The following is a 41,175-nucleotide window of genomic DNA, read 5'->3' as shown; positions in this document are numbered from 1 at the left end:
GGGCGTGGCTGACACTCCGCTCCGCGAACCGGGGGGGCTGCCCCCGGACCCCCGCGCCTCAAACGCCGGCGGGGCTGGAGAATCCAGCCCCGCCGGCGTGCGCGGTACCGGGTCCGGGCGGAGCCCGGAATCTCTCCCGTCAGAACCCGTGGCGGGCGCCGCCGTCGACCGGGAGCATGAGGCCGGTCAGGTAGGACGCCGCCGGCGACAGCAGGAACGCCGCCGCGCGGCCGAACTCGTCAGGGGTGCCGTAGCGCCGCAGGGGGATGGCCGACTCGTTCGCCGTGCGGGCCGCCTCCGCGTCGCCCGAGAGGGCGTCGAGTTCGCGGACGCGGTCCGTGTCGATGCGGGAGGGCAGCAGGCCGACGACCCGGATGCCGCGCGGGCCGAGCTCGTTCGCGAGGGACTTGGCGAAGCCGGCGAGGCCGGGGCGCAGGCCGTTGGAGATGGTCAGGCCGGGGATGGGTTCGTGCACGGAACCGGAGAGGACGAAGCCGATGACGCCCCCGTCGCCCAGTTCCGCCGCGGCCGTGCGGGCGAGGCGGACCGCGCCGAGGAAGACCGACTCGAAGGCGGCGGTCCACTGCTCGTCGGAGTTGTCCGCGACGAAGCCGGGCGCCGGGCCGCCGACGCTGATGAGGATGCCGTCGAGGCGCCCGAAGTGGGCCCGGGCGGCGGCGACGAGGCGTTCCGCACCCGCCGGGTCCGCGTTGTCGCAGGCCACGCCCACCGCGCCGGCGCCGAGTTCGGCTGCGGCGTTCTTGACGGTCTGCTCGTCCCGTCCGCTGATGACGACCTTCGCGCCGTCCGCGACGAGCGCCCGCGCCGAGGCGTTGCCCAGGCCGCGCGAGGCGCCGGTGACGATGTAGACACGGTCCTTCAGTCCAAGATCCATGGCCCTATCCTGCCGCTTCCTGTCCGGTGAGCGCGAGGGCCGTGGTGACCAGGCCGATGTGGCTGAACGCCTGCGGGAAGTTCCCGAGGTGCCGGCCGACCGCCGGATCGTACTCCTCGGCGAGGAGGCCCACGTCGTTGCGCAGGGCCAGCAGCCGTTCGAACAGTTCGCGGGCCTCCTTCTCCCGGCCGGTCAGCCGCAGTGCGTCGGCCAGCCAGAAGGAGCAGACGAGGAACGCGCCCTCCTGGCCCGGCAGTCCGTCGACGTGGGTGGCCTCCGCGGTGTAGCGGCGTACGAGGGGGCCGCTGCCGAGTTCCCGCCGGATCGCGTCGACGGTTCCGATCACCCGGGGGTCGTCGGGCGGCAGGAATCCGACGCGGGGAATGAGCAGGACGGCCGCGTCGAGCTCCGCCGAGCCGTACGACTGGGTGAAGGTGTTCCGTACCGGGTCGAAGCCCTTTTCGCACACCTCGCGGTGCACCTCGTCCCGCATCGCCCGCCAGCGTGCCGCGTCGCCGCGCAGCGACGGCTCCGACTCCAGGGTGCGTACGGCGCGGTCCGCGGCGACCCAGGCCATGACCTTGGAGTGCACGAAGTGCCGGCGCGGGCCGCGGACCTCCCACAGGCCCTCGTCCGGTTCGCGCCACTTGGCCTCGAGGAAGCCCAGCAGGCTCAGCTGGATGTTCCAGGCGTGCCGCTCCGGCGCGAGCCCCGCCTGTCGCGCGAGGAAGAGGGAGTCGATGACTTCGCCGTACACGTCGAGCTGGAGCTGGTCCGCGGCGCCGTTGCCGACGCGGACCGGTACGGAACCGGCGTAGCCGGCGAGCCAGCCCAGCTCCAGTTCGGCCAGGCGCCGTTCGCCCGCGAGCCCGTACATGATCTGGAGGTCGGCCGGGTCGCCGGCGACCGCGCGCAGCAGCCAGTCACGCCAGGCCGCGGCCTCGTCGAGATAGCCGGCGGAGACCAGCGCGCTCAGGGTGAGGGTGGAGTCGCGCAGCCAGCAGAAACGGTAGTCCCAGTTCCGCACGCCGCCGATCTGCTCGGGGAGCGAGGTGGTGGGGGCGGCGACGATGCCGCCGGTGGGGGCGTACGTCAGCGCCTTGAGGGTGATCAGGGAGCGCAGGACGGCGTCCCGGTAGGAGCCCTGGTACCGGCACTTCGACGACCACGTCTCCCAGTCCTGCAGGCAGTGCTTCAGCGACTCGTGCGGATCGATGAGACCGGGCCGCGGCTTGTGCGAGGGATGCCAGGTGAGGACGAACGCCACCGAGTCGCCCGCGCCGACGGTGAACGACGAGCAGGTGCTGTACTGCTGCCCCCAGGTCTTGACCGGCGGTTCACTGCGCAGCCACACCGAGTCGGGGCCGGCGATCGCGATCCGGTGGCCGTCGGCGCGCCGCACCCAGGGCACGACGGAGCCGTAGTCGAAGCGGAGCCGCAGGGTGCCGCGCATGTCGACGGTGCCGCTGATGCCCTCGACGATGCGGACGATGTCGGGCGCCTCGTCCCGCTGCGGCATGAAGTCGAGGACCCTGACCGTCCCGGTGTGCGTCTCCCACACCGATTCCAGCACCAGCGACGCGCCGACATAGCGGCGGCTGGTGCAGACTCCCGAGCCCTCGGGGGCGATCCGCCAGTGGCCGTTCTCCTCGTCGCCGAGGAGGGCGGCGAAGCAGGCCGCGGAGTCGAACCGGGGCAGGCACAGCCAGTCGATGGAGCCGTTCCTGCCGACGAGGGCGGCGGTCTGCAGATCGCCGATGAGGGCGTAGTCCTCGATGCGCTGGGTGTGTTGGGTCACGCTCTGGCGTGTTCCCGTGGCGGGAGAGGGCTAAGCAGCGGCCGGGGCCGGCTCGGGCGCGGCGCTTCGTGCCGCCGCGCGGTCGTGCTTCTCGCGGCGTACCAGAATCACCCACCCGACGGGCACCGCCGCGGCGAACAGCCACCACTGGACGGCGTACGCCATATGGGCGCCGATGGAGTCGTGGTCCGGTTCCGGGATCAGCTCGGGGCCGGCGCCGGCGGGCTTCGGGTCGGACTGTTCGAGGTAGCCGCCGAGCACCTGCCGGTCCAGGAGCAGGCTCTGCTGCTCGCTGTTGATCAGCATCACCTGGCGGGGCGGCAGCCCCTTCAGGTCCTTGATGCCGCTGGAGCCGGTCGTCTCGTCGGCCTTGAGCCGGCCGGTGACCGTCACGGTGCCGCCGGGCGCGGGCGGCACCTCGGGGAACGCCTTCTGGTCGGCCGCCGCGGGGACCCAGCCGCGGTTGACGAGGACGGCGCGCCCGTCGGTGAGCACCAGGGGGGTCAGTACGTGGAAGCCGACGCGGTCGTCGGCGTTGGTACGGCGGCGGACGACCACCTCATGGGCAGTGTCGAAAGTGCCGGTCGCGGTGGTCCGCCGCCAGTAGTCGGAGCGCGGGACCGTGTGCCCGGGGGAGGTGAGCTCCGTCACCGGGACCGGCTTCGCGCCGAGGTTCCGCTCGATGACGGCGTTCTGCGCGACCCGGCGCTCGTGCCGGTGGAGCTGCCAGAAGCCCAGCTCGATCATCGTGGGAACGAGCACGAGGCCGATGAGGGTGAGGATCACCCACTGCCGGGTCAACAGGAAGCGGTACACGGCTTCGACCGTACCTGCTCCGCGCCGGGTCCCGGACGCTGGGTCCGCCGCGGGACCGTCCGTCGACCCGGCCGGGACGCAGGTCACACCCGGTCGACGATCCCGGCCCTCCCCTCGGCGCGGGCGCAGTGGGCGCCGCAGTACCAGTGGCCCTCGACCTCGACGCCCTGCCCGATGATCTGCACCCGGCAGTGCTCACAGATGGGCGCCATGCGGTGGATGGCGCAGGAGAAACAGTCGAAGACGTGCACCGCGCCCTGCGCGTGCACCTCGAAGGACATGCCGTAGTCGTTTCCGCAAACCTCGCAACGTGCCATGCGCCACAGGGTGAAACGCTTCGGCGCCGCGGGCGAGCGGCCGGCGGGCGAGTCGCGCCGGGTTCACTCCGATGCGCGTGCGCGTCCCGCCGACGGGTCGGTTGCGGCGGCCGCCGGGGTCACGTCCCGCAGCAACTGGGTGAAGGCGCCCTCGTCGACGACGGGTGTGCTGTACGACGCCGCCTTCACCGTCTTGGACGTCGCCGCTTCCGGGTCGTTGGTCACCAGCAGACTCGTCAGCCGGGACACGCTCGTCGCGACGTGCAGTCCAGCCTCGACCGCCCGGTCCTCCAGGAGGTCGCGCTCCACCGACGTGTCCCCGGAGAAGGCGACCCGCATGCCCTGCACGAGCTGCCCGCCCGGCTCGTACCGCCCCGGGTTGGGGAACGGGCACGGCGGGCGCTTGCGCGACGGGCGCCAGCTGCTGTGGCCGTACGACGGCTGGTAGCCGACGCGCGGGGTGGCGGGGGCGTCCGACCACTCGGTCAGCGGCCGGCACTCGAGCAGCGGCAGCCGCACACCGTCGCGGGCCGCGAGGTGCAGGCTCGGCCGGAACGCCTCCGCGAGCACGCGGGCGTCGTCCAGCGCGTGGTGCGCGCGCTGCTGCACGACCCCGTAGTGCGCGGCGAGCGATTCGAGCTTGTGGTTCGGCAACGGCAGCCGCAGCTCCTTGGCGAGCGCGATGGTGCACAGCCGCTGCCGGGTCGGCGCCGCGCCGCGGGCACGCGCGTACTCCCTGGCGATCATGGACCAGTCGAACGCGGCGTTGTGCGCGACCAGCACCCGGTCGTCGAGCCGGGCGGACAGCTCACCGGCGATCTCGCCGAACAGCGGCGCGCCCTCCAGCACATCGCTCGTCAGACCGTGGATCCGCACCGGCCCCGGATCGCGCTCCGGGTTGACGAGTGTGTACCAGTGGTCTTCGACGTTGCCCTGCGTGTCGAGGTGGTAGACGGCGGCCGACACTATCCGGTCGTCCCGGGCGAGTCCGGTGGTCTCCACGTCGACGACCGCGTACCTCTGCGGATACGCGGCCGGCCATGTCGGGCTTACGGTCGTACGGTCGTCGAGCATGGTCACAGAGAATACGGGCCGGGACCGACAGCCCTTGCCCGCCCCCGGTCCTCCGGAGCCGGGGCGTGGCACGCCGCGCCCAACTTCCCTGGCGTGAAAGGCTCCCCGGATGAGTGAAACGACCGGCGGCGGGACGCACGACGAACCCCACGCGGGCGGCGGTCTCGGCACCCGCCTCAACTGGCTGCGCGCCGCCGTCCTCGGGGCGAACGACGGCATCGTCTCCACCGCGGGCATCGTCGTCGGCGTGGCCGGAGCGACGAATTCGCGAGGCGCGCTGCTCACCGCCGGGCTCGCCGGACTGCTCGCCGGCTCGATGTCGATGGCGGCCGGCGAGTACGTCTCCGTCTCCACCCAGCGCGACTCCGAGAAGGCCGCCCTGGCGGTGGAGAAGCGTGAGCTGAGGGAGCAGCCGGAGGCCGAACTGGACGAGCTGACCCGGATGCTGGCGGGCCGCGGGCTGTCGCAGGAGGTGGCCAGGGAGGCCGCCGTCCAGCTCACCGAACGGGACGCGCTGCGCGCCCACGCGCGTGTGGAGCTGGGCATCGACCCGGACGCGCTGACCGACCCCTGGCAGGCGGCGGGCGCCAGCTTCCTCGCGTTCACGGCCGGCGCCCTGCTGCCGCTGCTGGCGATCGTGCTGCCCCCGGCGTCGGCCCGCCTGTACGTCACCGTCGGCTCGGTGCTCGTCGCGCTCGCGGTCACCGGCTGGTGGAGCGCCCGGCTGGGCGCGGCCCCGCCGCGACCCGCCGTGCTGCGCAACGTGTCCGGCGGGGCGCTCGCCATGGCGGTCACGCACGCGGCGGGCACGGCGCTGGGAGCGGCGGGGGTGTGAGGCCGCATCAGGTTCCGGTGGCCCGCCACTGCGGTGCGTCCGTGCCCCACAGCCCCGCCGGGCGGGCCCAGTCGGCCGGGCCGCCCTCGTAGGCGACCGCGGGCAGGGCGTGGCGCAGGCGCCCCATCGGGGTGTCGCGCTCGGTGAGCCACCGCTCGGCGTCGTACGCCGGGGACTGCGCGGCCGGCTGCTTCAGCAGGCTCCCGGTCAGCCAGGCCGCCGTCTGTGTGAGAGCGGCCTCCACGACCCTTGTTCCGCCCGCGTCGTGCTGTTCCGTCAGGGCGCGCAGTATCCCGGCGGCGAGCAGGTATCCGGTGCCGTGGTCGAGGGCCTGGGTGGGCAGTGCGCCCGGGTTGCCGTCCTCGCCCTCGGTCACGGCGATGCCCGACGCCGCCTGGACCAGGCTGTCGAAGCCGCGCCGCCCGGCCCACGGCCCGTACCGGCCCCAGGCGGAGAGCCGGGCCACGACCAGGCCGGGGCGGCGCTCGGCGAGCGCCTCGGGGGAGAGGCCGAAGCGGTCGAGGGCGCCCGGACGGTAGCCGGTCACCACCACGTCGGCCAGGGCCAGCAGTTCCTCGAACGTATCGCGGTCCGCGGCCGACGCCAGGTCGAGCAGGGTGGACCGCTTGCCCGCACCGGTGTCGTTGTGGGCGTCCTGACTCTCCGGCAGGTGCGGTGCGTCGACCCGCAGCACATCGGCGCCGAGCAGCGCGAGCGTCCGCGTGGCGACGGGACCGGCCAGCACCCGCGTCAGGTCCAGCACCCGCAGGCCCGCACACGGGGGCGACACCGGGCCGTCCGCCGTACGGGGCGGGCTGTCGTCGCCGAGCCGCTCCACGCGCAGCAGCGGATGCCCGGCGGCGGCAGCGCCCTGCGGGTGGAGCGCCCACGCGTCCGGGTCGCGCACGGCGACGGCCAGGCCGCCCGCCGCGTACACGCTCTCCTCCACGTCCAGCGCGCGGCGCGCGCCGATCGCCTCGGCGGCGGCCTCCACGCCGGCGTCCGGCGGCAGGGACAGCGCGCCCAGCAGCCGTGCCCGGTGGTGCGGGTAGTTGGCGTGCGTACGCACCCAGCCGTCCGCGGTGCGCCAGAACCGGGACAGCGGGGCGAACGTGGCCGGCGCCACGCCGTCCACCCGTACCAGCCGGTCGCTCCGGAACGCCGTCGTCACCGCCCCGTCGTCGACCCGTACGGCCGGGACCACGCCGTCGCCCCGGCGCGCGGCCAGCTCGGCGGCGGCCAGTGAGCATACCGCGGCCGTGGTACGCGCCAGTTCCATCACCGGCAGCAGGGCGGGCAGCGAGCCGCCGCCCCGGTAGGTGACGCGGTCGAGCAGCGCGGGGTCGCCGCCCAGCGCCGCCCATGCCTGAGCGGTGCCGCTCGCGGGGGAGTTCGAGGAGGAGTCGGTCATACGATCACTATGGCACCGGGTGCCACGACGGCGACGGGCCCGGTGCGATCACGCACCGGGCCCGCTTCATGCCGGGAATCCTGCCGGAACTGCCGCCGGCCTGGAAACCGTTACCGGCGAACCGCGTCCAGGGCGTCCGTGACGCCGTGGCCGTAGAAGCCGTTCTTGCCCTTGCCGCCGTCACAGACCGCGTCGACGGTGCCGTCACCGTTGATGTCGTACGGGTTCGTGCACGCGGTGTCGTCCGCCTGCGCGAACAGCAGACCCTTCACCAGGGCCGGCGGTGCGTACGGGTGCGTCGACTTGATCAGCGCGGCCACGCCCGCGACATGCGGGGAGGCCATCGACGTACCGGCCTTGTAGCCGTAGCCGCCGGGGACCGTCGACAGGATGCGGCCGTCGACGGCCGGGGCGTCCGGCGCCTGGAAGCGCGTCGCGTCGCCGCCCGGGGCGGAGATGTCGACCACGCCGTTGCCGTAGTTGGAGTACGAGGACTTCAGGCCCTTCGCACCCAGCGCCGACACCGTGACGACACCCGGGATCTGGGTCGGGATGTCGAGGCACTCGCGCGGGTTGATGACCCGCTCGCCCGGCGTGGTGTCGTTCGGGCTGGACGTGTCCGTCAGCTCGTCGGCGGCCAGGTCCATCCGGGAGTTGCCGGCCGCGGCGACGTTGACCGCGCCCTTCCTCTCCGCGTAGCGGGTGGCGCGGGAGACGGCCTCGACGAGCGCGTTCTGGTCCGCGTCGTTCTTGCAGTTGAACAGCCACGGGTCCGTGTAGTAGCTGTTGTTGGTCACGTCGACGCCGTGCTCGGCGGCCCACACGAAGCCGCAGACGACGGCCTCGGTGTAGAAGAAGCCGTCGGGCTGCGAGACCTTGATGCCGGAGACCTTCACGCCCGGCGCGACACCGGTGACACCGATGCCGTTCTTGGCCGCGGCGATCGTGCCCGCCACGTGGGTGCCGTGGTCGGACTCGGTCGGGCCCGGACGCCAGGCGCCGTCCGCCGTGTTCGGCACGCCGCCCACACAGCTGACGGACGCGTCGCGGTCGAAGTTCGGCGCGAGGTCCGGGTGGGTGTCGTCGACACCCGTGTCGATGACCGCGACGGTGACCTTGTCACTGCCGAGGGTCTTCTCGTGGGCCTTGTCCGCCTTGATCGCCGGCAGGTCCCACTGCAGGGGCTCCAGCGGGTCCTGGTCCGCGTCCGCGATCGCGGCCGCGGACTTCGCCTCCTCGGCGGTGAGCGGACGCTCCGAGTCGATGGCCAGGTCGGCCGACGGAGCCAGCGGCGCGGTACGCGTGGCACCGGCCGACTGCACACCCCGCACACCACGGATCGTGGTGCCGAAGTCCGGGTTCTGCGAGTGGACGACGATGACGCCTATCTGGTCGTAGGCGATCACCACCGTTCCACCGGCCTCGGCTATGGCCTTCTTGACCGCCTTGGCGGTGCCGTTTCCGCCCTTCACGTTCACGACGTAGCTGAGCTTCGGTCCGTCGGTCTGGACCGCGGCGGTCACAACGTCGACCGGCGCCGCCGTAGCGGCCCCCGCGGGCATGAAGCCGAGCGAGGCCGTGAGCGCCAGACCGGCGGGCAGCGCGAGTGCGCGGCGCCGTCTGGATCCCAGATGAGCCATGGGTTCTCCACATCATCCGTGACAACCGCCCAGACACCCCTGTGCGAATGGGCGGGTACATGACGAGTGAAGCTATCGCTGATCAAGGCCCTTCTTCAATGAGTTCGCCAAGGAAGCACGGAAGAAGGCCGGCCGAGCGCGGAAGAAAAAGACCGGCGGTGAACCGGTTCGCGGCGAGCGCCGTGACGTTGTCAGGGAGTGGAGCGACATCCAACCGCCCCCGCCAGCGACACCCCCCAGTCCATGCCTATCGCACCCGCGTCGCGAGGAGATTCCGTGACCACCGATGCACCGCCGCCCCCCGAGTCCGCCACGGCCGCAGGTCCGGCCCAGCCCACCACCCAGTCGTTCATGCGGGTGCAGCAGAGTACGGAATTCGGCGAACTGCGCCGCACTTACCGTTCCTTCGCCTTCCCGCTGACCGTCGCGTTCATCGCCTGGTACCTGCTCTACGTGCTGCTCTCCAGCTTCGCCGGCGGCTTCATGGGCACGAAGGTCGTGGGCAACATCAACGTCGCCCTCGTCTTCGGTCTCGCCCAGTTCGCGACCACCTTCCTCATCGCCTGGTTCTACTCGCGGCACGCCGCGGCGAAGCTCGACCCCAAGGCCGAGGCGATCAAGTCCCGTATGGAGGCCGACGCATGAGCCCCGTCCTGCAGCTCGCGGCCTCGAACGCGACATCCGAGCACCGGCCGCTGATCATCTCGCTGTTCGCGGCCTTCGTGATCGCGACCCTGTTCATCACCGTCCGGGCCGGCAAGCAGACCAAGAACGCGTCCGACTTCTACGCCGGCGGCCGCCAGTTCACCGGCTTCCAGAACGGCCTCGCCATCTCGGGCGACTACATGTCGGCCGCCTCGTTCCTCGGTATCGCCGGCGCCATCGCCCTCTACGGCTACGACGGCTTCCTCTACTCCATCGGCTTCCTGGTCGCCTGGCTCGTCGCCCTGCTGCTCGTCGCAGAGCCGCTGCGCAACTCCGGCCGCTACACGATGGGCGACGTCCTCGCCTACCGGATGCGCCAGCGCCCGGTGCGCACCGCCGCGGGCGCCTCCACCATCGTCGTGTCGATCTTCTACCTGCTGGCGCAGATGGCCGGCGCGGGCATCCTCGTCTCGCTGCTCCTCGGCATCACCAGCGACGGCGGCAAGGTCGCGATCGTCGCCCTCGTCGGCCTGCTGATGATCGTCTACGTGACCATCGGCGGCATGAAGGGCACCACCTGGGTGCAGATGGTCAAGGCCGTGCTGCTCATCGCGGGCACCCTGCTGATCACCTTCCTGGTGCTGTGGAAGTTCAACTTCAACGTCTCCGAGCTGCTCGGCGAGGCCGCGGCGAAGAGCGAGACGGGCCAGGCGGGCAACCCGGACGCCTTCCTGGAGCCCGGCCTCAAGTACGGCATCGACGGCATGACCAAGCTGGACTTCATCTCGCTCGGCATCGCACTCGTCCTCGGCACCGCCGGACTCCCGCACATCCTGATCCGCTTCTACACAGTGCCCACCGCCCAGGCCGCCCGTAAGTCGGTCAACTGGGCCATCGGCATCATCGGCGGCTTCTACCTCATGACGATCGCGCTCGGCTTCGGCGCCGCCGCCATCGTCGGACCCGCCGAGATCAAGGCGTCCAACCCGGCCGGCAACACCGCCGCCCCGCTCCTCGCCCTGCACATCGGGGGCATCGACTCCACCTGGGGCGCGATCCTGCTGTCCGTGATCTCGGCCGTCGCCTTCGCCACCATCCTCGCCGTCGTCGCCGGACTCACGCTGGCCTCCTCGTCGTCGTTCGCGCACGACATCTACGCCAACGTGATCCGCAGGGGAGAGGCCACGGAGAAGGAGGAGGTCCGCGCCGCACGCTGGGCGACCGTCTTCATCGGCATCGTCTCCATCGCCCTCGGCGCACTCGCACGCGACCTGAACGTGGCCGGCCTCGTCGCCCTCGCCTTCGCGGTCGCCGCCTCCGCCAACCTGCCCACGATCCTCTACAGCCTGTTCTGGAAGAAGTTCACCACCCAGGGCGCCCTCTGGTCGATCTACGGAGGTCTCGCCTCCTCCGTCCTGCTGGTGCTCTTCTCGCCGGTGGTCTCCGGCAAGCCGTCGTCGATGTTCCCCGCCGCCGACTTCGCCTGGTTCCCGCTGTCCAACCCGGGCCTGATCTCCATCCCGCTGGGCTTCCTGCTCGGCTGGCTCGGCTCGATCCTCACCAAGGAGAAGCCCGACGAGGGCAAGTACGCCGAGCTCGAGGTCAAGTCCCTCACCGGCGTCGGAGCCCACTGAGAGGAAAACGACACACACACGTCAGCGGCCGCGTCGTAGAGTCCTACGACGTGGCCGCCGCGTACCTCGTGGCAAATGCGCCCTGGTGTTGTCGGCGTACTCGCGTAGGCTCGGACACGTCGGATCCGCGAAGAGGGAGGGGGCCCACAGTGCTCATTGACACCTACGGCCGAGTGGCCACTGACCTGCGCGTTTCACTGACCGACCGGTGCAATCTGCGGTGCACGTACTGCATGCCGGAAGAAGGCCTGCAGTGGCTGGCCAAGCCGGATCTGCTCACAGATGACGAAATCGTCCGCCTGATCCGCATCGCCGTCACCGATCTCGGCATCGAAGAGGTCCGCTTCACCGGCGGAGAGCCCCTGCTGCGCCCCGGCCTCGTCGGCATCGTCGAGCGCTGCGCCGCCCTCGAGCCGCGCCCCAAGATGTCCCTCACCACCAACGGCATCGGCCTCAAGCGCACCGCCGCGGCCCTGAAGGCAGCCGGCCTCGACCGGGTCAACGTCTCGCTGGACACCCTGCGGCCCGACGTCTTCAAGACCCTCACCCGCCGCGACCGCCACCGCGACGTGCTGGAGGGCCTCGAGGCCGCCCGCACCGCCGGCCTCACCCCCGTCAAGGTCAACACGGTCCTGATGCCCGGACTCAACGACGACGAGGCCCCCGACCTGCTCGCCTGGGCCGTGGAGCACGACTACGAGCTCCGCTTCATCGAGCAGATGCCGCTCGACGCCCAGCACGGCTGGAAGCGTGACGGCATGATCACCGCCGGTGACATCCTCGAATCGCTGCGCACCCGCTTCGACCTCACCCCGGAGGGCGACACCGCCCGCGGCTCCGCGCCCGCCGAGCGCTGGGTCGTCGACGGCGGGCCGCACCGGGTCGGCGTCATCGCCTCCGTCACCCGGCCGTTCTGCAGCGCCTGCGACCGCACCCGGCTCACCGCCGACGGCCAGGTGCGCACCTGCCTCTTCGCCACCGAGGAGACGGACCTGCGGGCCGCTCTGCGCTCCGACGCGTCCGACAAGGAGATCTCGCGCATCTGGCAGCTGGCGATGTGGGGCAAGAAGGCCGGATCCGGTCTGGACGACCCGTCGTTCCTTCAGCCGGAGCGGCCCATGTCAGCCATCGGCGGCTGATCCGGTTCCCGTGCCGCGCTCCCACTGCTCCAGCGTCACGACGTCCTTCAGGAAACCGCGCACCCCGAGGAACTGCGAGAGGTGCTCGCGGTGTTCGTCGCACGCGAGCCACGTCTTGCGGCGGTCCGGCGTGTGCAGCTTCGGGTTGTTCCAGGCGAGGACCCACACGGCGTCCGTACGGCAGCCCTTGGCCGAGCAGATGGGGGTCTCGTCACTCACCGGAGGATTCACGGGATCATTGTCCCAGCATGGCGACGCCGAGCAGCCACGGGGGGAGCTGCCCGGCGTCGGTCCGTCGCTCCGACGGGGGATGCGGAGCGCGTAGGCAGTATGTCACGGGTAACAGGGTGCGGTGCACCGGAACTTCATGATTGATCTGAGCTTTTCCTGAGCCTTTTCCGGGCTTCGAACGGCCCCGCCGACGGCCCCGCCGACGGCCCCGCCGACGGCCCCGCCGACGGCCCCGCCGTCGGCTCTGCCGTCAGCTTGGTCCGGCCGCCGGACGGTCCCCGGGGACGGCCTCCGCCTCCGGTTCGGATTCGGTCGAGGCGTCCGGCTTCGGGGCTGCCTCGACCGCCGGCCGGACCGGCGTCGGAACGAACGTCGACGGCAGCGAAGGCGCGTTCTCCCGGCCCGCGTTGGCGATGACGACGGAGATGTACGGCAGCAGGATGCCGAGGACCAGCGCCACCACGGCCACATGGCGCTCCACGTTCCACAGGACCGCCGCGAGGACCACGGAAACGGTCCGTACCGACATCGAGATCACATAGCGGCGCTGTCTGCCGCGGACGTCGTCGGCGAGACTCTGCCGTGCGCCGGTGATCCGGAAGACCTCTGCTCCGCCGTGCTTCCGCATCGCGTCTCCACCACCCGATTCCCGCGCGGGACGTGCCCGGGCATGTCCTGTTCCCGTCGCCTCCACGGTACGCCCGCTCTGCGCCGCCTTCGAGAGCGGGGCCGCCCTACGTATGCGTGCCGCGACTGCGCCGTGACGCGTACGGCCCTCCCCGACATGCGCTGTACGGCGACCGGGCCGAGACTGGCGACGTAACTGCTCACGCAGAGGCCGGACAAGGAGGCAGCCATGGGCTGGTTGTGGGCGATCATCGTGGGATTCGTGCTGGGTCTGCTCGCGAAAGCGATCATTCCGGGTAAGCAGCACAGTCCCCTCTGGCTGACCACCATCTTCGGCATCATCGGCGCCGTCATCGGCAACGCCGTGGCGCGTGGTATCGGCATCGCGGAGACGAGCGGTATCGACTGGGGCCGGCACGCGCTGCAGCTCGCGGCGGCCATCGTCATCGTCTTCCTGGGCGACATGGCGTACACCGCCGTACGCGGCAAGAAACGCCACGCCGCCTGAACGCGACGCGCGGAGGCCGGGTGGGGCGAGAACGCCCCACCCGGCCTCTCCGCGTGCGCCGGGTCAGCCGGTCGCGACCTCGACCGCCGCCAGGTTCTTCTTGCCCCGGCGCAGCACCAGCCAGCGGCCGTGCAGCAGCTCGTCCCCGGTCACCACGGCGTCCTCGGCGGTCACCTTCACGTTGTTCACGTACGCGCCGCCCTCCTTCACCGTGCGGCGGGCGGCGGACTTGCTCGGCGCCAGACCGACCTCGGCGAGCAGGTCGACCACCGGCAGCAGCTCGCCGACCCGGGCGTGCGGCAGCTCCGACAGCGCCGCGCGGAGCGTCGCCTCGTCCAGGTCGCCCAGCTCGCCCTGACCGAACAGCGCCTTCGACGCGTTGATCACCGCGGCGCACTGATCCGCGCCGTGCACCAGCGTCGTCAGCTCCTCGGCCAGCGCACGCTGGGCGGCGCGCGCCTGCGGACGCTCCGCGGTCTGCTTCTCCAGCTCCTCGAGCTCCTCGCGGCTCTTGAAGCTGAGGACGCGCAGGTACCGCGAGATGTCCCGGTCGTCCGTGTTCAGCCAGAACTGGTAGAACGCGTACGGCGTGGTCATCTCCGGGTCCAGCCACAGCGTGCCCGTCTCAGACTTGCCGAACTTGGTGCCGTCCGCCTTCGTCATCAGCGGCGTGGCCAGCGCGTGCACCTCGGCGTCCGGCTCCAGGCGGTGGATCAGGTCCAGACCCGCGGTCAGGTTGCCCCACTGGTCGCTGCCGCCCTGCTGCAGGGTGCAGCCGTACCGCCGGTACAGCTCCAGGAAGTCCATGCCCTGGAGAAGCTGGTAGCTGAACTCGGTGTAGCTGATGCCCTGCTCGGACTCCAGGCGCCGGGCGACCGAGTCCTTCGTGAGCATCTTGTTGACGCGGAAGTGCTTGCCGATGTCCCGCAGGAACTCGATCGCGGACATGCCCGCGGTCCAGTCCAGGTTGTTCACCATGACCGCCGCGTTGTCGCCCTCGAAGGACAGGTACGGCTCGATCTGCGCCCGCAGCCGGGCCACCCACAGCGCGATCGTCTCCGGGGCGTTCAGCGTGCGCTCCGCGGTCGGCCGCGGGTCGCCGATCTGGCCCGTCGCCCCGCCCACCAGCGCCAGCGGCCGGTGCCCGGCCTGCTGGAGGCGGCGGACGGTCAGCACCTGCACCAGATGCCCGACGTGCAGGCTGGCCGCCGTCGGGTCGAAGCCGCAATAGAACGTGACGGGACCGTCCGCGAGCGCCTTGCGCAATGCGTCCTCGTCAGTGGACTGGGCGATCAGCCCACGCCACTTCAGCTCGTCGACGATGTCCGTCACGGGTCTCGCGTCTCCTCGGGAAAGTGCCATCGGGCGTGGCATCGAACGTGCACCTGAACGTGCCATTGAACGTGTACGAGGTTATACGCCCTGGCTGACCGAACTCATATTGAAATCCGGGACCCGCAGGGCGGGCATCGCGGCCCTGGTGAACCAGTCGCCCCACTCGCGCGGCAGCGTCCGTTCGGTCCGCCCCGCCTCACCGGCCCGGGACAGCAGGTCGACGGGCGACTCGTTGAAGCGGAAGTTGTTCACCTCGCCCACCACCTCGCCGTTCTCGACGAGATAGACGCCGTCCCTGGTCAGGCCCGTCAGCAGCAGCGTCGCCGGGTCGACCTCGCGGATGTACCAGAGGCAGGTCAGCAGCAGCCCGCGGGCCGTCGCGGACACCATCTCCTCCAGCGAGCGCTCACCGCCGCCGTCCAGGATCAGGTTCCCGGCGCCCGGGGCCACCGGCAGACCGGTCAGCCCTGCGGTGTGCCGGGTGGTGACCAGGTGCTCCAGCTTGCCGTCGCGCATCCACTCCGTCGCCGTGATCGGCAGCCCGTTGTCGAAGACCGAGGCGTCGTCGCCGGAGGAGTGCGCGATCACGAACGGGGCCGACTCCAGGCCCGGCTCGTGCGGATCGCTGCGCAGCGTCAGCGGCAGCGGCGACAGCTTCTCGCCGACGCGGGTCCCGCCGCCCGGCCGGGAGAAGACCGTACGGCCCTCCGCCGCGTCCCGGGCCGCCGACGACCACAGCTGGTAGACCAGCAGGTCCGCCACCGCGGTCGGCGGCAGCAGCGTCTCGTACCGCCCGGCGGGCAGCTCGATCCGGCGCTCCGCCCAGACCAGGCGCCGCGCCAGATCGGCGTCCATCGCGGCCGGGTCCACGTCCTTGAAGTCCCGGGTCGACAGGCCCGCCCACGCGGAGCGCACCCGGTCCGGCGACTTGGCGTTGATCTCGAGGGTGCCGTTCGGCTGGTCGTGCCGCAGCCGCAGGCCCGTGGAGGTGCCGATGTACGTCGAGGTCATCTCGTGGTTGGCGAACCCGTACAGCTCACGGCCGCCCGCCCGGGCCCGGGCGAACGCCTCGCCGAGCGCCGGGGCGAAGTCCGCGAACACGGCGGACGTCGTCTCGGCGGGCGCGTCCGTGAACCCTGGCGACGCCTCGACCCCGGTGACCAGCGGCTGGGCGTCCTCCGCCGGCCCGGCGCCGCGGGCCGCGGCCTCCGCGGCCCGCACCAGCGGCTCCAGATCGCCGGCGGTCACCGCGGAACGGGACACCACACCCGACGCGGTGCCCTCGGCGCCGTCGACGGTCGCGATCACGGTGAGGGTGCGGCCGCGGGTGACGCCGTTGGTCGTCAGCGCGTTGCCCGCCCAGCGCAGATTCGCGGAGGACCCCTCGTCGGCGATGACGACACAGCCGTCGGCGGTCGACAGCTCGAGCGCCCGCTCGACGATCTCGTGCGGCTTGCTGGTCCGGGGGCTCATCGACCGGCCTCCTGAGTCGTGTTGAGACGGTGCTTTCCCGGGGGACGACCCCCGGACCCCCAGCAGGGGGCCTCGTGCGCGGCCTGCTGGCTCATCGACCGGCCTCCTGAGTCGTGTTGAGACGGTGCTTTCCCGGGGGACGACCCCCGGACCCCCAGCAGGGGGCTTCGTGCGCGGCCTGCTGGCTCATCGACCGGCCTCCTGAGTCGTGTTGAGGATGTTGACGCCCCGGAACAGGGCGGAAGGACAGCCGTGCGAGACCGCGGCGACCTGGCCCGGCTGGGCCTTGCCGCAGTTGAAGGCGCCACCGAGCACATACGTCTGCGGGCCCCCGACCTGCTCCATCGAGCCCCAGAACTCCGTCGTCGTCGCCTGGTACGCGACGTCCCGCAGCTGACCCGCGAGCCGGCCGTTCTCGATACGGAAGAACCGCTGTCCCGTGAACTGGAAGTTGTACCGCTGCATGTCGATCGACCAGGAACGGTCGCCGACCACATAGATCCCGCGCTCGACGCCGCCGATCAGATCCTCCGTCGACAGCCCGCCCGGGTCCGGCCGCAGCGACACGTTCGCCATCCGCTGGACCGGCACATGAGCGGGGGAGTCGGCATAGGCGCAGCCGTTGGAGCGGCCGAGGCCCGTCAGCCTCGCGATCCGCCGGTCGAGCTGGTACCCGACCAGCGTGCCGTCCTTGACCAGGTCCCAGCTCTGCGCCTCGACGCCCTCGTCGTCGTAGCCGATCGTCGCCAGCCCGTGCTCCGCGGTGCGGTCACCGGTCACGTTCATCACCGACGAGCCGTACGCCAGCTTCCCCAGCTGGTCGAAGGTCGCGAACGACGTCCCCGCGTACGCGGCCTCGTAGCCCAGCGCCCGGTCGAGTTCGGTGGCGTGGCCGATCGACTCGTGGATCGTCAGCCACAGGTTCGACGGGTCGACCACCAGGTCGTACCGGCCCGACTCCACGCTCGGGGCGCGCATCTTCTCCGCGAGCAGCGCCGGGATCCGCTCCAGCTCCGAGTCCCAGTCCCAGCCCGTGCCGGTCAGGTACTCCCAGCCGCGGCCGGCCGGCGGCGCGATGGTGCGCATCGAGTCGAACTCGCCGCTCGTGTCGTCCACGGCGACCGCGGTGAGCTGCGGGTGCAGCCGTACCCGCTGCTGCGTCGTGACCGTGCCCGCGGTGTTTGCGTAGAACTTGTTCTCGTGGACGGTGAGCAGCGACGCGTCCACATGCGCCACGCCGTCCGCCCGCAGCAGTCGGTCGCTGAAGTCGGCGAGCAGCGCGGTTTTGTCCTCGTCGGGCACCTCGAACGGGTCGATCCCGTACGACGAGACCCAGGTCTTCTCCGAGTGCACCGGCTCGTCCGCCAGCTCCACCCGCTCGTCGCTGCCCGCCGCCGCGATCACCTTCGCCGACAGCTTCGCCATGGCGACCGCCTGGCCCGCGACCCGGGCCGCGGCGTCCATGGTCAGATCCACCCCGGAGGCGAAACCCCACGCCCCGCCGTGCACGACCCGGACCGCGTACCCGAGGTCCGTCGTGTCGGAGGAACCCGCGGGCTTGGCGTCCCGCAGCCGCCAGGCCGCGCTGCGCACCCGCTCCAGCCGGAAGTCGGCATGCTCGGCGCCGAGCGCGCGGGCCCGGGCGAGGGCCGCGTCGGCGAGCGCCCGCAACGGCAGCGCGGTGAACGTCTGATCGATGTCGTGGAGCACGGCTGATTTTCCTCCAGGCACTCACCGGGGTCGCTACGGCACGCAGTGAATCACGGTGCGGGGGCACCGTGTCCGGCGATTTCCGTACGGCGCCGGGTATATCTGCCGAGCATTCCCTGGAAGAGGCACTGACCCGGGGCGCTGTCCCGGGTCAGTGGTCACCGGTCGCGCACGCCGGACGCTCCCGACCGGTCGAACAGCTTCTCGCGGAGAGGGACCGCGGGGGCGGTTTCTGTAGGGATCCGACAGGGTCGCGTTCGCGGCGCTGTCAGAGACCGATTCCTCGCGCGGTGGGCCGGACCGATAGGTTTTCTGGGTAGTCGCCTGGCCTCAGGTGCTTGGAACAGCTAGTGAAAGGGTGATCCGTTGAGCCGCTCGGTTCTGGTCACCGGAGGAAACCGGGGCATCGGTCTTGCCATCGCCCGCGTTTTCGCCGCCAACGGTGACAAGGTCGCCATCACCTACCGCTCCGGAGAGCCACCCGCCGAACTCGTCGAGGCCGGCTGTCTGCCCGTCCGGTGCGACATCACCGACGCCGAGCAGGTGGAGCAGGCCTACAAGGAGATCGAGGAGAAGCACGGCAACGTGGAGGTGCTGGTCGCCAACGCCGGCATCACCCGGGACCAGCTGCTGATGCGCATGTCGGAGGACGACTTCACCTCCGTCCTCGACACCAACCTCACCGGCGCCTTCCGCGTCGTCAAGCGGGCCAACCGCGGCATGCTGCGCGCCAAGAAGGGCCGCGTCGTGCTGATCTCCTCCGTCGTCGGGCTGCTGGGCTCCGCCGGGCAGGCCAACTACGCCGCCTCCAAGGCCGGGCTCGTCGGCTTCGCCCGCTCGCTGGCGCGTGAACTCGGCTCACGGAACATCACCTTCAACGTCGTCGCACCCGGTTTCGTCGACACCGACATGACGCAGGCACTCACCGACGAGCAGCGCGCGGGCATCGTCTCGCAGGTGCCGCTCGGCCGGTACGCGAAGCCGGAGGAGATCGCCGCAGCCGTGCGCTTCCTCTCCTCCGACGACGCCTCGTACATCACTGGAGCCGTCATCCCCGTTGACGGCGGATTGGGCATGGGTCACTGAACGACATGAGTGGAATCCTCGAGGGCAAGCGCGTCCTGATCACCGGTGTGCTGATGGAGTCCTCCATCGCCTTCCACACCGCGAAGGTGGCCCAGGAGCAGGGCGCTGAGGTCATCCTGACCGCCTTCCCGCGGCCCACCCTGACCGAGCGCATCGCCAGGAAGCTCCCCAAGCCCGCGAAGGTCATCGAACTCGACGTCACCAACGACGAGCACCTGGCCCGCCTCGAAGAGCTCGTGCGCGCGGAGCTCGGCGGTCTCGACGGCGTCGTCCACTCCATCGGCTTCGCCCCGCAGGACGCCCTCGGCGGCAACTTCCTCCACACGCCCTTCGAGTCGGTGGCGACCGCGATGCACGTCTCGGCGTTCTCGCTGAAGTCGCTGTCCATGGCGTGCCTGCCGCTGATGCAGAACGGCGGCTCGGTCGTGGGTCTCACGTTCGACGCGCAGTTCGCCTGGCCGCAGTACGACTGGATGGGCCCGGCGAAGGCCGCGCTCGAGGCCACGAGCCGCTACCTGGCCCGCGACCTCGGCCCGCGGAACATCCGCTGCAACCTGATCTCGGCCGGCCCGATCGGCTCGATGGCCGCCAAGTCCATCCCCGGCTTCACCGACCTGGCCAAGGTGTGGGACGAGCGCTCCCCGCTCGAATGGAACATGGCCGACCCGGAGCCGGCCGGCCTCGGCGTCGTCGCACTGCTGTCGGACTTCTTCCCGAAGACCACCGGCGAGATCGTCCACGTCGACGGCGGCGTCCACATCGTGGGGGCTTGATCTTCTTTGAGGCTCGGTTCACCTCCGGGGCGCTCTCAGCGACTGCCGACGGTCGATCATGCTCGGTCCCTCGTTCCTCGGGACCTCCGCGTGTTCTCCCTTTCTGCAGCCGCGCGCCCCTTCGGCTCACTCGCCGATCGGGTGAGCCAGGTCGTCTCCGCGGCCCGCTGAGGGCCCTTGAGCAGCCGGTACACGCCCCGCCCATCGCCTCGCGCGGTGGGCGGGGCGTCGCTCGTTCGGCCCAGTGCGTGGGCGGGCCGACCCGGGGGCGGTGATGCTGGAGGAGCAAATCTTCCTTGTGGTGCTGTTGCGGCGCGTGCGCCGCAGCCCGGCCGAGGGGGTCCTGCTCGTGCGTACGACATGGCGCAACGCCTCCGTACTGGCCGCCGCGACGGTCCTGCTGGGGGCCGTCCCCCTCGCCACCCTCCAGTTCCGTCAGGAGACGCAGGACCCCCGGCCGGCGCCGAAGCCGGACTACCGGGCGCAGTGCACCACCGTCGTCGACGGCTCGCGGGTCACCGCCTACTGCCACAACCCCTACCCCTCCGCCGACCGCGTCCGGCTGCACGTCGAGTGCGACCGCTGGTGGGACGTCGACGCGGACACGGCGCCCGTCCTGCTCCGCGCCGCCGAGTACCGGGAGCTGACCGGCCGGTGCTGGAAGGAGATCCGCTCCGTCTGGGTCAGTCACCAGCCGATGCGGGCCGACGCAGGCACATGAACGGATAACCGGCCGCCTCCGACGACGCCGCGTCGCCGTCGCCCGCGCGGATCGCCTCGACCATCCGCCCGTGGTCCATGTGGTGCTCGGGGCGCAGCTCCTGCCCGATGTCCTCGCGCAGCCAGTCCCGCAGCAGGTCGCCCAGGTCGGCGTAGAGCCCGGTCAGCACCTCGTTGTGCGATGCGGCGACCACGGCGAGGTGGAACGTCGCGTCGGCCGCCACGAACTCCTCCGCGACACCGGACTCCCACGCCTCCTCGCGCCTGGCCAGCAGCGCGTCCAGCTGCTTGAGGTCGCGCTCCGTACGCCGCTCCGCGGCCAGTCGGGCCGCCGACGACTCCAGGGTGGAGCGCAGCTCGGCGACGTGCCGCGGGTCGGCGTCGGCGAACCGGCGGTGCATGACGCCCGCGAGCTCGCTGGTGGCCAGCACGTACGTGCCCGAGCCCTGCCGGATGTCCAGCAGCCCGTTGTGGGCCAGCGCGCGCACCGCCTCGCGGACGGTGTTGCGGGCGACACCGAGCTGCTCGACCAGTTCCGGTTCGGTCGGGATCCGCGATCCGACCGGCCACTCGCCCGAGGTGATCTGGTTCCGCAACTGGGCGATCACCTGGTCCGAGAGCGCGGAACGCCGGGGAGAGGACAGCGCCATGGTGCTCCTTGTCGTGAGGTGTCCACCCGGTGCCCGGCAGGTGGGCCGCCGGACCGTACGGGATTGGACAACCAATCATCCCATGATTCCATGATGGGCCAATGCCCGAGGAGACCCGCACCGTGAGCCCCGCAGAGACGGCCCCTGCCGCCCAGGATTCTGCCGCCCGGCCGACACCGGTCTGGGTCACCCGGCTCGTCGTCGTCGGCATGGTGCTGGCCGCGCTCAATCTGCGGCCCGCCATCACCAGCCTCGGAGCACTGCTCGAAGAGGCACGGACCGGGCTGCACATGAGCGGCAGCGTCGCCGGGCTGCTCACCTCCGTACCGCCGCTGTGCTTCGCCGTCTTCGGTATCGCCGCGCCCCGGCTCGCCCGCCGCTTCGGGCCCGGGGCCGTCGTCTGCGCCGGCATGGCGGCCATCGCGACGGGCCTGGCCGTACGGCCCTTCGCCGGCGGCACGGCCGCCTTCCTCGCCGCCAGCGCGCTCGCCCTCATGGGCATCGCCGTCAGCAACGTACTGATGCCGGTGATCGTCAAGCGGTACTTCCCCGACCGGGTCGGCTCGATGACCGGTCTCTACTCGATGGCCCTCGCCCTCGGCACGTCGCTCGCGGCTGCCGCGACCGTGCCCCTCACCAGCGCGATCGGCGGCAGCTGGCGGGGCGGTCTCGCGCTGTGGGCCGTACTCGCCGCCGTCGCCGTACTGCCCTGGCTGGGACTGGTGCGCGACCGCGAGGACACGGCCTCGCCGAGGCCCGGCAAGGCCGACGGCGGCACCAAGCGGCCGGCTGCCGCGCCGCGCATCACCCGCAGCCCGACCGCCTGGGCGCTGGCCTGCTTCTTCGGGCTCCAGGCGACCGGCGCGTACATCACCATGGGCTGGATGCCGCAGATCTTCCGCGACGCGGGCGTCCCCGCCGGGACGGCGGGCGTGCTGCTGGCCGTCACCATGGTGATGGGCGTGCCGCTGGCCTTCGTGATCCCCCGGCTCGCGGCCCGGATGAGGCAGCAGGGACCGATCGTCGTCGCCCTCGGGCTGTGCGGACTGACCGGCTACCTGGGCCTCCAGCTCGCACCGGCGGCCGGGGCCTGGGCATGGGCGGTGCTGCTGGGCGTCTCCAACTGCTCGTTCCCGCTGGCCCTCACCATGATCGGCATGCGGTCGAGGACGGGAGCGGGCGTCGTACGGCTCTCCGCGTTCGCCCAGTCCACCGGGTACCTGATCTCCATCCCGGGACCGCTGCTGGTGGGTGTGCTGTACCAGCACAGCGGCGGCTGGGACCTGCCGCTCACGCTGATGGCTGCCCTGCTCGTGCCGCAGATCGGCGTCGGGCTCCTGGCGGGCCGGGACCGGACGATCGAGGACGAGACCGGAATGCGAAACTGACTCCATGCCTGTGCTCGACCCGAACCCCCAGAACGGCCAGAAGAAGCTCCTCGGAATCTTCGGCCTGATCCTCCTCATCGGCGTGATCATCGCCGTCATCGCGACCTTGGCTGCGCCTTAATTTTTTGAGGGCTCGATCGCCCCCACGGACAACCGGGCCGACCCCGTGGGTCTGCCGGACGACCGGGCCTACCACGTGGGCGAGTGAGCCGAAGGGGCGCGCGGCTGCCGAAAGGGAGAACACGCGGAGGTCCCGAGGAACGAGGGACCGAGCATGATCGACCGTCGGCAGTCGCTGAGAGCGCCCCGGAGGCGAACCGAGCCCTCAAAAATAGGGGTGCTGGCACCACCGTCCCTTAGGGGGCCAGGGTCAGGGTGAAGTGGGTGGGTCGCCGGATGGGCCGCCGGGTTCATGATCCGTACGTTTGAGGTACTCGACCTCAGACCTACGGAGGCGGCCATGCCGGCCCACACGCACCCCCGGTCCTCGGCCCCTGTCCCGGGCGTCGGCGGGGTCCGGCTGCCCTGGTGGGCGCTGGCGCTGCCGGTGATCGCCTTCTGCGCGCTGCTGATGCTGCTCGCCGGTCCCGGCCAGGCGCACGCCGCGGCGGACGACGTTCCTGGGGTCGCCGAGTTCTTCCGGTTCATCCAACGGCTGGTCCGTTGACGGGGTCACTCTTCATGGCGGAGCACGTCAACACCCTGCGCCCGCTGGCTCATTTCATGCGAAGCTGGGTTGCATGAGCGCCGCTGTGTCTTCCGGGGGGACACCCCCCGGATCTCCCGAATCCCGCAGGATTGTTCTCCTCCGGCACGCGAAGGCCGACTGGCCCGAGGTGTCCGACCGTGAGCGCCCGCTCGCAGAGCGCGGCCGGAAGGACGCCCCGGTGGCAGGCCGGCGTCTGGCGGAGACCGGTATCGACTTCGACCTGGCCCTGTGCTCGACCGCGGTCAGGACCCGTGAGACCTGGAAGCTCGCGGTGCACGAGCTGCCGCACCGCCCGAAGACGGTGTACGAGGATCGGCTGTACGAGGCATCTCTCGGTGATCTGCTCGCCCTGCTGACGGAGACCTCCGACGAGGTGAACGATCTGCTGGTCATCGGCCACAACCCTGGTATGCACGCGCTGGCGGACGCCCTCGCGGGCAGCGCCGAGGGTGACGCGCTGGCCCGTATGACCCGGGACGGCTTTCCGACCTCGGCGTTCGCCGTTCTGTCCGTCGGTGGGCCGTGGAAGTCCGTGGAGCACGGCGCGGGAAGGCTGCTCGACTACTGGACTCCTCATCAGGAGTGACCGTCCACCGCGTGTGAGCGGCCCCCGGCGCATCGCGCGCCGGGGGCCGTCGTATGTCCTGTCGTGTGTCAGGGGCGGGGCAGGGGAAGCGCGTGTCAGTGCTCGCCGGTGCCGTCGTCGGCCGCCTCGACCTCTTCGCGGGTGATGCCCAGCAGGTACAGCACCGTGTCGAGGAAGGGCACGTTGACCGCGGTGTGCGCCGCCTTGCGGACGACGGGCTTGGCGTTGAACGCGACGCCGAGCCCGGCGGCGTTCAGCATGTCGAGGTCGTTCGCACCGTCGCCGATCGCGACCGTCTGCGCGAGCGGCACCCCCGCCTCGGCCGCGAACCGGCGCAGCAGCCGGGCCTTGCCCGCCCGGTCCACGATCTCGCCGACAACCCGGCCGGTGAGCTTCCCGTCCTTGATCTCCAGGGTGTTCGCCGACGCGAAGTCGAGCCCGAGCCGGTCCTTGAGGTCGTCGGTGACCTGGGTGAAGCCGCCGGAGACGACGCCCACTTGGTAGCCGAGCCGCTTCAGCGTACGGATCAGGGTGCGGGCGCCCGGAGTGAGCCGTACCTCCGTGCGGACCTTGTCCACGACGGAGGCGTCGAGGCCCTCGAGCAGCGCCACGCGTGCGTGCAGCGACTGCTCGAAGTCCAGGTCGCCGCGCATGGCCGCGGCGGTGACCTCCGCGACCTCGGCCTCGCAGCCGGCGTGCGCCGCGAAGAGCTCGATGACCTCGTCCTGGATGAGGGTGGAGTCGACGTCCATGACAACGAGGCGCTGCGCCCGCCGGTGCAGTCCGGCGGAGACGACGGCGACGTCCACGCCGATCTCGGCGGCTTCCATGGCCAGCGCGGTCCGCAGCGGCTCGGTCTCGACGCCGGAGACCGCGAACTCGACGGCCGTGACCGGATACTTCGCCAGCCGGAAGATACGGTCGATGTTGCCGCCGGTACCGGCGATGGTGGCCGCTATGGCCGCCGTGGACTCCGCGGTGAGCGGGTGCCCGAGCACCGTCACATGGGAACGTCCGCTGCCGCGCGGCCGGTTGTCGCCCGTACCGGAGATGATCTCGGCCTGCAGCTTCAGGGACTCGGCCCAGCTGTGCACGGTGGCGCGCAAGTCGCCCTCGGTGGCGCCGCCGGCCGTCGGCGAGGTGACGAGCGCGCACAGCACGAGCCGTCCCCGGGAGACGACCTGCTCGATGTCGACGACGTCGACGGCGTACGCGGCGAGGGTGTCGAAGAGCCCGGCGGTGATCCCTGGGCGGTCCTTCCCGAAGATCTTGACGAGAAGGGTGGGGACGTCGGCGTTGGGAGGGGGCTGCTGTGCGCTCATGGTGTTACCACCGTATCGGGCGACGGGCGGGACGAGAGGTTCTGTCCCGCCTGGCGGACACCGGGGGCGGGTACGGTGCGGAAGGGGCCCCGTGGCCTGATTGGCCTGGAATGTTCGTTTCCCGCATGATCCGTCACCACTCGTGGGCATGCGTCGCCGCCGCGCCACGTCCCGACCCCTCGGCAAACGTCCCAACTCGGTACCGAACGAGGTCTTCACATGGCCCGGCTTTCGGATACGAGGCCGGGCCTGAAATAGTTCCCCACGATGTTCGCCTTCCCTAGACTCCCGGCAACGGGGGAAGCTCGGGGGACAACTAGTGGGGCATGGAGTGCCGGAACTCGTACTGGAATTGAACGGAAGGACCTGGGCGCTCGATCCGTCCAGGTCGTACACCCTGGGGCGCGATCCTCAGGGCGATGTGGTGATCGACGACGCCAGGGTCTCGTGGCGGCACGCCACGATCAGTTGGGGCGGGCGCAGTTGGGTCATCGAGGACCACGGCAGCACCAACGGCACCTATGTGCAGGGCCAGCGGATCCATCAGATGGAGATCGGTGCCGGGACAGCGGTCCATCTGGGGAACGCCACTGACGGTCCCCGTCTCGGTCTGACCGGCGCCGGCGCACCGGCGGGCGCCGCGGCCGGCGCCTACGCGCAGGGGGCGCCGCAGCAGGCCGCTCAGGCTCAGGCTCCGGCCCAGCAGCCGCAGCAGCAGGGCTGGCCGCAGCCGCCCGACCAGCAGCAGCCGCAGCAGGCCGCTGCCCAGCAGGGCTGGCAGCAGCAGCCCCCGCAGGCGCAGCCGCAGGTGCCGCACCAGCAGGGCGCGCCGCAGGGCCAGGGCGCTGTGCCGGCCCACGGCGACCGCAGCCCCACGACCTTCCACCAGCTGTCCCTCGGCCGGGTGATGCGCATCGGCCGTGCGCTGGAGAACGAGCTCGTCGTCTCCGACCTGCAGGTGTCGCGTCACCACGCGGAGTTCACCGCGCACCCCGACGGCCGGTTCGAGATCCGTGACCTGGGCTCGCACAACGGCACCTATGTCAACGGCCAGCCGATCGCCAAGTCCGGCACGGTCCTCATCGGCCCGAGCGACATCGTCGGCGTCGGTCACTCCACGTTCCGTATCGTCGGCGGACAGCTCGAGGAGTTCGTCGACACCGGTGACGTCTCCTTCTCGGCCCGCCACCTCACGGTGACCGTCGACGGCGGCAAGCAGATCCTGCGCGACGTCTCCTTCGGCGTCCCGGAGAAGTCGCTGATCGGTGTCATCGGCCCGTCCGGCTCCGGAAAGTCCACCCTGCTGAAGGCGCTCACCGGCTACCGGCCCGCCAACCAGGGTGACGTCCTCTACGACAACCGCAGCCTCTACAAGCAGTTCGCAGAGCTGCGCCAGCGCATCGGTCTGGTTCCGCAGGACGACATCCTGCACAAGGAGCTCACTGTCCGTAAGGCGCTGAAGTACGCGGCCAAGCTCCGCTTCCCCGGTGACACCGCCGAGGCCGAGCGTGAGGCCCGTATCGACGAGGTGCTGCGCGAGCTCAAGCTCGACATTCACAAGGACAAGCGGGTCACCTCGCTCTCCGGCGGTCAGCGCAAGCGCGTGTCCGTCGCTCTGGAGCTGCTGACCAAGCCGTCGCTGATCTTCCTGGACGAGCCGACCTCCGGCCTCGACCCGGGCATGGACCGTGACGTCATGCAGCTGCTGCGCGGCCTGGCGGACGACGGCCGCACGGTCCTCGTCGTCACCCACTCGGTGGCGGAGCTGGGGCTGTGCGACAAGCTGCTGGTCATGGCGCCCGGCGGCTCCGTGGCGTACTTCGGTCCGCCGGAGGAGGCGCTCAACTTCTTCGGCTACAGCACCTGGGCCGACGTCTTCTCGGCCTTCGAGAACTACCGCGACTACGACTGGGCGGGCCGCTGGCGCGGTTCGCAGCACTACCAGATGTACGCGGCGGACATCGACGCCGTCGCCGCGCAGTCGGTGAGCATGCCCGCGCAGCAGATGCGCCCGCCGAAGCCGCAGAGCTGGGGCTCCCAGCTGCTCACGCTGACCCGCCGCTACATCTCGGTGATCGTGTCCGACAAGGGCTTCATGGGTCTGATGCTGATCCTGCCCGCGGTGCTCGGTGCGGTCAGCCTGCTCATCGACCCGGACCGGGGCCTGCTGGTCAACGTGAACGCGCAGACCGGCAGGATCATCCCGAACGGCACGGCCACCACGGTACTGCTGATCCTCGCGGTGGGCGCCTGCTTCGCGGGCGCCGCCAACTCCGTCCGCGAGCTGATCAAGGAACGGGTGATCTACGAGCGGGAACGGGCGACCGGCCTGTCACGCTCCGCGTACCTGATGTCCAAGGTCATCGTCCTGGGCATGATCACGGTCATCCAGGGCGGTCTGGTCGGGGCCATCGGCTTCGCCACCCGTGAGCTGCCCGAGGAGGGGCTGGTCCTCGGCGGGGCCGTCATGCTCGAGCTCTCGCTGCCGATCATGGCCCTCGGCTTCACGTCGATGATGTTCGGTCTGATCATCTCCGCGCTGGTGAAGACGGCCGAGAAGACCATGCCGCTGCTGGTCATGTTCGCGATCATCCAGGTCGTGTTCACCGGCTGTCTGTTCATCCTGCACGGCACGGTCGGCGTCAACGAGTTCTCGTACCTGATGCCGTCGCGCTGGGCGGTCGCCGCCGCCGGAGCGACGCTCGACTTCAACCGGATCAACCCGAACACGGACGATCCGACCAGCACCGACCCCCTGTGGGACCACGACGCCGGGGCCTGGTTCCTCGACATGGGCGCGCTGCTCGCGCTCGGCGCCCTGTGCGGGTTCCTGGTCGCCCGCTTCCTGCGCAGGCACGAGCCCGAGGTCATGCGCAAGTAACGCGGGTCACTGGGCAGTACCACGACGCCGAAGGGCGCACCCCGTACGGGGTGCGCCCTTCGCGTCTGTTGCATGCCCGCCGGCCGCGCCGCCGGCTTGATGTGTCCGGTCAGCCTCAGTAGGCGCTGTTCACGTTGTCCATGGAGCCGTAACGGTCGGCCGCGTAGTTGCAGGCGGCGACGATGTTGGCGACCGGGTCGTACTGGTCCCAGGAGGTGCCGGGGACGTGGTAGGCGTCGAAGGTCGGCTTGATGACCTGCAGCAGACCCTTCGAGGGGACACCGTTGATGGCGTTGATGTCCCAGTTGTTGATGGCACGCGGGTTGCCGGAGGACTCCCGCATGATGTTGCGGTGGATGCCGTCGTAGCTGCCGGGGATGTCGTGCTTCTTCATGATCGACATCGCCTCGCGGATCCACCCGTCCAGGTTGTTCGGGTAGGTCACCTTCGCCGGCTTGCGCTCGGCGGCGCGGCTGGCGGCCTGCTCCTTGGCGCGCTTCTCTGCGGCGGCCTTCGCCGCGGCCTTCTTCTCAGCGGCCGCCTTCGCGGCCGCCTGCTTCTCGGCGGCGGCCTTCTCGGCCTTCGCCTTCGCCTCGGCCTTGGCCTTGGCCTGCGTGGCCTTCAGCTGGGCCTCGAAGGCGGACTGCTGGCTGGTGATGCTCTCGTGCAGCGCGGCGGTCTTCTTGGCGTCGGCCTTCCAGGCCACCGGAGCCGCGGCGACGGCCTCGGTCTGCACACCGGCCTCGGCGTTGCCGGAGGGGGCGATGGAGAGAGCCACAGCGGCGGCCGCGACGGTGGCGACACCGGCGACGGCGGTCTTGCGGCTCTTGAGTCGTCGTCGGATCTCAGGGGTGATGAACGCGGACATACAGACGTACCTCTTCGAATAGCGGAAAGTCGCTCCAGGCCGGTTCGGCTCTGCGCTGTTCGGAAGCGACGTCGGCAATTCTTAGCTGGCGCAAAATGCCGTGGCAAAGGTGTGACGTACGATCCACGGTAGTGGATCATATGTTTCCAATGTCCGTATTAGCCGCTGGTGTCCTGGGGTAGATGCCCCTTTTGTAGCAACTAAAGAGTCTCGTAAGTGATCTGGACCCTATGTGCGGGCTCACATCGCCCCTGCTCCGATCTCACCAAGTGTTGCTGGCGCAATCCAGAGAGTGAGTCAGTTCCCGCGGCAAAACGAGGTGGACGTCGCCGAACTCGTGCCAGAGGTAGCCGTGCCTCAGCGCCTCGGTGTACGCGCAGGTCAGCGCGGCCCTCCCGGCGATCGCCTCCAGCATCAGCAGGTGCGACGCCGCCGGCTCGTGCAGACCGGTCAGCAGACCGTCCACCACCCGCACCCCGCGCCGCGGCGTCACCACCAGGTCCGTCCAGCCCGAGGCCGGCCCGACCACACCGCCGGCGCCCGCGGCCGACTCCAGGGCCCGCACGGCCGTCGTGCCGACCGCCACGATCCGGCCCCCTGCGGCACGTGCCGCGTTCACCAGCCACGCCGTCGTCGCCGGGACGTCGAAGTGCTCCGGATACGGCGGCTCGTGCGCCTCGGCCGACGCCACGCCGGTGTGCAGCACGATCGGAGCGAACTGCACCCCCCGGCTCACCAGCTCCGCCACCACCCGCGCCGTGAACGGGCGGGCCGCACTCGGCATCTCCGCCGAGCCCGAGCCGTCGGGGGAGGAGAGCGCGAAGACCGTCCGGTACGCCGACAGCGGCTGGTCCCGCGCCGTGTACCCGTACCGGATCGGCCGGCCGTGCCTCCGCAGCAGCGTCGGTACGTCCACGGACGCCGAAGCCCACCACAGCCGGTCCGCCCCTGGAGCGAGCGGCGCCTCGAACACCAGCTCGCCGCCGCCGGGCAGCCGTACGGCCGCCCCCGCCGGGCCGCCCGCACGCGGCGCCGTGCTGCCCGCGCCGTCCGGGCGGCGCAGCTCCACCGCCCAGCGGCCGCCCGCGGGCGCCGGCCCCGGGTGCCACCGGTCCCCGCGGGTCGAGAAGTGCACCACCACCGGCTCGCCGCCGAGCCGCCCGTCCACGGCGGCCGCCAGGGTCGCCGAGGTGTTCACGACCAGCACGTCACCGGCCCGCAGCAGGTCCGGCAGGCGCGTGAAGCGGTGGTGGGACACCTCCGTGCCCCGCGAGAGCAGCAGCCGCACGTCGTCGCGCCCCGCGCCCCGCTGCTCGGCGGGGGTGCGGGCGGACAGCTCGTCCGGCACACGCAGGTCCTCCAGGGCCGTCACGGCCTGCGGCCCCGGGCTCATCGGGTTTCCAGCAGCGCGGGGGCCGTGTACCGGCCGCCGGCCGGCCGGTCCTCGATCAGCCGCAGGAAACCGGGCGTCACGGACTCGGGCGAGGGACGCGGATCCGTGTCGTCGGGCACCGCCGCCGCGTACAGGTCCGTCTGCATGTCGCCCGGATCGACGCTCCACACCCGCAGCCCGGGCTCCTCGACCGCGAGCACGGCGGCGAGATGGTCGAGCGCCGCCTTGGACGCCCCGTAGCCGCCCCAGGTCTCGTACGCCACCACCGCCGCGTCCGAGCTGACCGTCATCACGGCGCCGGCCCGCGACCGCCTCAACAGAGGCAGCGCCTCCTGTACGAGGCCGAGCGGTGCGACCACATTGGTCTCCAGCGCCGCCCGCAGCCCCGCCGTCGGCAGCGCGTCCAGCCGCACCAGGGGCTCGGCGCCCAGCGCGCTCGCGTTGTTCACCAGCAGGTCCAGGCCGCCCAGCCGCTCCGCTGCGGCCACCAGCGCGGTGCGGTGACCGGCGTCCGTGACGTCCCCCGCCACCGCCACCACACGCGTCCCGTGGCGTCCGGCGTGCCCGGCGCTCTCCTTCAGCGCGTCGGCGCCCCTGGCGCCCAGCACCAGGTCCCAGCCCCGTTCGGCCAGAGCCGCCGCCAGCGCCCGGCCCAGCCCCTTCGACGCCCCAGTGATCACTGCTACCGGCATGATGCCCATCCCCTTGTCGTGAGGCGCTCGTGCGCCGCCTCTTCGGATGGACCCAACGTAGGAACGCACCGCCGTCCGCCGCCTCGTGCCCGAGGCCCCACCGGGCAAGGCACTTCGACCTACGTCCGCAGCCCTACGCGGATGCGGTCCCCGGGCCGATACGGACTGTCACACCCCGCCGGTACGGTGAGTGGCATGAGTCACCGACCCGGCTCCGGCCTCGCCGCCGTCAGCACCGCCCTCCTCGCGATGAGCAGACATCTCGAGGTGCGCGACGTGCTCAAGACGATCGTGGCCTCGGCCCGCGAGCTCCTCGACGCCGAGTACGCGGCGCTGGGCGTGCCGGACGACCACGGGGGCTTCGCCCAGTTCGTCGTCGACGGCGTCAGCGACGCCCAGTGGAAGGCGATCGGCCCGCTGCCCCGCCAGCACGGCATCCTCGCCTCGATGCTCCGCGACGCGAAGCCCGAGCGGCTCGCCGACGTCCGCGAGGACCCCCGCTTCGAGGGCTGGCCCTCCGCCCACCCCGACATGTCCGACTTCATCGGCCTCCCGGTGAAGGACGGCGACGAGGTCATGGGCGCGCTGTTCCTCGCCAACAAGAGGTGCCCGCGGCCGGAGGGCGGCTGCGGCTTCACCGAGGAGGACGAGCAGCTGCTCGACATCCTCGCCCAGCACGCCGCCATCGCCCTCACCAACGCCCGCCTGTACGAGCGCAGCCGTGAGCTGACCATCGCGGAGGAGCGCTCCCGCCTCGCCCACGAACTGCACGACGCGGTGAGCCAGAAACTGTTCTCGCTGCGGCTGACCGCGCAGGCCGCCGCGGCGCTCGTCGACCGCGACCCGGACCGGGCCAAGGGCGAGCTCCAGCAGGTCGCCCACCTCGCCGCGGAGGCGGCGGACGAGCTGCGCGCCGCCGTCGTCGAACTGCGCCCCGCCGCCCTCGACGAGGACGGCCTGGTCAACACCCTCCGCACCCAGATCCAGGTCCTCGACCGCGCCCACAGCGCCCGCGTCACCTTCGACACCTGCGGGATACGGGCCCTGCCGGCCACCCAGGAGGAGGCCCTGCTGCGAGTAGCCCAGGAAGCCCTGCACAACGCGCTGCGGCACTCCGGCGCGGCGCAGGTGGACGTGGTGCTGGTCCGCCGCGGCCAGGGCGCGGTCCTCTCCGTCACCGACAACGGCAGGGGCTTCGAGCCGCGAGCGGTCCGCAGGGCGGGTCGGCACCTGGGGCTGGTCTCCATGCGGGACAGGGCGAGCGGTGTGGGCGGCAGGCTGAGCGTCGAATCGGAGCCCGGCAAGGGCACCACGGTCGAGATGGAGGTCCCCGGTGGCTGACAAGAGGATCCGTGTCCTGCTGGTCGACGACCATCAGGTGGTGCGGCGCGGTCTGCGCACCTTCCTGGAGGTCCAGGACGACATAGAGGTCGTCGGGGAGGCGGGCGACGGCGCGGAGGGCGTCGCGCTCACCGAGGAGCTGCTGCCGGACGTCGTCCTCATGGACGTCAAGATGCCGGGCATGGACGGGATCGACGCCCTGCGCAAGCTGCGGGAGCTGGCCAACCCGGCCAAGGTCCTGATCGTGACCAGCTTCACCGAGCAGCGCACGGTGGTCCCCGCCCTGCGCGCCGGCGCCGCGGGTTACGTCTACAAGGACGTCGACCCGGACGCGCTGGCCGGCGCGATCCGTTCCGTGTACGCGGGCCACGTCCTGCTCCAGCAGGAGATCGCCGGCGCCCTGCTGGCCGACGACACCCCGGGCAGCGGCACAGGCCGCGGCAGCAGCCTCACGGAACGGGAGCGCGAGGTGCTCGCCCTGATCGCGGACGGGCGCTCCAACCGGGAGATCGCGCGGGCGCTGGTCCTGTCGGAGAAGACCGTCAAGACGCACGTCTCGAACATCCTGATGAAGCTCGATCTGGCGGACCGGACGCAGGCGGCGCTGTGGGCGGTGCGGCACGGGATGACGGGGTGACGGGCGGGCGGCCGATTGGTTGTGCGGAGCGCCGGAATCCGGTCCGAGATTCATACTGTCGGGTGGATGTCACCCACACGGCGCATCCTGATCCACTCGTGGGCGTTCTCCAGGGCGTGCTGCGGCGGCCGGCCGCAGCGAGTGCCCAGGAGGAATGACGAAGTGAAGAACCTGAAGAAGGCCGCAGCCCTCACCGTGATCGCCGGCAGCCTTGTCGCCGCGGGCTCGGGTGTCGCCGCGGCCACCACCGGCGGCGCCCACGCCCACGGCGAGGCCGTGCACTCCCCGGGCGTCCTGTCGGGCAACGTGGTCCAGGCGCCGGTGCATGTGCCGGTGAATGTCGTGGGCAACACGGTGAACGTGATCGGCCTGCTGAACCCGGCGTTCGGCAACGGCGGCATCAACGCGTGACGCGCGGCCTGCCGCGGGCGCGGGTACGTGGCGCCTGCGGCGGGCGTGTTCCCCTACCCGCCCCTTCCCGCTGTACCGATGTGCGGCTCCGCCGCGTGGCGGGGCAGGCCCCGGGCCCCGTGCCGCCCTTCGCGCGGGGTTCGGGGCGGAGCCCCGACAAGACCGGCAAGTTCCAGCCCCGCCGGCGTTTGAGGCGCGGGGGCCCGGGGGCAGCGCCCCCGGATCGCGGAGCGGAGTGTCAGCCACGCCCCCGCTCGCGTTCCTCCACGCACGCGTTGTACGCCGCCACCTGCGCCCTCCGGGCCACCCGTTCGACTGGTCGCAGCGCCTCCACCCGCGCCGCCATCTCGGACGCGCTCACCGCACCCCCGTGGCCGTTCTCGTACGCCAGGGAGACCAGTACGCCGATCCGCTGCGCCAGCTCCAACACCCGTACCGCACGCGGCGGGTAACCGGGCGCCAGCGTGTCGGCCGCCGCGCCCCGTTCCGCCCGCGCCCGGTACGCGTCGAGCGCCGCCGCCGCGACCGGGCCCGACGCCGCGACGTCGAGCCGCGTCAGGGCCGCCGTCGCGTCTCGCAGGGCCTCCGCCAGCTCGCGCTCCGCCTCGCTGAGCGACGGCACGTCCGCGGGCGGGGCCTCCCGTACCGGCAGGCAGTGCCATACGACCTCGACATGGACGTCGCCGGCCGGGCCGGCTTCGTAGACCTCGGGCACCAGCCCGTACGCCGCCCCCGTCGCGACGACCGCCTCTTCGGCCTCGAGAGCCCTGGCGTTGAACTCCGGCGGGCCGCTGAGCCCCAGAGGATGGCCCGCGGCGGGGAGCGCGACCCGGTAGCCGGTGACGCCGAGCGCACGCAGCCGGCCCAGCGCGAGCGTGAGGCCGACAGGCGCCGCTTCCCCGGGCAGCCCCTCGACGCGGTGGACCGCGTCGTCACCGACAATGGTGTGCACCGCGTCGTCCGGTGACACAAGTCCGGCAAGCAGGGCATTCCCCCATGCGGCCAGCCGTCCTGAGCGTGGTTCCGAAAGCATGGCACCAGCCTAGGGACCGGACCGGGCGACCGGAGCACTCACCCGGTGGCGTAGGTTTTCCCTGGGTGGTGTGCCCACAGGTGCGCCAGGTGCACAAAAGAACCGAATCGCACCCGAACACCTCAAGACGACTGCATGGGGAGACTACGCGCTCATGAGCGATGTACTGGAGCTGGTGGACGTATCCGTGGTCCGCGACGGACGCGCTCTGGTGGACGACGTCTCCTGGTCGGTCAAGGAGGGTGAGCGCTGGGTCATCCTCGGTCCGAACGGCGCGGGCAAGACCACCCTGCTCAACCTCGCCTCCAGCTACCTCTTCCCGACCACCGGCACGGTCCAGGTCCTCGGCGAGCGCCTCGGCGGCGTCGACGTGTTCGAGCTGCGGCCCCGCATCGGCATGGCCGGCATCGCCATGGCCGAGAAGCTCCCCAAGCGCCAGACCGTGCTGGAGACGGTGCTCACCGCCGCCTACGGCATGACCGCCACCTGGCACGAGGACTACGACGAGGTCGACGAGCAGCGCGCCCGCGCCTTCCTCGACCGCCTCGGCATGACCGAGTACCTCGACCGCAGGTTCGGCACCCTCTCGGAGGGCGAGCGCAAGCGCACCATGATCGCCCGCGCCATGATGACCGACCCCGAGCTGCTGCTCCTCGACGAGCCCGCCGCCGGCCTCGACCTCGGCGGCCGTGAGGACCTGGTCCGCCGGCTCGGCCGGCTCGCCCGCGACCCGTACGCCCCCTCCATGATCATGGTGACGCACCATGTCGAGGAGATCGCCCCCGGCTTCACGCACGTCCTGATGATCCGCCAGGGCAAGGTGCTCGCCGCCGGCCCGATGGAGACCGAGCTGACGTCGCGCAACCTGTCGCTCTGCTTCGGACTGCCGCTCGTCGTCGAGCGCAACGGCGAGCGCTGGTCGGCCCAGGGCCTCCCGCTCGGCTGAACTCCGTCCGGAACAGGGGCGGGTGACCTTCACGCGCCCCCTGTCCCGACCCCCTCCGGCCGACCTACCATGCCCATGTGGACATCGACGCATGGGTGTGGTGGCTGATCGGCGCGGTCGGACTGGGCATTCCGCTCGTGCTGACCGCCATGCCGGAATTCGGAATGTTCTCCGCGGGGGCGGTGGCAGCGGCCGTCGTCGCGGCGCTCGGCGGTGGCACGGTGGCCCAAGTGCTCGTGTTCGCCGCGGTGTCCGTGGCGCTCCTCGCCGTCGTACGCCCCATCGCGATGCGGCACAGATCGCAGAATCCCCGGTTCGCCAGCGGCGTCGACGCCCTGAAGGGCCGTCAGGCCGTCGTCCTCGAACGGGTCGACGGCAGCGGCGGCCGTATCAAGCTGGCCGGCGAGATCTGGTCCGCCCGCGCCTTGGACGCGACCATGGCCTACGAAAAGGGCCAGCAGGTCGACGTCGTCGAGATCGACGGTGCCACCGCAGTGGTGATGTGAGGCTCGCCGTCGCCCGGTCCCTTCCGGACCGAAGCGGCGGAAGGGGCCGAACTGGCAACACCGCGGCCCGTGTTCTGGGAAACTGATCATCGGACTCATCCGGCAGCGAAGGGCACAGGGAACGCGATGCAACCGATCATCATCGTCCTGATCATTCTGGTGGTGCTGGTCTTCATCGCCCTGATCAAGACGATCCAGGTCATCCCACAGGCCAGCGCCGCCATCGTCGAGCGCTTCGGGCGCTACACCCGCACCCTCAACGCGGGCCTCAACATCGTCGTCCCGTTCATCGACTCCATCCGCAACCGCATCGACCTCCGCGAGCAGGTCGTCCCCTTCCCGCCCCAGCCGGTGATCACCCAGGACAACCTGGTGGTCAACATCGACACCGTCATCTACTACCAGGTGACCGACGCCCGCGCCGCCACCTACGAGGTCGCCAGCTACATCCAGGCCATCGAGCAGCTCACCGTCACCACCCTGCGCAACATCATCGGCGGCATGGACCTCGAGCGGACCCTGACCTCCCGCGAGGAGATCAACGCGGCCCTCCGCGGCGTCCTCGACGAGGCGACCGGCAAGTGGGGCATCCGCGTCAACCGCGTCGAGCTCAAGGCCATCGAGCCGCCCACCTCCATCCAGGACTCGATGGAGAAGCAGATGCGCGCCGACCGCGACAAGCGCGCCGCGATCCTCACCGCCGAAGGCATCCGCCAGTCGCAGATCCTGACCGCCGAGGGCGAGAAGCAGTCGGCGATCCTGCGCGCCGAGGGTGAGGCCAAGGCGGCCGCCCTTCGCGCGGAGGGCGAGGCCCAGGCCATCCGTACGGTCTTCGAGTCCATCCACGCGGGCGACGCCGACCAGAAGCTGCTCGCCTACCAGTACCTGCAGATGCTCCCGAAGATCGCCGAGGGCGACGCCAACAAGCTCTGGATCGTCCCCAGCGAGATCGGCGACGCCCTCAAGGGCCTCAGCGGAGCGATGGGCAGCTTCAACCCCATGGCCGGCATGGGCGGCGGCACCGTACCCAAGCAGTCCGGCGGCAACGGCAACAGCACCGAACGCCGCGAGCAGCCCCCCATCGACTGACCGCGCATCCGTTCATGCATGATCGGTGAGGCCCCTCGACCTTGACGGCGGGGAGGTGACTCACGGACATGTAAGGAGATGGCGTTGTCCATCTGGGAAGCACTGGCGGTATTCGCGGCCGGCGTGGGAGCCGGAACCATCAACACCATTGTGGGCTCCGGCACCCTGATCACCTTCCCGGTGCTGCTCGCCACGGGACTGCCGCCGATCACCGCGAACGTCTCCAACGCGCTGGGCCTCGTACCGGGCTCCATCAGCGGTGCCATCGGCTACCGCGCCGAACTGCGCGGACAGACCCGCCGGGTGCTGCGCCTCGGCATCACCGGGCTCCTCGGCGGCCTGGCCGGCGCCGTCCTGCTGCTCGCCCTGCCCTCGGAAGCCTTCGCCACGATCGTCCCCGTGCTGATCGCTCTCGCGCTGATCCTCATCATCCTCCAGCCCCGCCTCGCAAAGGCCGTGCAGCGCCGCCACGCGGCCCGGGGCACCGAGCCGCACCCCCACGGCGGGCCCGCCCTCCACACCGGTCTGCTCCTCGCCAGCGCGTACGGCGGCTACTTCGGCGCCGCCCAGGGCATCCTCTACCTCTCCCTCATGGGGCTGCTGCTCGACGACAGCCTCCAGCGCATGAACGCCGTCAAGAACGTCCTCGGCGCCGTCGTCAACGGCGTCGCCGCCGTGTTCTTCCTCTTCGTCGCCGAATTCGACTGGACCGCCGTCCTGCTGATCGCCGTCGGATCCGCCCTCGGCGGGCAACTGGGCGCCAGAGTCGGCCGCAGGCTCAAGCCGCAGGTGCTGCGCGCCTTCATCGTCGTCGTCGGCAGCATCGCCATCGTCCAACTGCTGCTGCGCTGACGCGACGAGGCCTGCCCCCGAGAACTCCGGGGGCAGGCCTCCTTCGTCACGCCGCGGGCTGCGCCGCCAGCCAGTCGGGCAGCGCCGCGCGCTCACCCGATCTGAGCCCCAGCAGCATCGCCTCCGCCGGCGACGGGACGAACGGCTCGTGCAGCAGCGGCATACCCGCCTGCTCCGGCGTACGGTCCGCCTTGCGGTGGTTGTCCTCCGCGCACGAAGCCACCGTGTTCAGCCAGCTGTCCGCGCCACCGCGCGACTTCGGCACCACGTGGTCCACCGTCGTGGCCCGCCGCCCGCAGTACGCGCACCGGTGCTGGTCCCGGACCAGCACACCCCGCCGCGACCACGGCGCCTGTCTTCGGAACGGCACCCGTACGTACCGGCAGAGTCTGATCACCCGGGGCACCGGAAGATCCACCGCAGCCGCACGCACCCGCAGTGCCGGGTGGGACTGCTCGACCACTGCCTTGTCCTGGAGCACCAGCACCACCGCGCGGTTCAGCGTCACCGTCGACAGCGGCTCGAAGCTCGCATTGAGCACCAGTGTGTCCCGCATCCCGCCCACCTCCGTTCACCGGCCCGGCCCCCGTCGGCGGGCATCGGCCTGGGATCAACTCTGGCCGGGCGAGCCGAGATGGACAACGCAATATCGGTGCCTTGCCGGGGGAGGACACCAGGACCCCCGGAACAAAACTGCCCTGCCCTGATCTCTCCAGGACCAGGGCAGGGCAAACGTGGAGCGAACTCTTCAGCTTTGCGCGGGAGCCTCGTACTCGGCGATCAGCTGGGCACGGGCAAGCGTGTGGAAGCGCAGATTGAAGCCGACGACCGCAGGTGAGGCATCGGCGTCCGGCCCGAGCTTCTCGCTGTCCACCGCGTACACGGTGAAGACATAGCGGTGCTTCTCACCGGCCGGCGGAGCGGCCCCGCCGAAGTCCTTGGACCCGTAGTCGTTACGGACATGGACCGCGCCGTCGGGCAGCCCCTCGAACTTCCCGCTCCCGGCGCCCGCCGGGAGCTCCGTCACCGAAGCGGGGATGTCGAAGAGCACCCAGTGCCAGAAGCCGCTGCCGGTCGGCGCGTCGGGATCGAAGCATGTCACGGCGAAGCTCTTGGTCTGCGCCGGGAAGCCCTCCCAGCGCAGCTGCGGAGAGGTGTCTCCCCCCGCCTGGACCTGCGCATCCTTCAGCACCGATCCCGGCTCGATGTCATCGCTCACCAGCGTGAACGAAGGCACCTCCGGATGAAAGTCGTGGGGAAGCGGAGCCCTCTTGAGCTCGGTCACGTCAAACCCTCCGATTCGGCCGTCCTGCCTCTTCCGCCCTTGAGCCTAGAGCCAGTTGCGACGCCCGCCGACATCCGCCAGCCACTGGTTGAGGTAAGCCGTCCAGTCGGTCGACCGGAAACTGTCGTGGCCCACCTGGAACGCCTTGTACGAGTCGCTGCCCTCACTGAAGAGGCCGGGCTTCTTGTCCATCTCCAGGATGACGTCCATCTCCCGGTCGTCGGCGACGAACGTCAGCTCGACCTGGTTCAGCCCGCGGTACTGCTGCGGCGGGAGGAACTCGATCTCCTGGTAGAACGGCAGCCGCTGGCGTGTCCCGCGGATGTGACCGCGCTCCATGTCCGCGCTCTTGAAGCGGAAGCCGAGCTGGACGAACGCGTCGAGGATCGCCTGCTGCGCCGGCAGCGGGTGCACATTGATCGGGTCGAGGTCGCCCGAGTCCAGAGCGCGCGCGATCTCCAGCTCCGTCGTCACACCGATGTTCATCCCACGGAGGTTCTGTCCCTCGATCGTGGTGATCGGGGTCTCCCACGGGATCTCGAGACCGAACGGCACCACGTGCACCGCGCCGGCCTTGACCTCGAAGGCGCCGCCCAGCCGCTGCTTGGTGAACTCGATGTCCTGCTTGACCTCCTGATCACCGCCCTCGACCTCGACGCGCGCCTGCAGACCGACGGACAGCCCCTCGATCTGCTGATCCACCGAACCGCCCTGGATACGCACCTCGCCCTGGACGACCCCGCCGGGTACGACGTTCGCCTCGGCGAGCTCCGTCTCGACGGAGGCGCCGCCGGCGCCCATGCTCGCAAGCAGCCTCTTGAAGCCCATGTCCACTCCTTCTGGTCCTGACCCCTACATACGCGCGACGACCGTAGCCGGTTCCCGAATTCCCGGGATACCGCGCTCCGGCCGCTCTCTCCGCGGCTTCGCGGGCCCCCGGTACGCTCGAGACCGATGATCGAGCGCTCTGACCGTACGCCGTTGCCCCGGGACTTCTTCGACCGCCAGGTCCTGGAGGTCGCCCCGGAGCTCCTCGGCTGCACCCTGACCCGACTGACCGACGACGGCCCCATCGAGCTGCGCATCACGGAAGTGGAGGCGTACGCGGGGGAGGCCGACCCCGGCTCGCACGCCTTCCGCGGCCGCACCGCACGCAACGAGGTCATGTTCGGCCCACCGGGCCACGCGTACGTCTACTTCACGTACGGGATGTGGCACTGCCTCAATGTGGTGTGCGGCCCGGAGGGCAAGGCGAGCGGGGTCCTGCTGCGTGCCGGCGAAGTACGGGTGGGCGCGGAGCTGACCCGCAAACGTCGGCTCTCGGCCCGTCACGACAAGGAACTCGCCAAGGGGCCCGCCCGGCTGGCCACCGCGCTCGACGTCGGCCGCGCGCTGAACGGCGCCGACTTCTGCCTCGGCCCGACCGAGCCCCTCTCCCTCCTGCCGGGCCGCCGTCCCTCCCCCGACCAGGTCCGGAACGGCCCGCGCACCGGGGTGGGCGGCGAGGGCGCCTTCCACCCGTGGCGCTTCTGGATCGACGGCGACCCGACGGTGAGCCCCTACCGGGCCCACGTGCCGCGCCGCCGGGGCCGCACCGCAACTTGACTCAGGCATCGCGGACGCCTAACGTAGCCCGAGCCGCTTGAGACGGAGCACTGCTGTTCAGCAGATCCGGAGCGGCCATCCACTACTCAGAAGACGAACCCAATCGGGTGCGATTTCGGCATGCCGAAATTCAATCCACGATGGCTCGATTATGAGTCGCCGGGGAAATCGGCTAAAGTTGTGGACACGCCGGAGGGCCGAAAGGCCGGAAAGCACCGAGGAAATCGGATCGGAAAGATCTGATAGAGTCGGAAACGCAAGACCGAAGGGAAGCGCCCGGAGGAAAGCCCACAGGGAGACCTGAGGGTGAGTAC

Annotated in this window: 42 protein-coding genes; 21 read left to right on the top strand and 21 right to left on the bottom strand. The window is 71.0% G+C overall.

The genetic code is table 11. The annotated features are described in order from the left end of the window. Window positions 1–139: 139 nt before the first annotated feature. From ACWD01_RS33395 to ACWD01_RS33375, 5 genes are all read right to left on the bottom strand, one after another. Window positions 140–895, bottom strand: coding sequence for an SDR family oxidoreductase (locus ACWD01_RS33395; protein ID WP_451167184.1), 756 nt, complete (start codon window positions 893–895; stop codon window positions 140–142). Window positions 896–899: 4 nt separating this feature from the next. Then, entirely contained in the window at window positions 900–2,693 is a 1,794-nt protein-coding gene (locus ACWD01_RS33390) for a glycoside hydrolase family 15 protein (RefSeq protein ID WP_451167182.1), read from the bottom strand. Between the two features lie 30 nt (window positions 2,694–2,723). Beyond that, window positions 2,724–3,509: an SURF1 family cytochrome oxidase biogenesis protein gene (locus ACWD01_RS33385; RefSeq protein ID WP_451167181.1), complete on the bottom strand. Its 786-nt coding sequence runs from the start codon at window positions 3,507–3,509 to the stop codon at window positions 2,724–2,726. An 83-nt stretch (window positions 3,510–3,592) separates the two neighbouring features. Next, entirely contained in the window at window positions 3,593–3,826 is a 234-nt protein-coding gene (locus tag ACWD01_RS33380; RefSeq protein WP_100106509.1) for a hypothetical protein, read from the bottom strand. A gap of 63 nt (window positions 3,827–3,889) precedes the next feature. Then, entirely contained in the window at window positions 3,890–4,906 is a 1,017-nt protein-coding gene (locus ACWD01_RS33375) for a DEDDh family exonuclease (protein WP_451167178.1), read from the bottom strand. Between the two features lie 103 nt (window positions 4,907–5,009). Here ACWD01_RS33375 and ACWD01_RS33370 point away from each other — a divergent pair, with 103 nt between their 5' ends. Further along, complete coding sequence (locus tag ACWD01_RS33370) at window positions 5,010–5,735, top strand: VIT1/CCC1 transporter family protein (RefSeq protein WP_451167177.1); 726 nt, start codon at window positions 5,010–5,012, stop codon at window positions 5,733–5,735. 7 nt (window positions 5,736–5,742) lie between these two features. Here the strand turns inward: ACWD01_RS33370 and ACWD01_RS33365 are convergent, their stop codons facing one another. Then, window positions 5,743–7,146 carry a CoA transferase gene (locus tag ACWD01_RS33365; protein WP_451167175.1) on the bottom strand — a complete coding sequence of 468 codons (1,404 nt, stop codon included), beginning with the start codon at window positions 7,144–7,146 and terminating at the stop codon, window positions 5,743–5,745. Between the two features lie 110 nt (window positions 7,147–7,256). Continuing rightward, window positions 7,257–8,786 carry a S8 family peptidase gene (locus tag ACWD01_RS33360; RefSeq protein ID WP_451167174.1) on the bottom strand — a complete coding sequence of 510 codons (1,530 nt, stop codon included), beginning with the start codon at window positions 8,784–8,786 and terminating at the stop codon, window positions 7,257–7,259. A 276-nt stretch (window positions 8,787–9,062) separates the two neighbouring features. On the opposite strand from ACWD01_RS33360, the gene ACWD01_RS33355 reads away from it, so the two are divergent. The 3 genes from ACWD01_RS33355 to moaA all read left to right on the top strand — a co-directional run bounded on the left by ACWD01_RS33355 (window position 9,063) and on the right by moaA (window position 12,204). Then, window positions 9,063–9,431, top strand: a complete 369-nt coding sequence (locus ACWD01_RS33355) for a DUF485 domain-containing protein (RefSeq protein ID WP_451167172.1) — start codon at window positions 9,063–9,065, stop codon at window positions 9,429–9,431. Beyond that, a complete protein-coding gene (locus ACWD01_RS33350; protein WP_451167170.1) occupies window positions 9,428–11,065 on the top strand; it encodes a solute symporter family protein in 1,638 nt (545 codons plus the stop codon). The genes ACWD01_RS33355 and ACWD01_RS33350 overlap by 4 nt, the downstream gene beginning before the upstream one ends. Window positions 11,066–11,214: 149 nt before the next feature. Next, window positions 11,215–12,204 carry a GTP 3',8-cyclase MoaA gene (gene moaA / locus ACWD01_RS33345; protein ID WP_451167168.1) on the top strand — a complete coding sequence of 330 codons (990 nt, stop codon included), beginning with the start codon at window positions 11,215–11,217 and terminating at the stop codon, window positions 12,202–12,204. On the opposite strand, the gene ACWD01_RS33340 is transcribed toward moaA, so the two are convergent. After that, a complete protein-coding gene (locus tag ACWD01_RS33340) occupies window positions 12,187–12,423 on the bottom strand; it encodes a hypothetical protein (protein WP_451167167.1) in 237 nt (78 codons plus the stop codon). The two genes, moaA and ACWD01_RS33340, sit on opposite strands and share 18 nt — an antisense overlap. A gap of 262 nt (window positions 12,424–12,685) precedes the next feature. Then, complete coding sequence (locus ACWD01_RS33335; RefSeq protein ID WP_451167165.1) at window positions 12,686–13,063, bottom strand: DUF3099 domain-containing protein; 378 nt, start codon at window positions 13,061–13,063, stop codon at window positions 12,686–12,688. A 228-nt stretch (window positions 13,064–13,291) separates the two neighbouring features. Here ACWD01_RS33335 and ACWD01_RS33330 point away from each other — a divergent pair, with 228 nt between their 5' ends. Continuing rightward, on the top strand, window positions 13,292–13,570 hold the full coding sequence (locus ACWD01_RS33330) for a GlsB/YeaQ/YmgE family stress response membrane protein (protein WP_451167163.1): 279 nt from the start codon (window positions 13,292–13,294) through the stop codon (window positions 13,568–13,570). A 63-nt stretch (window positions 13,571–13,633) separates the two neighbouring features. On the opposite strand, the gene tyrS is transcribed toward ACWD01_RS33330, so the two are convergent. The 3 genes from tyrS to ACWD01_RS33315 form a co-directional block, all read right to left on the bottom strand. Next, window positions 13,634–14,902, bottom strand: a complete 1,269-nt coding sequence (gene tyrS / locus ACWD01_RS33325; protein WP_451167161.1) for a tyrosine--tRNA ligase — start codon at window positions 14,900–14,902, stop codon at window positions 13,634–13,636. A gap of 81 nt (window positions 14,903–14,983) precedes the next feature. After that, window positions 14,984–16,378 carry a metallopeptidase TldD-related protein gene (locus tag ACWD01_RS33320; protein ID WP_451167159.1) on the bottom strand — a complete coding sequence of 465 codons (1,395 nt, stop codon included), beginning with the start codon at window positions 16,376–16,378 and terminating at the stop codon, window positions 14,984–14,986. Window positions 16,379–16,564: 186 nt separating this feature from the next. Beyond that, window positions 16,565–18,088: a TldD/PmbA family protein gene (locus tag ACWD01_RS33315; protein WP_451167157.1), complete on the bottom strand. Its 1,524-nt coding sequence runs from the start codon at window positions 18,086–18,088 to the stop codon at window positions 16,565–16,567. Window positions 18,089–18,454: 366 nt separating this feature from the next. On the opposite strand from ACWD01_RS33315, the gene fabG reads away from it, so the two are divergent. The 3 genes from fabG to ACWD01_RS33300 all read left to right on the top strand — a co-directional run bounded on the left by fabG (window position 18,455) and on the right by ACWD01_RS33300 (window position 20,668). Continuing rightward, complete coding sequence (gene fabG, locus ACWD01_RS33310; RefSeq protein ID WP_451167155.1) at window positions 18,455–19,174, top strand: 3-oxoacyl-[acyl-carrier-protein] reductase; 720 nt, start codon at window positions 18,455–18,457, stop codon at window positions 19,172–19,174. Between the two features lie 5 nt (window positions 19,175–19,179). Continuing rightward, window positions 19,180–19,947: an enoyl-ACP reductase FabI gene (fabI, locus tag ACWD01_RS33305; protein WP_451167154.1), complete on the top strand. Its 768-nt coding sequence runs from the start codon at window positions 19,180–19,182 to the stop codon at window positions 19,945–19,947. 274 nt (window positions 19,948–20,221) lie between these two features. After that, window positions 20,222–20,668 carry a hypothetical protein gene (locus ACWD01_RS33300; RefSeq protein WP_451167153.1) on the top strand — a complete coding sequence of 149 codons (447 nt, stop codon included), beginning with the start codon at window positions 20,222–20,224 and terminating at the stop codon, window positions 20,666–20,668. On the opposite strand, the gene ACWD01_RS33295 is transcribed toward ACWD01_RS33300, so the two are convergent. Then, window positions 20,631–21,317, bottom strand: coding sequence for a FadR/GntR family transcriptional regulator (locus tag ACWD01_RS33295; protein ID WP_451167152.1), 687 nt, complete (start codon window positions 21,315–21,317; stop codon window positions 20,631–20,633). The genes ACWD01_RS33300 and ACWD01_RS33295 overlap by 38 nt on opposite strands. 101 nt (window positions 21,318–21,418) lie before the next feature. Here ACWD01_RS33295 and ACWD01_RS33290 point away from each other — a divergent pair, with 101 nt between their 5' ends. From ACWD01_RS33290 to ACWD01_RS33275, 4 genes are all read left to right on the top strand, one after another. Next, the gene (locus ACWD01_RS33290) at window positions 21,419–22,705 is read left to right on the top strand and encodes a CynX/NimT family MFS transporter (protein WP_451167150.1); all 1,287 of its coding nucleotides are present in this window, start codon (window positions 21,419–21,421) and stop codon (window positions 22,703–22,705) included. A gap of 4 nt (window positions 22,706–22,709) precedes the next feature. Continuing rightward, window positions 22,710–22,826, top strand: coding sequence for an SGM_5486 family transporter-associated protein (locus ACWD01_RS33285; RefSeq protein ID WP_451167148.1), 117 nt, complete (start codon window positions 22,710–22,712; stop codon window positions 22,824–22,826). A gap of 339 nt (window positions 22,827–23,165) precedes the next feature. Further along, a complete protein-coding gene (locus ACWD01_RS33280) occupies window positions 23,166–23,372 on the top strand; it encodes a hypothetical protein (RefSeq protein WP_451167147.1) in 207 nt (68 codons plus the stop codon). 73 nt (window positions 23,373–23,445) lie between these two features. Continuing rightward, window positions 23,446–24,000, top strand: a complete 555-nt coding sequence (locus ACWD01_RS33275; protein WP_451167145.1) for a SixA phosphatase family protein — start codon at window positions 23,446–23,448, stop codon at window positions 23,998–24,000. A 95-nt stretch (window positions 24,001–24,095) separates the two neighbouring features. On the opposite strand, the gene serB is transcribed toward ACWD01_RS33275, so the two are convergent. Next, a complete protein-coding gene (gene serB, locus ACWD01_RS33270) occupies window positions 24,096–25,322 on the bottom strand; it encodes a phosphoserine phosphatase SerB (protein ID WP_451167143.1) in 1,227 nt (408 codons plus the stop codon). 331 nt (window positions 25,323–25,653) lie between these two features. Between serB and ACWD01_RS33265 the strand changes: the two genes are divergently transcribed. Next, window positions 25,654–28,203, top strand: coding sequence for an FHA domain-containing protein (locus ACWD01_RS33265; RefSeq protein WP_451167141.1), 2,550 nt, complete (start codon window positions 25,654–25,656; stop codon window positions 28,201–28,203). 115 nt (window positions 28,204–28,318) lie between these two features. On the opposite strand, the gene ACWD01_RS33260 is transcribed toward ACWD01_RS33265, so the two are convergent. From ACWD01_RS33260 to ACWD01_RS33250, 3 genes are all read right to left on the bottom strand, one after another. Next, window positions 28,319–29,071 carry a transglycosylase SLT domain-containing protein gene (locus tag ACWD01_RS33260; protein WP_451167139.1) on the bottom strand — a complete coding sequence of 251 codons (753 nt, stop codon included), beginning with the start codon at window positions 29,069–29,071 and terminating at the stop codon, window positions 28,319–28,321. A gap of 262 nt (window positions 29,072–29,333) precedes the next feature. After that, window positions 29,334–30,464, bottom strand: a complete 1,131-nt coding sequence (locus tag ACWD01_RS33255) for an S-adenosylmethionine:tRNA ribosyltransferase-isomerase (protein ID WP_451167137.1) — start codon at window positions 30,462–30,464, stop codon at window positions 29,334–29,336. Beyond that, entirely contained in the window at window positions 30,461–31,156 is a 696-nt protein-coding gene (locus tag ACWD01_RS33250) for an SDR family NAD(P)-dependent oxidoreductase (RefSeq protein ID WP_451167136.1), read from the bottom strand. The genes ACWD01_RS33255 and ACWD01_RS33250 overlap by 4 nt, the downstream gene beginning before the upstream one ends. Window positions 31,157–31,351: 195 nt before the next feature. On the opposite strand from ACWD01_RS33250, the gene ACWD01_RS33245 reads away from it, so the two are divergent. From ACWD01_RS33245 to ACWD01_RS33235, 3 genes are all read left to right on the top strand, one after another. Further along, window positions 31,352–32,497 (top strand): GAF domain-containing sensor histidine kinase, encoded by a 1,146-nt coding sequence (locus tag ACWD01_RS33245; protein WP_451167135.1) that lies wholly within the window; start codon window positions 31,352–31,354, stop codon window positions 32,495–32,497. Next, window positions 32,490–33,134, top strand: coding sequence for a response regulator (locus tag ACWD01_RS33240; protein WP_451167133.1), 645 nt, complete (start codon window positions 32,490–32,492; stop codon window positions 33,132–33,134). The genes ACWD01_RS33245 and ACWD01_RS33240 overlap by 8 nt, the downstream gene beginning before the upstream one ends. A gap of 162 nt (window positions 33,135–33,296) precedes the next feature. Further along, window positions 33,297–33,545 (top strand): chaplin, encoded by a 249-nt coding sequence (locus ACWD01_RS33235; protein ID WP_451167131.1) that lies wholly within the window; start codon window positions 33,297–33,299, stop codon window positions 33,543–33,545. 238 nt (window positions 33,546–33,783) lie between these two features. Here ACWD01_RS33235 and ACWD01_RS33230 read toward each other — a convergent pair whose 3' ends face one another. Continuing rightward, window positions 33,784–34,578 carry a hypothetical protein gene (locus ACWD01_RS33230; RefSeq protein WP_451167129.1) on the bottom strand — a complete coding sequence of 265 codons (795 nt, stop codon included), beginning with the start codon at window positions 34,576–34,578 and terminating at the stop codon, window positions 33,784–33,786. 154 nt (window positions 34,579–34,732) lie between these two features. Between ACWD01_RS33230 and ACWD01_RS33225 the strand changes: the two genes are divergently transcribed. From ACWD01_RS33225 to ACWD01_RS33210, 4 genes are all read left to right on the top strand, one after another. Continuing rightward, on the top strand, window positions 34,733–35,524 hold the full coding sequence (locus tag ACWD01_RS33225) for an ABC transporter ATP-binding protein (RefSeq protein WP_356898790.1): 792 nt from the start codon (window positions 34,733–34,735) through the stop codon (window positions 35,522–35,524). Window positions 35,525–35,601: 77 nt separating this feature from the next. Beyond that, window positions 35,602–36,030, top strand: a complete 429-nt coding sequence (locus ACWD01_RS33220; protein WP_451167127.1) for an NfeD family protein — start codon at window positions 35,602–35,604, stop codon at window positions 36,028–36,030. A 126-nt stretch (window positions 36,031–36,156) separates the two neighbouring features. After that, a complete protein-coding gene (locus ACWD01_RS33215; protein ID WP_451167125.1) occupies window positions 36,157–37,119 on the top strand; it encodes an SPFH domain-containing protein in 963 nt (320 codons plus the stop codon). Between the two features lie 84 nt (window positions 37,120–37,203). Then, window positions 37,204–37,971: a sulfite exporter TauE/SafE family protein gene (locus tag ACWD01_RS33210; protein WP_451167123.1), complete on the top strand. Its 768-nt coding sequence runs from the start codon at window positions 37,204–37,206 to the stop codon at window positions 37,969–37,971. A 46-nt stretch (window positions 37,972–38,017) separates the two neighbouring features. Here ACWD01_RS33210 and ACWD01_RS33205 read toward each other — a convergent pair whose 3' ends face one another. The 3 genes from ACWD01_RS33205 to ACWD01_RS33195 all read right to left on the bottom strand — a co-directional run bounded on the left by ACWD01_RS33205 (window position 38,018) and on the right by ACWD01_RS33195 (window position 40,084). Further along, window positions 38,018–38,527, bottom strand: coding sequence for an HNH endonuclease (locus ACWD01_RS33205; RefSeq protein ID WP_451167121.1), 510 nt, complete (start codon window positions 38,525–38,527; stop codon window positions 38,018–38,020). 192 nt (window positions 38,528–38,719) lie between these two features. Beyond that, window positions 38,720–39,256 (bottom strand): YbhB/YbcL family Raf kinase inhibitor-like protein, encoded by a 537-nt coding sequence (locus ACWD01_RS33200; protein WP_451167119.1) that lies wholly within the window; start codon window positions 39,254–39,256, stop codon window positions 38,720–38,722. A gap of 45 nt (window positions 39,257–39,301) precedes the next feature. Next, the gene (locus ACWD01_RS33195; RefSeq protein ID WP_451167117.1) at window positions 39,302–40,084 is read right to left on the bottom strand and encodes a sporulation protein; all 783 of its coding nucleotides are present in this window, start codon (window positions 40,082–40,084) and stop codon (window positions 39,302–39,304) included. 126 nt (window positions 40,085–40,210) lie between these two features. Between ACWD01_RS33195 and ACWD01_RS33190 the strand changes: the two genes are divergently transcribed. Continuing rightward, the gene (locus tag ACWD01_RS33190; RefSeq protein WP_451167115.1) at window positions 40,211–40,861 is read left to right on the top strand and encodes a DNA-3-methyladenine glycosylase; all 651 of its coding nucleotides are present in this window, start codon (window positions 40,211–40,213) and stop codon (window positions 40,859–40,861) included. The last annotated feature ends 314 nt before the right edge of the window (window positions 40,862–41,175 follow it).

This window comes from Streptomyces sp. NPDC002835 (assembly GCF_053591995.1).
Note: the sequence above shows the minus strand (reverse complement) of the source record. Positions and strands in the feature narration are given on the sequence as shown.

Bases quoted from the DNA above. Each gene is read 5' to 3' on its own strand.
- ACWD01_RS33395 (WP_451167184.1), bottom strand. From the start codon at position 895: ATGGATCTTGGACTGAAGGACCGTGTCTACATCGTCACCGGCGCCTCG.
- ACWD01_RS33380 (WP_100106509.1), bottom strand. From the start codon at position 3,826: ATGGCACGTTGCGAGGTTTGCGGAAACGACTACGGCATGTCCTTCGAG.
- ACWD01_RS33370 (WP_451167177.1), top strand. From the start codon at position 5,010: ATGAGTGAAACGACCGGCGGCGGGACGCACGACGAACCCCACGCGGGC.
- ACWD01_RS33365 (WP_451167175.1), bottom strand. From the start codon at position 7,146: ATGACCGACTCCTCCTCGAACTCCCCCGCGAGCGGCACCGCTCAGGCA.
- ACWD01_RS33360 (WP_451167174.1), bottom strand. From the start codon at position 8,786: ATGGCTCATCTGGGATCCAGACGGCGCCGCGCACTCGCGCTGCCCGCC.
- ACWD01_RS33350 (WP_451167170.1), top strand. From the start codon at position 9,428: ATGAGCCCCGTCCTGCAGCTCGCGGCCTCGAACGCGACATCCGAGCAC.
- ACWD01_RS33335 (WP_451167165.1), bottom strand. From the start codon at position 13,063: ATGCGGAAGCACGGCGGAGCAGAGGTCTTCCGGATCACCGGCGCACGG.
- ACWD01_RS33330 (WP_451167163.1), top strand. From the start codon at position 13,292: ATGGGCTGGTTGTGGGCGATCATCGTGGGATTCGTGCTGGGTCTGCTC.
- ACWD01_RS33320 (WP_451167159.1), bottom strand. From the start codon at position 16,378: ATGAGCCCCCGGACCAGCAAGCCGCACGAGATCGTCGAGCGGGCGCTC.
- fabI (WP_451167154.1), top strand. From the start codon at position 19,180: ATGAGTGGAATCCTCGAGGGCAAGCGCGTCCTGATCACCGGTGTGCTG.
- ACWD01_RS33300 (WP_451167153.1), top strand. From the start codon at position 20,222: ATGCTGGAGGAGCAAATCTTCCTTGTGGTGCTGTTGCGGCGCGTGCGC.
- ACWD01_RS33295 (WP_451167152.1), bottom strand. From the start codon at position 21,317: ATGGCGCTGTCCTCTCCCCGGCGTTCCGCGCTCTCGGACCAGGTGATC.
- ACWD01_RS33290 (WP_451167150.1), top strand. From the start codon at position 21,419: ATGCCCGAGGAGACCCGCACCGTGAGCCCCGCAGAGACGGCCCCTGCC.
- ACWD01_RS33285 (WP_451167148.1), top strand. From the start codon at position 22,710: ATGCCTGTGCTCGACCCGAACCCCCAGAACGGCCAGAAGAAGCTCCTC.
- ACWD01_RS33280 (WP_451167147.1), top strand. From the start codon at position 23,166: ATGCCGGCCCACACGCACCCCCGGTCCTCGGCCCCTGTCCCGGGCGTC.
- ACWD01_RS33275 (WP_451167145.1), top strand. From the start codon at position 23,446: ATGAGCGCCGCTGTGTCTTCCGGGGGGACACCCCCCGGATCTCCCGAA.
- serB (WP_451167143.1), bottom strand. From the start codon at position 25,322: ATGAGCGCACAGCAGCCCCCTCCCAACGCCGACGTCCCCACCCTTCTC.
- ACWD01_RS33260 (WP_451167139.1), bottom strand. From the start codon at position 29,071: ATGTCCGCGTTCATCACCCCTGAGATCCGACGACGACTCAAGAGCCGC.
- ACWD01_RS33255 (WP_451167137.1), bottom strand. From the start codon at position 30,464: ATGAGCCCGGGGCCGCAGGCCGTGACGGCCCTGGAGGACCTGCGTGTG.
- ACWD01_RS33250 (WP_451167136.1), bottom strand. From the start codon at position 31,156: ATGCCGGTAGCAGTGATCACTGGGGCGTCGAAGGGGCTGGGCCGGGCG.
- ACWD01_RS33245 (WP_451167135.1), top strand. From the start codon at position 31,352: ATGAGTCACCGACCCGGCTCCGGCCTCGCCGCCGTCAGCACCGCCCTC.
- ACWD01_RS33230 (WP_451167129.1), bottom strand. From the start codon at position 34,578: ATGCTTTCGGAACCACGCTCAGGACGGCTGGCCGCATGGGGGAATGCC.
- ACWD01_RS33225 (WP_356898790.1), top strand. From the start codon at position 34,733: ATGAGCGATGTACTGGAGCTGGTGGACGTATCCGTGGTCCGCGACGGA.
- ACWD01_RS33215 (WP_451167125.1), top strand. From the start codon at position 36,157: ATGCAACCGATCATCATCGTCCTGATCATTCTGGTGGTGCTGGTCTTC.
- ACWD01_RS33205 (WP_451167121.1), bottom strand. From the start codon at position 38,527: ATGCGGGACACACTGGTGCTCAATGCGAGCTTCGAGCCGCTGTCGACG.
- ACWD01_RS33195 (WP_451167117.1), bottom strand. From the start codon at position 40,084: ATGGGCTTCAAGAGGCTGCTTGCGAGCATGGGCGCCGGCGGCGCCTCC.
- ACWD01_RS33190 (WP_451167115.1), top strand. From the start codon at position 40,211: ATGATCGAGCGCTCTGACCGTACGCCGTTGCCCCGGGACTTCTTCGAC.